The 55,531-nt window shown below is 72.7% G+C and carries 52 protein-coding genes and 7 tRNA genes (2 of these 59 running past the window's edge); 16 read left to right on the top strand and 43 right to left on the bottom strand.

Annotation, left to right across the window (positions count from 1 at the left end; genetic code table 11):
• The 12 genes from secD to pgsA form a co-directional block, all read right to left on the bottom strand.
• Window positions 1-891 carry the 5' end (the start) of a protein translocase subunit SecD gene (secD, locus tag GHR20_RS29315; RefSeq protein ID WP_194859153.1) on the bottom strand. Its footprint begins 900 nt before the window's first position, so 891 of the gene's 1,791 nt are visible here — the first part of the coding sequence; its start codon is at window positions 889-891; its stop codon lies off the left edge, out of view.
• 145 nt (window positions 892-1,036) lie between these two features.
• A complete protein-coding gene (gene yajC, locus GHR20_RS29310; RefSeq protein ID WP_153814860.1) occupies window positions 1,037-1,543 on the bottom strand; it encodes a preprotein translocase subunit YajC in 507 nt (168 codons plus the stop codon).
• Between the two features lie 192 nt (window positions 1,544-1,735).
• Complete coding sequence (gene ruvB / locus GHR20_RS29305) at window positions 1,736-2,815, bottom strand: Holliday junction branch migration DNA helicase RuvB (RefSeq protein WP_153814859.1); 1,080 nt, start codon at window positions 2,813-2,815, stop codon at window positions 1,736-1,738.
• 26 nt (window positions 2,816-2,841) lie between these two features.
• Window positions 2,842-3,450 carry a Holliday junction branch migration protein RuvA gene (ruvA, locus tag GHR20_RS29300; protein WP_153814858.1) on the bottom strand — a complete coding sequence of 203 codons (609 nt, stop codon included), beginning with the start codon at window positions 3,448-3,450 and terminating at the stop codon, window positions 2,842-2,844.
• Complete coding sequence (gene ruvC / locus GHR20_RS29295; RefSeq protein ID WP_111586971.1) at window positions 3,447-3,986, bottom strand: crossover junction endodeoxyribonuclease RuvC; 540 nt, start codon at window positions 3,984-3,986, stop codon at window positions 3,447-3,449. Before ruvC ends, ruvA begins: the two co-directional genes overlap by 4 nt.
• A gap of 173 nt (window positions 3,987-4,159) precedes the next feature.
• A complete protein-coding gene (locus GHR20_RS29290; protein WP_148027652.1) occupies window positions 4,160-4,912 on the bottom strand; it encodes a YebC/PmpR family DNA-binding transcriptional regulator in 753 nt (250 codons plus the stop codon).
• Between the two features lie 48 nt (window positions 4,913-4,960).
• Entirely contained in the window at window positions 4,961-5,566 is a 606-nt protein-coding gene (gene pdxT, locus GHR20_RS29285) for a pyridoxal 5'-phosphate synthase glutaminase subunit PdxT (RefSeq protein WP_111586969.1), read from the bottom strand.
• Between the two features lie 27 nt (window positions 5,567-5,593).
• Window positions 5,594-6,499 carry a pyridoxal 5'-phosphate synthase lyase subunit PdxS gene (pdxS, locus tag GHR20_RS29280; protein WP_111586968.1) on the bottom strand — a complete coding sequence of 302 codons (906 nt, stop codon included), beginning with the start codon at window positions 6,497-6,499 and terminating at the stop codon, window positions 5,594-5,596.
• A gap of 127 nt (window positions 6,500-6,626) precedes the next feature.
• Complete coding sequence (locus GHR20_RS29275; protein ID WP_111586967.1) at window positions 6,627-7,169, bottom strand: hypothetical protein; 543 nt, start codon at window positions 7,167-7,169, stop codon at window positions 6,627-6,629.
• A 95-nt stretch (window positions 7,170-7,264) separates the two neighbouring features.
• On the bottom strand, window positions 7,265-8,428 hold the full coding sequence (locus tag GHR20_RS29270) for a glycosyltransferase family 4 protein (protein ID WP_153814857.1): 1,164 nt from the start codon (window positions 8,426-8,428) through the stop codon (window positions 7,265-7,267).
• Window positions 8,425-9,333 (bottom strand): phosphatidylinositol mannoside acyltransferase, encoded by a 909-nt coding sequence (locus GHR20_RS29265; protein WP_148027650.1) that lies wholly within the window; start codon window positions 9,331-9,333, stop codon window positions 8,425-8,427. Before GHR20_RS29265 ends, GHR20_RS29270 begins: the two co-directional genes overlap by 4 nt.
• Window positions 9,330-10,049, bottom strand: a complete 720-nt coding sequence (gene pgsA / locus GHR20_RS29260; RefSeq protein ID WP_111586964.1) for a phosphatidylinositol phosphate synthase — start codon at window positions 10,047-10,049, stop codon at window positions 9,330-9,332. The genes GHR20_RS29265 and pgsA overlap by 4 nt, the downstream gene beginning before the upstream one ends.
• Window positions 10,050-10,355: 306 nt before the next feature.
• Between pgsA and GHR20_RS29255 the strand changes: the two genes are divergently transcribed.
• Together GHR20_RS29255 and GHR20_RS29250 are read left to right on the top strand one after the other, a co-directional pair.
• Complete coding sequence (locus GHR20_RS29255; protein WP_153814856.1) at window positions 10,356-12,554, top strand: elongation factor G-like protein EF-G2; 2,199 nt, start codon at window positions 10,356-10,358, stop codon at window positions 12,552-12,554.
• 212 nt (window positions 12,555-12,766) lie between these two features.
• Window positions 12,767-14,413, top strand: coding sequence for a hypothetical protein (locus GHR20_RS29250; protein WP_153814855.1), 1,647 nt, complete (start codon window positions 12,767-12,769; stop codon window positions 14,411-14,413).
• A gap of 114 nt (window positions 14,414-14,527) precedes the next feature.
• Here the strand turns inward: GHR20_RS29250 and GHR20_RS29245 are convergent, their stop codons facing one another.
• The 4 genes from GHR20_RS29245 to GHR20_RS29230 form a co-directional block, all read right to left on the bottom strand.
• A complete protein-coding gene (locus GHR20_RS29245; protein WP_111586961.1) occupies window positions 14,528-15,085 on the bottom strand; it encodes an HIT domain-containing protein in 558 nt (185 codons plus the stop codon).
• Between the two features lie 72 nt (window positions 15,086-15,157).
• On the bottom strand, window positions 15,158-17,134 hold the full coding sequence (gene thrS / locus GHR20_RS29240) for a threonine--tRNA ligase (protein ID WP_153814854.1): 1,977 nt from the start codon (window positions 17,132-17,134) through the stop codon (window positions 15,158-15,160).
• Between the two features lie 113 nt (window positions 17,135-17,247).
• Entirely contained in the window at window positions 17,248-18,462 is a 1,215-nt protein-coding gene (locus tag GHR20_RS29235) for a hypothetical protein (RefSeq protein WP_153814853.1), read from the bottom strand.
• Entirely contained in the window at window positions 18,459-19,025 is a 567-nt protein-coding gene (locus GHR20_RS29230; RefSeq protein ID WP_153814852.1) for a DUF4365 domain-containing protein, read from the bottom strand. The genes GHR20_RS29235 and GHR20_RS29230 overlap by 4 nt, the downstream gene beginning before the upstream one ends.
• 168 nt (window positions 19,026-19,193) lie before the next feature.
• Here GHR20_RS29230 and GHR20_RS29225 point away from each other — a divergent pair, with 168 nt between their 5' ends.
• Window positions 19,194-19,919: a 3'-5' exonuclease gene (locus GHR20_RS29225; protein WP_111586957.1), complete on the top strand. Its 726-nt coding sequence runs from the start codon at window positions 19,194-19,196 to the stop codon at window positions 19,917-19,919.
• A gap of 82 nt (window positions 19,920-20,001) precedes the next feature.
• Here GHR20_RS29225 and GHR20_RS29220 read toward each other — a convergent pair.
• The 4 genes from GHR20_RS29220 to GHR20_RS29205 form a co-directional block, all read right to left on the bottom strand.
• Window positions 20,002-20,073 (bottom strand) — tRNA-Val (locus GHR20_RS29220).
• Window positions 20,074-20,112: 39 nt separating this feature from the next.
• The gene (locus GHR20_RS29215; RefSeq protein WP_111586956.1) at window positions 20,113-20,559 is read right to left on the bottom strand and encodes an SRPBCC family protein; all 447 of its coding nucleotides are present in this window, start codon (window positions 20,557-20,559) and stop codon (window positions 20,113-20,115) included.
• 268 nt (window positions 20,560-20,827) lie between these two features.
• Window positions 20,828-20,899, bottom strand: a tRNA-Val gene (locus GHR20_RS29210).
• A gap of 84 nt (window positions 20,900-20,983) precedes the next feature.
• Window positions 20,984-21,379: a TIGR02611 family protein gene (locus GHR20_RS29205; RefSeq protein WP_153814851.1), complete on the bottom strand. Its 396-nt coding sequence runs from the start codon at window positions 21,377-21,379 to the stop codon at window positions 20,984-20,986.
• 190 nt (window positions 21,380-21,569) lie between these two features.
• On the opposite strand from GHR20_RS29205, the gene GHR20_RS29200 reads away from it, so the two are divergent.
• Together GHR20_RS29200 and GHR20_RS29195 are read left to right on the top strand one after the other, a co-directional pair.
• On the top strand, window positions 21,570-21,983 hold the full coding sequence (locus GHR20_RS29200) for an SsgA family sporulation/cell division regulator (protein ID WP_004002642.1): 414 nt from the start codon (window positions 21,570-21,572) through the stop codon (window positions 21,981-21,983).
• Between the two features lie 311 nt (window positions 21,984-22,294).
• Window positions 22,295-22,855, top strand: coding sequence for a CGNR zinc finger domain-containing protein (locus GHR20_RS29195; RefSeq protein WP_153814850.1), 561 nt, complete (start codon window positions 22,295-22,297; stop codon window positions 22,853-22,855).
• A gap of 139 nt (window positions 22,856-22,994) precedes the next feature.
• Here the strand turns inward: GHR20_RS29195 and GHR20_RS36940 are convergent, their stop codons facing one another.
• Both GHR20_RS36940 and GHR20_RS29190 read right to left on the bottom strand, forming a co-directional pair.
• Window positions 22,995-23,147 (bottom strand): hypothetical protein, encoded by a 153-nt coding sequence (locus GHR20_RS36940; RefSeq protein ID WP_164932512.1) that lies wholly within the window; start codon window positions 23,145-23,147, stop codon window positions 22,995-22,997.
• 164 nt (window positions 23,148-23,311) lie between these two features.
• Window positions 23,312-23,779, bottom strand: a complete 468-nt coding sequence (locus GHR20_RS29190; protein WP_153814849.1) for a hypothetical protein — start codon at window positions 23,777-23,779, stop codon at window positions 23,312-23,314.
• A 288-nt stretch (window positions 23,780-24,067) separates the two neighbouring features.
• On the opposite strand from GHR20_RS29190, the gene GHR20_RS29185 reads away from it, so the two are divergent.
• Window positions 24,068-24,592 carry a DsbA family protein gene (locus GHR20_RS29185; RefSeq protein WP_194859020.1) on the top strand — a complete coding sequence of 175 codons (525 nt, stop codon included), beginning with the start codon at window positions 24,068-24,070 and terminating at the stop codon, window positions 24,590-24,592.
• A 52-nt stretch (window positions 24,593-24,644) separates the two neighbouring features.
• Here the strand turns inward: GHR20_RS29185 and GHR20_RS29180 are convergent, their stop codons facing one another.
• The 3 genes from GHR20_RS29180 to GHR20_RS29170 all read right to left on the bottom strand — a co-directional run bounded on the left by GHR20_RS29180 (window position 24,645) and on the right by GHR20_RS29170 (window position 28,796).
• Window positions 24,645-25,472 (bottom strand): GNAT family N-acetyltransferase, encoded by an 828-nt coding sequence (locus GHR20_RS29180; protein ID WP_153814847.1) that lies wholly within the window; start codon window positions 25,470-25,472, stop codon window positions 24,645-24,647.
• Between the two features lie 1,447 nt (window positions 25,473-26,919).
• The gene (locus GHR20_RS29175; protein ID WP_153816173.1) at window positions 26,920-27,744 is read right to left on the bottom strand and encodes an aminodeoxychorismate lyase; all 825 of its coding nucleotides are present in this window, start codon (window positions 27,742-27,744) and stop codon (window positions 26,920-26,922) included.
• Window positions 27,741-28,796 carry a chorismate-binding protein gene (locus GHR20_RS29170; RefSeq protein ID WP_148027642.1) on the bottom strand — a complete coding sequence of 352 codons (1,056 nt, stop codon included), beginning with the start codon at window positions 28,794-28,796 and terminating at the stop codon, window positions 27,741-27,743. The genes GHR20_RS29175 and GHR20_RS29170 overlap by 4 nt, the downstream gene beginning before the upstream one ends.
• Before the next feature lie 178 nt (window positions 28,797-28,974).
• Here GHR20_RS29170 and GHR20_RS29165 point away from each other — a divergent pair.
• From GHR20_RS29165 to GHR20_RS29145, 5 genes are all read left to right on the top strand, one after another.
• Window positions 28,975-29,047, top strand: a tRNA-Gly gene (locus GHR20_RS29165).
• Window positions 29,048-29,085: 38 nt separating this feature from the next.
• Window positions 29,086-29,159: transfer RNA gene (locus GHR20_RS29160), tRNA-Cys, on the top strand.
• Between the two features lies 1 nt (window position 29,160).
• Window positions 29,161-29,232 (top strand) — tRNA-Val (locus GHR20_RS29155).
• Window positions 29,233-29,283: 51 nt separating this feature from the next.
• A tRNA-Val gene (locus GHR20_RS29150) sits at window positions 29,284-29,355 on the top strand.
• Between the two features lie 29 nt (window positions 29,356-29,384).
• Window positions 29,385-29,456: transfer RNA gene (locus GHR20_RS29145), tRNA-Val, on the top strand.
• Between the two features lie 52 nt (window positions 29,457-29,508).
• On the opposite strand, the gene GHR20_RS29140 is transcribed toward GHR20_RS29145, so the two are convergent.
• From GHR20_RS29140 to GHR20_RS36935, 3 genes are all read right to left on the bottom strand, one after another.
• Window positions 29,509-29,829, bottom strand: coding sequence for a zf-TFIIB domain-containing protein (locus GHR20_RS29140; RefSeq protein ID WP_111585291.1), 321 nt, complete (start codon window positions 29,827-29,829; stop codon window positions 29,509-29,511).
• Between the two features lie 101 nt (window positions 29,830-29,930).
• The gene (locus GHR20_RS29135) at window positions 29,931-30,818 is read right to left on the bottom strand and encodes an aminoglycoside phosphotransferase family protein (protein WP_243878152.1); all 888 of its coding nucleotides are present in this window, start codon (window positions 30,816-30,818) and stop codon (window positions 29,931-29,933) included.
• Window positions 30,819-31,016: 198 nt separating this feature from the next.
• Window positions 31,017-31,193, bottom strand: coding sequence for a hypothetical protein (locus tag GHR20_RS36935; protein WP_181516505.1), 177 nt, complete (start codon window positions 31,191-31,193; stop codon window positions 31,017-31,019).
• A 687-nt stretch (window positions 31,194-31,880) separates the two neighbouring features.
• Here GHR20_RS36935 and GHR20_RS29130 point away from each other — a divergent pair.
• Window positions 31,881-33,326: a serine/threonine-protein kinase gene (locus tag GHR20_RS29130; protein ID WP_194859019.1), complete on the top strand. Its 1,446-nt coding sequence runs from the start codon at window positions 31,881-31,883 to the stop codon at window positions 33,324-33,326.
• Between the two features lie 6 nt (window positions 33,327-33,332).
• Here GHR20_RS29130 and GHR20_RS29125 read toward each other — a convergent pair whose 3' ends face one another.
• The 9 genes from GHR20_RS29125 to GHR20_RS29085 form a co-directional block, all read right to left on the bottom strand.
• Window positions 33,333-34,151, bottom strand: coding sequence for an RNA methyltransferase (locus GHR20_RS29125; RefSeq protein WP_153814844.1), 819 nt, complete (start codon window positions 34,149-34,151; stop codon window positions 33,333-33,335).
• 88 nt (window positions 34,152-34,239) lie between these two features.
• Window positions 34,240-35,472, bottom strand: coding sequence for a uroporphyrinogen-III C-methyltransferase (cobA, locus tag GHR20_RS29120; protein WP_153814843.1), 1,233 nt, complete (start codon window positions 35,470-35,472; stop codon window positions 34,240-34,242).
• Window positions 35,473-35,689: 217 nt separating this feature from the next.
• On the bottom strand, window positions 35,690-39,838 hold the full coding sequence (cobT, locus tag GHR20_RS29115; protein ID WP_153814842.1) for a nicotinate-nucleotide--dimethylbenzimidazole phosphoribosyltransferase: 4,149 nt from the start codon (window positions 39,836-39,838) through the stop codon (window positions 35,690-35,692).
• 335 nt (window positions 39,839-40,173) lie between these two features.
• Window positions 40,174-41,397, bottom strand: a complete 1,224-nt coding sequence (gene cbiE, locus GHR20_RS29110; protein WP_153814841.1) for a precorrin-6y C5,15-methyltransferase (decarboxylating) subunit CbiE — start codon at window positions 41,395-41,397, stop codon at window positions 40,174-40,176.
• A 94-nt stretch (window positions 41,398-41,491) separates the two neighbouring features.
• The gene (locus GHR20_RS29105) at window positions 41,492-42,130 is read right to left on the bottom strand and encodes a GNAT family N-acetyltransferase (protein ID WP_153814840.1); all 639 of its coding nucleotides are present in this window, start codon (window positions 42,128-42,130) and stop codon (window positions 41,492-41,494) included.
• A 140-nt stretch (window positions 42,131-42,270) separates the two neighbouring features.
• On the bottom strand, window positions 42,271-43,101 hold the full coding sequence (locus GHR20_RS29100; protein ID WP_153814839.1) for a MetQ/NlpA family ABC transporter substrate-binding protein: 831 nt from the start codon (window positions 43,099-43,101) through the stop codon (window positions 42,271-42,273).
• 157 nt (window positions 43,102-43,258) lie between these two features.
• Complete coding sequence (locus GHR20_RS29095; RefSeq protein ID WP_111585283.1) at window positions 43,259-44,011, bottom strand: methionine ABC transporter permease; 753 nt, start codon at window positions 44,009-44,011, stop codon at window positions 43,259-43,261.
• Window positions 44,008-45,042 carry an ATP-binding cassette domain-containing protein gene (locus GHR20_RS29090; RefSeq protein WP_153814838.1) on the bottom strand — a complete coding sequence of 345 codons (1,035 nt, stop codon included), beginning with the start codon at window positions 45,040-45,042 and terminating at the stop codon, window positions 44,008-44,010. The genes GHR20_RS29095 and GHR20_RS29090 overlap by 4 nt, the downstream gene beginning before the upstream one ends.
• Before the next feature lie 395 nt (window positions 45,043-45,437).
• Window positions 45,438-46,082 carry an HAD-IA family hydrolase gene (locus GHR20_RS29085; protein WP_153814837.1) on the bottom strand — a complete coding sequence of 215 codons (645 nt, stop codon included), beginning with the start codon at window positions 46,080-46,082 and terminating at the stop codon, window positions 45,438-45,440.
• A gap of 70 nt (window positions 46,083-46,152) precedes the next feature.
• On the opposite strand from GHR20_RS29085, the gene GHR20_RS29080 reads away from it, so the two are divergent.
• Entirely contained in the window at window positions 46,153-46,512 is a 360-nt protein-coding gene (locus GHR20_RS29080) for a hypothetical protein (RefSeq protein WP_111585280.1), read from the top strand.
• A 2-nt stretch (window positions 46,513-46,514) separates the two neighbouring features.
• The gene (locus GHR20_RS29075; RefSeq protein WP_111585279.1) at window positions 46,515-46,934 is read left to right on the top strand and encodes a hypothetical protein; all 420 of its coding nucleotides are present in this window, start codon (window positions 46,515-46,517) and stop codon (window positions 46,932-46,934) included.
• 18 nt (window positions 46,935-46,952) lie between these two features.
• Here the strand turns inward: GHR20_RS29075 and GHR20_RS29070 are convergent, their stop codons facing one another.
• Both GHR20_RS29070 and GHR20_RS29065 read right to left on the bottom strand, forming a co-directional pair.
• Window positions 46,953-47,450 carry a GNAT family N-acetyltransferase gene (locus GHR20_RS29070; protein ID WP_153816172.1) on the bottom strand — a complete coding sequence of 166 codons (498 nt, stop codon included), beginning with the start codon at window positions 47,448-47,450 and terminating at the stop codon, window positions 46,953-46,955.
• Window positions 47,451-47,631: 181 nt separating this feature from the next.
• Window positions 47,632-48,813 carry a glycerophosphodiester phosphodiesterase gene (locus GHR20_RS29065; RefSeq protein ID WP_111585277.1) on the bottom strand — a complete coding sequence of 394 codons (1,182 nt, stop codon included), beginning with the start codon at window positions 48,811-48,813 and terminating at the stop codon, window positions 47,632-47,634.
• A gap of 291 nt (window positions 48,814-49,104) precedes the next feature.
• Here GHR20_RS29065 and GHR20_RS29060 point away from each other — a divergent pair, with 291 nt between their 5' ends.
• Window positions 49,105-49,869 (top strand): lysophospholipid acyltransferase family protein, encoded by a 765-nt coding sequence (locus tag GHR20_RS29060; protein WP_111585276.1) that lies wholly within the window; start codon window positions 49,105-49,107, stop codon window positions 49,867-49,869.
• Window positions 49,870-50,016: 147 nt separating this feature from the next.
• Entirely contained in the window at window positions 50,017-51,681 is a 1,665-nt protein-coding gene (locus GHR20_RS29055; protein WP_111585275.1) for a multicopper oxidase family protein, read from the top strand.
• Between the two features lie 33 nt (window positions 51,682-51,714).
• Here GHR20_RS29055 and GHR20_RS29050 read toward each other — a convergent pair whose 3' ends face one another.
• From GHR20_RS29050 to argH, 4 genes are all read right to left on the bottom strand, one after another.
• Window positions 51,715-53,265 carry an MFS transporter gene (locus GHR20_RS29050; RefSeq protein ID WP_153814836.1) on the bottom strand — a complete coding sequence of 517 codons (1,551 nt, stop codon included), beginning with the start codon at window positions 53,263-53,265 and terminating at the stop codon, window positions 51,715-51,717.
• Window positions 53,262-53,813: a TetR/AcrR family transcriptional regulator gene (locus tag GHR20_RS29045; RefSeq protein ID WP_111585273.1), complete on the bottom strand. Its 552-nt coding sequence runs from the start codon at window positions 53,811-53,813 to the stop codon at window positions 53,262-53,264. Before GHR20_RS29045 ends, GHR20_RS29050 begins: the two co-directional genes overlap by 4 nt.
• Before the next feature lie 139 nt (window positions 53,814-53,952).
• Window positions 53,953-54,924, bottom strand: a complete 972-nt coding sequence (locus GHR20_RS29040; RefSeq protein ID WP_153814835.1) for an aldo/keto reductase — start codon at window positions 54,922-54,924, stop codon at window positions 53,953-53,955.
• A gap of 102 nt (window positions 54,925-55,026) precedes the next feature.
• Window positions 55,027-55,531: the final stretch of an argininosuccinate lyase gene (argH, locus tag GHR20_RS29035; protein WP_153814834.1), read on the bottom strand. 923 nt of this gene lie beyond the right edge of the window; the window shows 505 of its 1,428 coding nt (coding positions 924-1,428); its start codon lies beyond the right edge, outside the window; its stop codon occupies window positions 55,027-55,029.

Below are 55,531 nucleotides of genomic sequence, written 5' to 3'. Positions count from 1 at the left end.
CCAGCCGGAGGCGCCCTGGGTGTCGAAGACGGCCTGGGCCTTCTTCACCTCGGTGCCGTCCACGCCGGCCGGGCCGAGCAGGTACTTGTAGTAGCCCTTGCCGACCTTGCCGCAGGCGATGGTCGGCTCACCCGGCTTGGCCTTGTTGCCGGCCTCGGCGCGATCGGCCGTCTTGGAGCAGTCCAGGGCGGTGTACGCGGCCTGGAGCTTGGAGGTGTCCGTACCGCCGGAGGCCGAGGGGGTTGGCTTGGGCGAGGAACCGCCGGTGGGCGTCGCGCTCGGCGAGGGGCTGGAGCCGGCCTTGAGGGCGTCGGTGACCGCACGGCCCTGCGTGGTCGCGGTGGCGGTCGGGGACGTGCTCGACGACGGCGAGGACGACGAGGAGGACGCCTTCTCCGAGGAGGAGGCGCTCGGGGAGGAGCTGGAGCCCGGCTTGGGCGAGGAGCCGCCGGTCGGGGAGGAGCTCGGCGAGGGGCTGGCCGCGGCGCCGCTGGGCTCGCTCGCCAGAACCGGCCGGAAGTAGAGCTTGGCGGTGGTGCCGACCTGCTGCTGGGCCTCCTTGGAGTTGGTGCCCCGCGGGATGTTGACGATGATGTTGTCGGTTCCCTGGGTCTGCACCTCCGCCTCGGAGACGCCGAGGCCGTTGACACGGCGGTTCATGATCTCGACCGCGGTGTCCATGTTGGCCTTGTTGACCGCGGAACCCTGGTCGGCCTTCGCCTTGAGCGTGATGCTCGTGCCACCGGCGAGATCGATGCCGAGACGCGGAGTGGTGTGCCCTGAGGCGAACATCCCTCCGGTGAGCGCCACGATGGCGATCAGGATCAGGGCCAGCGAGCGCCCTGGTTTGCTCTGGGCACTCGCGCTCCGGCCCTTCTTAGGTGCTGCCACCTTCTCGTACTCCCTCTCGGGCCGCTCCGGCGCCCGGTCGGCGCTCGGCGGCCATGACATGGTGTCGGGCTCCCGTGCGGGAAGCAGACGCGCCCGGTGGTGCGCGGGGCGTGATTATGCCGTCTCGCGCACCACCGGGGTGTGACTACTTCGCGTCGGAGTCGCCGTCGGCCTTCTTCGGCTGGTCCTCCGTCTTGGCCTCGGCGGCCTCGGACCCGCCGGCGACGTCCTTGTCGGCGTCCTTCTTACCGAGGTCGATCTTGTCGTCGGAGGCGGCGGCAGCGGCGGCAGATCCGTCGGTCTCGTCGGTCTCGGTGAGAGAGGAGGCGTCGTCCGGGACGATGCCGGCGTCGGACTTCAGGTCGTGCTCGATGCCGTGCACGATGCGGTTGTACTCGTCGTCGGTGAGGACGGCGCCGATCGCGTTCTTCGCGAAGAGGAGGTCCACGCCGGGAGCGGCGTCGAGGAGGACGGTGTCCTCATTGACTTCCTTGACCGTCGCGTACATTCCCCCGATCGTGCGGACACCGGAGCCGGGCTGCATCTCATTGCGCATCTGCGCGGCCTGAGTCTGCTTCTTCTTGGCAGAGCGCGTCATCAGGAACATGGCCGCGATGAGCACGATGAACGGGAGAAGGGTATACGGATTCACGGGGCGGGATTTCCTTCGCGCGACCGCGACGGAGAGCGGCCTTTTCGGGGATGGGGGTGTGTCGGCGCCACCCGCAAGGGCGGCATCGGCGGAGTCTAAGCGAGTCCGCACACATGGAACAACGCCCAGCATGGCACCTGGGTTCCGCCCCGGGCCACTGCCGAAGCGGAGGGCCGCCCGGGGCCGGTGGTGTCACGCCCCGAACAGGTCCGGTTGTCCGTTTCCCGGGGTGGCGGAGCCGGGCGGGGTGAGACCGAGGTGCGTCCAGGCGGCGGGCGTGGCGACGCGGCCGCGCGGGGTGCGGGCCAGCAGTCCCTCGCGCACCAGGAAGGGTTCGGCGACCTCCTCGACGGTCTCCCGCTCCTCCCCCACCGCGACGGCCAGCGTGGACAGGCCGACGGGGCCGCCGCCGAAGAGCTTCAGCAACGCCTGCAGGACCGCGCGGTCCAGCCGGTCGAGGCCCCGCGCGTCGACCTCGTAGACGGCGAGGGCGGCCGCGGCGATGTCCCGGGTGATCAGGCCGTCCGCCTTGACCTGCGCGTAGTCGCGGACGCGGCGCAGCAGGCGGTTGGCGATACGGGGGGTGCCGCGGGAGCGGCCCGCGATCTCGGCGGCGCCGTCCGTCTCGATGCCGACGTCCAGGAGCTGCGCGGAGCGGTGCACGACGCGCTCCAGTTCGCGGGGCTCGTAGAACTCCATGTGCGCGGTGAAGCCGAAGCGGTCGCGCAGCGGGGGCGGCAGCAGACCGGCCCGGGTGGTGGCGCCGACCAGGGTGAACGGGGGCAGTTCGAGGGGGATGGCGGTGGCGCCGGGGCCCTTGCCGACGATGACGTCGACGCGGAAGTCCTCCATCGCCATGTACAGCATCTCCTCGGCGGGCCGGGACATGCGGTGGATCTCGTCCAGGAAGAGCACCTCGCCCTCCTGGAGGGAGGAGAGGATCGCGGCGAGGTCGCCGGCGTGCTGGATGGCGGGGCCCGAGGTGATGCGGATGGGGGCGCCCATCTCGGCCGCGATGATCATCGACAGGGTGGTCTTGCCGAGGCCGGGGGCGCCGGAGAGCAGGACGTGGTCGGCGGTGGCGCCGCGCGCGCGGGCCGCCCGCAGCACCAGGTCGAGCTGTTCGCGGACCTTCTCCTGGCCGATGAACTCGCCGAGATCCTTGGGGCGCAGGGCGGCCTCGACGGCCTGGTCCTCGCCGTCGGCGGCGGAGCCCACCAGCCGCTCGGCGGCGGGCGTACCGGCGGTGTCGGCCATGTCGTCCCAGTTCATGTGGTGTGCCTCAATAGGGGTGGGGGTCAGCGTGCGCGGTTCAGGGTCTGCAGGGCGGCCTTCAGGAGCGGGCCGACCTGCGGGATGCCGCCAGCGGCCTCGGCCTGCGGGGCCACGGCGGTGACGGCTTCCTCGGCCTCGCGGGTGGCGTAGCCGAGGCCGATGAGGGCCGCGTGCAGCTGGTCGCGCCAGCCCTGGGTGACCGGGGCGCCGACGGCGGGGGCGGTGCCGGCGGGCGCGCCGAGGCGGTCCTTCAGTTCCAGGAGCAGTTTCTGGGCGCCCTTCTTGCCGATGCCGGGGACGGCGGTGAGGGCCTTCTCGTCACCGGTGGCGACGGCCCGGCGCAGCGCGTCGGGGCTGTGCACGGCGAGCATGGCCTGGGCGAGGCGGGGGCCGACGCCGCTGGCGGTCTGGAGCAGGACGAAGACCTGGCGGGCGTCGTCGTCCGCGAAGCCGTACAGGGTCAGCGAGTCCTCGCGGACGACCAGGGAGGTGTGGAGTTTGGCGGGCTGTCCGACGCGGAGCGTGGAGAGCGTGTCCGGGGTGCACTGGACGGACATGCCGACACCGCCGACCTCCACCACCGCGGCGTCGGGGGCGAGCGCGGCGACCGTGCCGCTGACGAACGCGATCATGCCGTACGGCCTTTCGTTGCGTGGGCGGTGTGCAGGGCGACGGCCTGCTGGAGGCGGTTCTGGGCGGGGGCGCGCCAGATGTGGCAGATGGCGAGGGCGAGGGCGTCGGCCGCGTCGGCGGGCTTGGGGGGCGCGGCGAGCCGGAGCAGCCGGGTGACCATGGCGCCGACCTGGGCCTTGTCGGCGCGGCCCGAGCCGGTGACGGCGGCCTTGACCTCGCTGGGGGTGTGCAGTGCGACGGGGATGCCGCGGCGGGCGGCGCACAGCATGGCGACGGCGCTGGCCTGGGCGGTGCCCATCACGGTGCGTACGTTGTGCTGGCTGAAGACGCGCTCCACGGCGACGCACTCGGGCCGGTGTTCGTCCAGCCACGCCTCGATGCCCTGCTCGACGGCGAGCAGCCGCCGGCTGAGCTCGGCGTCCGCGGGGGTGCGCACGACACCGACGCCGATCATGGTCAGCGGGCGCCCCGCGACCCCCTCGACCACGCCGACCCCGCACCGGGTCAGCCCCGGGTCCACCCCCAGTACCCGCACGGGGCCCCTCCCTTTGACCGCTCGATCACCTGTTTGTGCAGGCTATCGGGTGCCAGTGACAACGCCGCGCACCAACGCCCCCGTCGGCGTCCGCACGGGCACCGGTACGGCACCCGGGAACGCGACGGGCCGACGGGGTGTGTCCCGTCGGCCCGGTCGGTCAGCCGTACGCGTTACGCGTCGACCTTCTCCATGACCTCGTCGCTCACGTCGAAGTTGGCGAAGACGTTCTGCACGTCGTCGCTGTCCTCCAGGGCGTCGATCAGCTTGAAGATCTTCCTGGCGCCCTCCTCGTCCAGCTCGACCTGCATGGTCGGGACGAAGTTGGCCTCGGCGGAGTCGTAGTCGATCCCGGCCTCCTGGAGGGCGGTGCGGACCGCGACCAGGTCGGTGGCCTCGCTGAGCACCTCGAAGGACTCGCCGAGGTCGTTGACCTCCTCGGCACCGGCGTCCAGGACGGCACCGAGCACGTCGTCCTCGGTCAGCTCGCCCTTGGGGACGATGATGACGCCCTTGCGGTGGAAGAGGTACGACACCGAGCCCGGGTCGGCCATGTTGCCGCCGTTGCGGGTCATGGCCACGCGCACGTCGGAGGCGGCGCGGTTGCGGTTGTCGGTGAGGCACTCGATGAGCACCGCGACACCGTTCGGGCCGTAACCCTCGTACATGATCGTCTCGTAGTCGGCACCGCCGGCCTCGAGACCGCCACCGCGCTTGATCGCCGAGTCGATGTTCTTGTTCGGGACCGACTGCTTCTTGGCCTTCTGGACGGCGTCATAGAGCGTCGGGTTGCCCTCGAGGTCGACACCGCCCATGCGCGCCGCGACCTCGATGTTCTTGATCAGCTTCGCGAAGAGCTTGCCGCGCTTGGCGTCGATCACGGCCTTCTTGTGCTTCGTCGTAGCCCATTTAGAGTGGCCGGACATCTGCCTGTCTCCTTCGCGTTACCCATCCATGAACGAACGCCTGAGATCCTACAAGGACTCCGCGGTGGCGTTGGCGCGCACCATGTCGACGAACAGGGCGTGCACCCGGTGGTCGCCGGTCAGCTCCGGATGGAACGACGTGGCGAGCGCGTTGCCCTGGCGGACGGCGACGATGTGGCCGCCGTGCTCGGCGAGCACCTCCGCGTCCGCGCCCACGGACTCCACCCAGGGAGCGCGGATGAAGACGCCCTCCACAGGATCGCCCGCGACACCGCGCACGTCGACCGCGGCCTCGAAGGACTCGTTCTGGCGTCCGAAGGCGTTACGGCGCACGATCATGTCGATGCCGCCGATGGTCTCCTGGCCCGAGCGCGGGTCGAGGATCTTGTCGGCCAGCATGATCATGCCCGCGCAGGTGCCGTAGACGGGCAGGCCGGCCCGCACCCGGGCGCGCAGCGGCTCCATCACGCCGAAGAGCACGGCCAGCTTGGAGATGGTGGTGGACTCGCCGCCGGGCAGGACGAGGCCGTCGACCTCGGCGAGTTCCTCGGGGCGCCGCACCGGCCTGGCCACGGCGTCCGCCGCGGCCAGGGCGATGAGGTGCTCCCGTACGTCGCCCTGGAGCGCCAGGACACCGATGACAGGAGTGTTCATGGGGTTCGTATACCTGTGGGCCCGTGGTTACCAGCCGCGGTTCGCGTAGCGCTCGGTCTCGGGGAGGGTGTCGCAGTTGATGCCGACCATGGCCTCGCCGAGGTTGCGCGACGCCTCCGCGATGATCTTCGGGTCGTCGTAGAAGGTGGTGGCCTTCACGATGGCGGCGGCGCGCTTGGCCGGGTCGCCGGACTTGAAGATGCCGGAGCCGACGAACACGCCCTCGGCGCCGAGCTGACGCATCAGGGCCGCGTCGGCCGGGGTGGCCACGCCGCCGGCGGAGAACAGCACCACGGGGAGCTTGCCCAGCTCGGCGACCTCCTTGACCAGCTCGTAGGGGGCGCGCAGCTCCTTGGCGGCGGCGAACAGCTCGTTGTTGTCGCAGCCGCGCAGCTTGGCGATCTCGCCCTTGATCTGGCGCAGGTGGCGCACGGCCTCCACGACGTTGCCGGTGCCGGCCTCGCCCTTGGAGCGGATCATCGCGGCGCCCTCGGCGATACGGCGCAGGGCCTCGCCCAGGTTGGTGGCACCGCACACGAACGGGGTGGTGAACGCCCACTTGTCCGAGTGGTTGACCTCGTCGGCCGGGGTGAGGACCTCGGACTCGTCGATGTAGTCCACACCGAGGGACTGCAGGACCTGGGCCTCGACGAAGTGGCCGATGCGGGACTTGGCCATGACCGGGATCGAGACGGCGTCGATGATGCCCTCGATCATGTCCGGGTCGGACATCCGGGCCACGCCGCCGTCCTTGCGGATGTCGGCCGGGACCCGCTCCAGGGCCATGACGGCGACGGCGCCCGCGTCCTCGGCGATCTTCGCCTGCTCCGGGGTGACGACGTCCATGATGACGCCGCCCTTGAGCTGCTCGGCCATGCCGCGCTTCACGCGGGCGGTGCCGGTCTCGGGAGCCTGGTTCTCGGTGGTGGACACGGGCGACCTCACTGAAGGGAAAGAGGGTTCTCTGCTGCACCGAGGAAACGCGAGTGGACCAGGCCACAGCAAGGGCCAATGGAAAGCCCGTGGCTCGTTTTCGCTGGGAATGCCAGGTGAGGGGCGGTCAGGCGACGCGTTCCACCAGGGCGGCGGGGGGTTCGTCGTCCATCTCGAAGGCCAGCGGGAAGGGAGCGTGGCCGGCCAGCCGGAACCAGCGGACCTTGCGGTGCCCGCGCAGCCGGCGGGCGGCGCCCACGGCGTCGTTGTGGAAACGGCGGGCCATCGGCACCCGGCGCACGGCCTCGGCCAGCTCATGGGCCGCGTCCTCGCCGCCGGGCGCCTCGCGCAGGGCCTCCACCTGGGCCGGTTCCGCGAACACCGCGCGCAGGGCCTGGCTCAGCTCGCTCTCGGCGACCTCCCGCTGCTCCTCCTCGGCCTGCCGGGCGGCGTGCGCGGCCTCGTACAGCACGATCGAGGCGGCCGGGTCGAGCACGCCGGAGGTGGCGAGCTCCTGGGCCACGGAGGCGCGGCGCAGCAGCTGGGCGTCGAGCGCGGCGCGGGCGGCGTCCATCCGTACGTGCAGCCGGTCCAGGCGTCCTGCGGTCCAGCTCAGGTAGACGCCGATCGCGAGGAGGGCGACGAGGATCCAGATGAGGGTTGCGGTCACGCGGGAAGGCTATCGGCAGCCCCGCGGCCCGCCGGACGCGCGCCCGGAAGGCACCTGCTTCACTCCCGCGGCAGGTTTTGGTCCCGGCCGGGGCCTCAGTCCCGCGCCAGCCCGAACCGTGCCCGCAGTCCCGTCGACCGCTCGTCCGCCGCGACCGCCGTCGTGCCGTCCGTGACCGTCTCGTAGACGGAGAGGATGTCCGCGCCGACCGTGGACCAGTCGAAGCGCCGCACATGGGCGCTGCCGTGCGCGCGCAGCGCGGCCCGGCGCTCCGGGTCGGCCAGCAGCCGTACGGCGGCATCCGCGAGCGCGTCCGCGTCCTCATTGGCGAAGATCTCGCCCGCCCGCCCCTGGTCGAGGACCTGGACGAAGGCGTCGAGGTCGGAGGCGAGCACGGGGGCGCCCGCCGACATGGCCTCGACCAGGATGATGCCGAAGCTCTCGCCGCCGGTGTTGGGCGCCACGTACACGTCCACGCTGCGCAGCAGACGGGCCTTGTCCTCGTCGCTGACCATGCCGAGGAACTCCACCCGGGAGCGCAGCTCCGCGGGCAGGTTCTCGACGGCCGCCTCCTCGTCGCCGCGGCCCGCGACCAGCAGCCGTGCGCCGGGACGGGCGGCCATGATCCTCGGCAGGGCCTTCATCAGCACGGGCAGTCCCTTGCGGGGCTCGTCGATCCGGCCGATGAAGCCGATCGTCTCCCCCTGCCACTCGGGTTTCGGCGCGGCCTTCGCGAAGAAGTCGACGTCGACGCCGTTCGGGATGACCACCGCGTCCCCGCCCAGGTGCTCGACCAGCGTGCGCCGGGCGTACTCGCTGACCGCGATCCGGGCGCTGATCTTCTCCAGGGCGGCCTGGAGGATCGAGTACGCGGCGATCATCGCCCGCGAGCGCGGGTTGGAGGTGTGGAAGGTGGCCACGATGGGGCCCTGCGCCGCCCAGCAGGTGAGCAGGCCCAGCGAGGGCGAGGTCGGCTCGTGGATGTGCACCACGTCGAACGCGCCGTCGTGCAGCCAGCGCCGTACCCGCGCCGCCGACAGGAAGCCGAAGTTCAGCCGGGCCACCGAGCCGTTGTACGGCACCGGGACCGCGCGGCCCGCGGAGACGACGTAGGGCGGCAGCGGGGTGTCGTCGTCGGCCGGGGCCAGCACCGAGACCTCGTGGCCGAGGCGGATGAAGTACTCGGCGAGGTCGCGGATGTGGAACTGGACGCCTCCGGGCACGTCCCAGGAGTACGGGCAGACGATCCCGATTCTCACGAGGGTCCCTTCGCGGGGTCGAGGTCGGCGAGCCACAGCCGCTGGAGCATGTGCCAGTCCTCCGGGTGCTCGGCGATCCCGGTGGCGAAGGCGTCGGCCAGGGCCTGGGTCATGACGGACGCCTTCTCGGCGCGGGTACCCGTCTCCGGCACCTCGATCGGGGGGTGTACCTGGCCCCGCATGACCGGCGAGTCGTCGTACCAGAGGGTGACCGGCAGCAGCAGGGCGCCGGTGTGCTGGGCGAGCAGGGCGGGGCCCGCGGGCATCCGGGCCTTCTCGCCGAAGAAGTCGACCTCGACGCCGGAGGCGGACAGATCGCGGTCGGCGACCAGGCAGACCAGACCGCCGTCACGCAGCCTGCGGGCCAGGGTGCCGAAGGCGGAGCCGCCGCTGTGCGGCAGCACCTCCATGCCGAGGCCCTCGCGGTAGGCGACGAAGCGGTCGTAGAGCGTCTCGGGCTTGAGGCGCTCGGCGACCGTGGTGAACGGGGTGCGCAGCTCGGTGGTGACCCAGGCACCGGCCAGGTCCCAGTTGGCCAGGTGCGGCAGGGCGAGGATCACGCCCTTGCCGGCGGCCAGGCCCTCGGTCAGGTGGTGTATGTCCTTGGGGACGAAGCCGCCCTTGATCCGCTCGGGGCTCCAGGCGGGCAGCCGGAAGGACTCCATCCAGTAGCGCAGATAGGAGCGCATGCCCTCGCGGGAGAGCTCCGCGAGGCGCTCGGGGCTCGCGCCGGGCACCACGCGCGCATAGTTCGCCTCCAGGCGCAGCACGCCCTTGCCGCGCTTCTTCCAGACGAGGTCCGCGACGGTCCGCCCCAGGCGGGCGGCGACGGGCTCCGGGAGCTTCTTGACGGTGCTCCAGCCCGCGCCGTACAGCGCGTCGCTCAGCCGGTCCGCGACGCTCACCGCGCCGCCCCGCTCGCGTCCCGCGCGGCCGCCGCCTCGGCCTCCGCCGACTCGCGGCGCACGGTGACGACCCGCTGGATCAGCGTGACCAGGCTGCCCGCGGCCACGATCCACAGGGCGATCGGCAGCAGCCACTGGATGCCCGGCACACCGAATGTGTGCAGCCCCGCGAAACCGGCGGCGACCAGCGAGATCACCAGCCTCTCGGCACGCTCGACCAGTCCGTTGACGGCGACCGGGAGGCCGATCGACTCGCCGCGCGCCTTGGTGTACGACACCACCTGGCCGCTGGCCAGGCAGAAGATCGAGACCGCGCACATCATGTTGTCGTCGCCCTGCCCGGCGTACCAGAGCGCGAAGCCGCCGAAGATCGCGCTGTCGGCGACCCGGTCCAGGGTGGAGTCCAGGAAGGCGCCCCAGCGGCTGGAGCGGCCCAGCTGGCGGGCCATGTTGCCGTCGACCAGGTCGGAGAAGACGAACAGGGTGATCACGACCGTGCCCCAGAAGAACTCGCCCCGGGGGTAGAACACCAGCGCGCCCGCCACCACGCCCGCCGTGCCGAGCAGCGTGACCGTGTCGGGGCTCACCCCCCGCCGGATGAGAAACGCGGCGAACGGTGTGAGGACACGCGTGAAGAATGCACGCGCGTACTTGTTCAGCATGGCCTTCCCGACGGTCGGTGTCGCCGCGGCCCTGATGGCCGCCGGCTGGCCCATCGTAGCCACGCGCGCGTACGCGTGGCGGGCGGGCACCCGCGGCCCGTGCGCCGAGGTCGTGCGCCGGGCTCGCGCGAAGCCGCCCGGGAGCGGTGCGCACGACCCCGCGAGGGGCGCCGGTACGGGAACCGTACGGCCCCGCGCCGGGCACCGGCGGCGGGATCGGGTCCGTCGCGGGTCCGTCGTATGGACGCGGCGTGACGGGAGTGGAAAGCTCGAAGAACCGCGGGCGTCGCCGAAGCCGCCGCAGCACGCGGTTCGCGTGTCCGCGCCCCGATGACCTCACCGTGCACGGGAGGCAGGATCATGGGCGACAAGACCCAGACACACCCCGGGGCCGCCGGCAGGGCTCTGACGGCCGACCAGCCCGCGTCCATACGGAATGTGGTGCTGGTCGGCCACTCCGGATCGGGCAAGACGACCCTGGTGGAGGCGCTCGCGCTGACCGCCGGGGCGGTGAACCGGGCGGGCCGCGTGGAGGACGGCGGCTCCGTCTCCGACTACGACGAGATCGAGCACCGCCAGCAGCGCTCCGTCCAGCTGTCCCTGGTACCGGTCTCCTGGGACGGCATCAAGATAAACATCCTGGACACCCCCGGATACGCCGACTTCGTCGGGGAACTGCGGGCCGGTCTGCGCGCCGCGGACGCGGCCCTCTTCGTCGTCTCCGCCTCGGACGGCGTGGACGGCTCCACCCGCATGGTCTGGGAGGAGTGCGCCGCCGTCGGGATGCCCCGCGCGATCGTGATCACCCACCTGGAGGCGGCCCGCGCCGACTTCGAGGAGACCACCCGGATCTGCGCGGAGGCGTTCGGCGACGACGACCCGGACGCGGTCCTGCCCCTCTACCTGCCGCTGCGCGCAGCCGAGGGCCCCGACGGACACGCGCCCGTGACCGGCCTGGTGGGGCTGCTCACCCGCAAGCTGTTCGACTACTCGAGCGGCGAGCGCAAGGAGTCCGAACCCGGCGAGGACCAGCTCCCCGACCTGGACGAGGCCCGCAACCGGCTCATCGAGGGGATCATCGCCGAGAGCGAGGACGAGACCCTCATGGACCGCTACCTCGGCGGCGAGCAGGTCGAGATCGAGACCCTGGTCCAGGACCTCGAACGGGCCGTGGCCCGCGGCCGCTTCTTCCCGGTCCTGGCGGCCGCCCCCGCCGCCGACGGCGCCCGCCAGGGCCTCGGCACCGTGGAACTGCTCGACCTGATCACGGGCGGCTTCCCGACCCCCTTCGAACACCCGGTGCCCGGCGTGACCACCCCCGACGGCGAGGCCCGCGAGCTCACGCCGTGCGACACCGACGGACCGCTGGCCGCCGAGGTCGTCAAGACCGCGTCCGACCCCTACGTCGGCCGGATCTCCCTGGTCCGCGTCTTCTCCGGCACGCTGCGCCCCGACCGGACGGTGCACGTCTCCGGGCACGGTCTGACCGACCGGGGCCACGAGGACCACGACGTCGACGAGAAGATCGGCGCCCTGTCCATGCCCTTCGGCAAACAGCAGCGGCCCCTCACCCAGGCCGTCGCGGGCGACCTGGTCTGCGTGGCCAAGCTCGGCCACGCCGAGACCGGGGACACGATCTCCGCCAAGGACGACCCGCTGCTGATGGAGCCCTGGCAGATGCCGGACCCGCTGCTCCCCGTCGCCATCCAGGCGCACAGCAAGGCCGACGAGGACAAACTCTCCCAGGGGCTGTCCCGGCTGGTCGCCGAGGACCCGACGATGCGCCTGGAGCAGAACCAGGACACCCACCAGGTGGTGCTGTGGTGCCTGGGCGAGGCGCACGCGGACGTCGCGCTGGAACGGCTGCGCAGCCGCTACGGCGTCCAGGTCGACGTCGTACCGCACAAGGTCTCCCTGCGGGAGACGTTCGCGAACCGGGCCGCCGGACGCGGGCGGCACGTCAAGCAGTCCGGCGGGCACGGCCAGTACGCCATCTGCGAGATCGAGGTCGAACCGCTGCCGGGCGGCTCGGGCATCGAGTTCGTGGACAAGGTGGTCGGCGGCGCGGTGCCGCGCCAGTTCATCCCCTCCGTGGAGAAGGGCATCCGCGCCCAGGCCGCCAAGGGCGTCGCCGCCGGGCATCCGCTCGTGGACGTACGGGTCACCCTGCTCGACGGCAAGGCGCACTCGGTGGACTCCTCCGACGCCGCCTTCCAGACCGCGGGCGCGCTCGCCCTGCGCGAGGCCGCCGCCGACGCGCGGATCCACCTGCTGGAGCCGGTCGCCGAGGTGGGCGTCCTGGTCCCCGACGACTACGTGGGCGCCGTGATGAGCGACCTGTCGGGCCGCCGGGGCCGGCTGCTCGGCACCGAACAGGTGGGCACCGGACGCACCCTGATCCGGGCCGAGGTCCCCGAGTTCGAGATCGGCCGCTACGCCGTCGACCTGCGCTCGCTCTCCCACGGCACGGCCCGCTTCGACCGGGCGTACGCACGGCACGAGCCGATGCCCGCGCAGATCGCCGAACGCATCCGCGAACAGGGCGGGGAGGACGGGTAGTTCCCGGCCCCCGGGGCGGCCGGCCCCGGCTCCGGAGGGCGGACGGCTTCGGCCGTCCGCCCTCCGCTCGCCGGTGCCGGCCGATACGCTGATCACCTGGGCACGTCCCGCGCCGGCCGTCCGGTTTCGGTACGACGACGGGCCCAACAGGTGTGCGGGGCAGGGAAGTCGGGAAGGCCGCAGGAGCGACGCCGGCGGCGATGGGGGCGGGAATGTCGTTTGGAACCGAGTGGGACGGGCCCCAGGTGCCCGTCTCCGGCGACGGCCAGCAGGCGGCGACGGCCGCCCTGGCCTCCGCGGCCTACCGGGACGGCCCGGTCGACAAGATCAAGGACGCGGACAACGAGTGGCACCAGTCCAGCGTCAGGGGCGGCAGGATCGCGCTGTTCCGGCCCAACCTCGGCGAGGCGTTCTCGCGCGCCGTCGTGGACCGCATGCTCGGCGCCGGCCGCAAGCCGCTCATCCAGTCCTTCGGCTCCGAACCCCAGTTCGTGGTCGAGCACTGCCTGGCGGCCAACAACATCCGCCGGGAGCGCGACAACCGGCTGACGCTCGTGACGGTCCTGTGCGGCGTGCTCTTCCTGCCGGGCCTGATCGGCTGGCTGCTCGTCTTCCAGCTGCGCGCCTTCGTCGCCCGGCGGGACGACAAACGGGCCGGCACCCTGGGCACCACCCTGCTCCTCGGCGTGGGCCTGCTCGCCGCGCTGTTCCTGTGGAAGATGCCGTTCGGCGGCTTCTGGGGCTGGTACGCGCGAGCGGCCGTCGTGCTGCCCGTCGTCGGCTGGTACCTGGCCAAGCGGATCTGCGAACGCACCGCCCAGGACCTGCGCGCCCGCTGGGACGGCCTGCTCTCGGGCAGCAGCGTCGGCATCAAGGTGCCCGAGGCGGTGCCGCGCGGCCCGAACCAGACCGCGGCCGACGCGCTGCGCGAGTCCCTGGCCCGGCTCACCGCCGAACAGCAGTCCAACTCGGTCTTCTACGCCGGCCCCAAGGGCATACTCGGCATGGGCACCCGCTGGGGCTCCTGGCAGCTCGCCGAGGAACTGATCTCCGACGACCCCGGCCGCGAGATCCACCCCTTCCGCAGCTGGGACGTCATCCGCGCGATCCACGACAAGCTGTCCCTGCTGGAGCGCGGCCCGCTGAACACCGGGGGCTTCCCCAAGCCGTCGGTCAAGCACTGGATCGTCACCCCGATCCCCGAGGGCGCGGGCGCGGTGTCCCGGCCCGAGGGCGCCGACGTGGAAGCCTTCCAGGTCAAGCCGCACGCCATACAGGACATCTGCAACAAGCAGCAGTTCGGCAAGGGTGACCGGCACTACCTGGGCGTGCAGTGGACGCTGTGGGACGGCCAGCTGGTGATCACCATGATGATCACCGTCACCGTGCTGCACGAGACGCTGCGCATCGAGGTCACCGGCCACGCGCTCGGCCCGGTGAACGGCCTGTTCTGGAGCAAGCCGGAGGGACGGACCAAGGAGGTCACCAAGACCTTCAAGTTCTGGGAGACCCGCAAGATCAACCTGCCGCTGATGACCACGGACGAGGTCGTACGGCTCGGCGTGCGCGCCCCGCTGGCCTGGTACCCGCCACTGCTCAACTGGCTCGGCGGCTCGCTGGGCCTGCCCGAGCCGTTCGGCCTGCGGCACGCCTGGGCCGACCAGCCGTGGAAGCACCGCTTCATGGCCGACGACGCGCTGCGCGCGGCCACCCCGGTGCTGCGGGTCGTGCACTCGGCCGCGATCAAGGTGCTCAAGGACCACGGCGTCGACACGGAGAAGTTCGGCAACCGCTCCTCGGTGCTCAGCGGCATGGTCCAGGACCCGTCGCCGCGGAAGGCGGACCTGTACGACGCGTAGCGCGCCCGGAACCCGGAGAGGGCGCCTCCCCGCGTGGGGGGCGCCCTCTTTCCGCAGCCGTACCGGTCTACGCGGGCCAGGCGTCCGCCAGCATCGCGCGGGTGTCGTACCGGTCTACGCGGGCCAGGCGTCCGCCAGCATCGCGCGGGTGTCGGCGAGGAGCTGCGGGAGGACCTTGGTGTGGCCCACGACGGGCATGAAATTGGTGTCGCCGCCCCAGCGGGGCACCACGTGCTGGTGCAGATGAGCGGCGATGCCGGCGCCCGCCACCGCGCCCTGGTTCATGCCGATGTTGAAGCCGTGCGCCCCGGACGCGGTGCGCAGCGCGGTCATCGCCTGCTTGGTCAGCTCCGCCAGCTCGGCGGTCTCCTGGGCGGAGAGCTCCGTGTAGTCGGCCACGTGCCGGTAGGGCACGGTCATCAGATGGCCGCCGTTGTACGGATACAGGTTGAGGACGGCGTAGACATGCTCGCCGCGGCGGATGATCAGCCCGTCCTCGTCGGATTTGGCCGGGATCGAGCAGAAGGGACAGCCGTCTCCGGCCTCCGGGCCGCTCGGCTTGTTCTCGCCCTGGATGTAGGCCATCCGATGAGGCGTCCACAGGCGCTGGAACGCGTCCTGCGTCCCCACGCCGATCTGCTGCTCCGGCTCACTCGTCATGCTGTGCAGCATATGGCGTAAGGCCCCCGTACAGGCCAGGGCCCCCGGGGACGGACGTCCGCCGGGGGCCCTTCTCGGCCAGGGTCAGACCTGGGCCCGCTCCGCCACGATCGTGGCGATCTTGGCGATGGCCTCGTCGACCGGGATGCCGTTCTCCTGGGAGCCGTCGCGGTAGCGGAAGGACACCGAGCCGTTCGACATGTCCTCGTCGCCCGCGATGACCATGAAGGGCACCTTCTGCTTCTGCGCGTTGCGGATCTTCTTCTGCATGCGGTCCGAGGAGGAGTCCACCTCGACGCGCAGGCCCTGCTTGCGGGCCGCCGCGGCGAACTTCTCCAGGTACTCGACGTGCGCGTCGCCGATCGGGATGCCGACCGCCTGCACCGGAGCCAGCCACGCCGGGAACGCGCCCGCGTAGTGCTCCAGGAGCACCGCGAAGAACCGCTCGATGGAGCCGAACAGCGCGCGGTGGATCATGACCGGACGCTGCTTGGCGCCGTCGGAGCCGGTGAACTCCAGGTCGAACCGCTCGGGCAGGTTGAAGTCGAGCTGGATGGTCGACATCTGCCAGGTGCGGCCGATGGCGTCCTTGGTCTGGACCGAGATCTTGGGGCCGTAGAACGCGGCGCCGCCCGGGTCCGGGACCAGGGGCAGGCCCTGCTTCTCGGCGACCTGGCGCAGGGTCTCGGTCGCCTCCTCCCAGACCTCGTCGGAGCCGACGAACTTCTCCGGGTCCTTGGTGGACAGCTCCAGGTAGAAGTCGGTCAGACCGTAGTCCCGCAGCAGGCCGAGGACGAAGGTGAGCGTCTTGTCCAGCTCCTCGGACATCTGCTCACGGGTGCAGTAGATGTGCGCGTCGTCCTGCGTGAAGCCGCGGGCACGGGTGAGGCCGTGCACGACGCCCGACTTCTCGTACCGGTACACGGTCCCGAACTCGAAGAGGCGCAGCGGCAGTTCGCGGTAGGAGCGGCCGCGCGCGTCGAAGATCAGGTTGTGCATCGGGCAGTTCATGGGCTTGAGGTAGTAGTCCACGCCCTCGTCGAGCTGCATGGGCGGGTACATGCCGTCGGCGTACCAGTCCAGGTGGCCCGAGGTCTCGAAGAGCTTCCCCTTCGTCGCGTGCGGGGTGTAGACGAACTCGTAGCCCTCCTCCTCGTGGCGGCGCCGCGAGTAGTCCTCCATGGTGCGGCGGATGATGCCGCCCTTGGGGTGGAAGACGGCGAGGCCGGAGCCGATCTGCTCGGGGATGGAGAAGAGGTCCAGCTCGGCGCCGAGCTTGCGGTGGTCGCGCTTCTCGGCCTCGGCGAGGAACTCCAGGTACGCCTTCAGCTCGTCCTTGGACGGCCAGGCGGTGCCGTAGATGCGCTGGAGCATCGGGTTCTTCTCGCTGCCGCGCCAGTAGGCGGCCGCGTTGCGCATCAGCTTGAACGCCGGGATGAGGCGGGTGGAGGGCAGGTGCGGACCCCGGCAGAGGTCCTTCCAGCACAGCTCGCCGGTCTTGGCGTCCAGGTTGTCGTACATCGTCAGCTCGCCGGCGCCGACCTCGACGTCCGCGCCGTCGTCGTGCGACGCGGCGCCCTTGAGGCCGATCAGCTCCAGCTTGTACGGCTCGTCGGCCAGCTCCTCGCGGGCGGCCTCGTCGGTGACGACGCGGCGGGCGAACTTCTGCCCGCGCTTCTGGATCTCCTGCATCTTCTTCTCGATGGCCTTGAGATCCTCGGGCGTGAACGGCTTCTCGACGTCGAAGTCGTAGTAGAAACCGTCCTTGACCGGGGGGCCGATGCCCAGCTTGGCCTCGGGGAACAGCTCCTGCACGGCCTGCGCCATGACGTGCGCGGTGGAGTGGCGCAGGATGTTCAGGCCGTCCTCGGAGGCGAGCTCGACGGCCTCGACCTCGTCGCCGTCGGACAGTTCGTACGCGAGGTCCTTCAGCTCGCCGGCCACGCGCGCGGCGATGATCGAGCGCTCGCCCGCGAAGAGGTCGGCGGCCGTAGTGCCCGTCGTCACCACGCGTTCTTCCCGCTCGGAATCGCGTTGGATGATCACACGGACGTCTGACACCGGTCTCTCCTGACTGAAGGTGGGTGCGGCGCCATACCAGGAGCGCGCGCACAGGCGATCGTACCGACCCGAGGGCACCGACCGCGAAACGGTTACGGTCGGTCCCCGGCCCCTCACGCCTCCCCGCACGCCTCCTCGAAGAAGTCCAGGTTCTCCTGGAGGGATTTCATCAGCCGGTCCCGCTCGGCGTCGTCCACCTGCACGGGTACGACCCCGGAGGCGCCGGTCAGCCTGCGGAAGCCGCCGCGCCGCTCCAGCCGGCCGTGCACCCGCACCGGGAGGCCGACGAGATGGGCGTGGCCCGCGATGCGGTAGTCCTCCTCGTCCAGGGTGACGCGGACGTGCGGCACCTCGGCGCCCGCGAGGACGCGCAGCCGTACGGTGCCCTCGCCGCGCGGGCCCGAGCGGCGCAGGCGCACCACGGCGCCGGTGATCCGCACCGGCACGGAGGGTTCCTCGTGCAGATAGCGGGCGGCGGCCTCGCGCAGCACGGGCAGGTCGCCGGGGGAGAACTCGACGGGTTCGGCGCCCGGGGCGCAGCCCTCGGGGACGCCGGCGGCGGGTGCCCAGGCGACGGCGACCCCGGCGCCCTCGGTGCCGCGCACCAGCGCGCCGATGGCCTCGGTCAGCTCGCGGCTGACGCCCGCTTCGACGGCGCCGTCGAAGGCGTCCATGCCGCCGGTGGCGCGCCGGTAGTCGATGGCCTCGCGGGCGGCGTACAGGGCCTGGTGGAGGCGGACGGCGACGGGGCGGGCGACGGCCACCGGGGCGAAGGCGGTCAGCCGGCCGTCCTCGGCGGCGGGGCCGACGAGGACGTCGTCGAGGAGTGCGGTGGCGGCGCGGCGGTGGCGGGCGCCGTGGTAGCCGGTCCGGGCGCGGGTGGCGAGCGCGGCGGCGAGCAGCAACTGGCGCCCGGCCTCGCGCAGTTGCTCCTCGTGGCCCCAGGAAGCGGCGCCGGCCGGGCCGCTCGGGGTGTCGCGCCACCAGCGGATCTCGTCGCTGGGTACGGCGAGGCCGATCAGCACCTCGCGGGCGGCGGAGGTGCCGGCGCGGGCGAGGGCGTCCAGGGCCTCGGCGAGGAGGTCGTCGCTGTCGGGGAAGGCCCGGTTCTCGGGGACCAGCAGGCTGGTGCCGGCGCCGCCCGGTCCCGGCGGGGTCCAGCGTCCGTAGCGTCCGGCGGCCCCGCCGCGGCGCTGCCAGCCGTGCCGGCGCAGCAGGGCGGCGAGGACGGCGGGGTCGACGTCGGCGGGGTCCGGCGGGCGGTGCCACGGGAGGGCTTCGGGGTGCGGCCGGGGCGGCACCGGCTGCTCGGGGGGACGGTTCCTCATGGTCTGCCTCCCGTCCCGACACGGGTCATGATCTCGCACAGCGCCCGGTCGTCGAAGATGCGTGTGGTCGGTATCCGCACGGTGGTCCGGGTCCGGCCGGTGAGCGGGTGGCCGGCCAGGTTGACCCAGTAGCAGCAGTGCCTGAGGTCGAGCCGGTCGTGGCCGGCGCGCAGCCAGTCGTCCTGGGCGCGCGGGACCAGCATCACGACGAGGATCTTGTGCACCGAGACGGGTGTGCGGGCGAGCTTGCGCAGATGGTCGTTGTCGAGGGTGAAGGAGAAGGTGCGGCCCGGGGGATGCGGCGGTATCTGGTACGTGGCCTTCAGCTGGACCTTGACGGTGACCTCGTCGTCGACGGTGTGGCCGGGCGCGCTGTGGCTGACGTGCCAGTCGATGCCGTTGTCCGGGAAGGGCTGGGACAGCGAGCAGCCGGCCGCGGCGGCGACCGCGTGGAGGTAGCCGACCTGGAGTGTCTCCATGCAGGCGGTGATGGCGAGCGAGCCGCGGACGGTGCCCGTGCGCTCGGGCAGCAGCCCACCGCGCTCGGGCTGCAGAGTGGCCATGACCAACAGCCTTCCGAGCCAAGAGTTTCCCCGCTGCGGGCTGCTGAACTGCAAAGACCCGTACTCCTGTTGTCTCCGTCCGGCGTACGGCGCAAACGGCCCGGGTATCACCAAACGGGCAGAAGACGGGACGTCATCTGCCGAGGGTGAACGAGGAGTTGGGTTGGGATGACGTACTGGTACGAGGGGCCGCTGGCCGCCTTCGACACGGAGACCACGGGTGTGGACGTCGAGACCGACCGGATCGTGTCGGCCGCCGTCGTCGTCCAGGACGCCCCGGAGACCCTGCCCCGCGTCTCGCGCTGGCTGGTGAACCCGGGTGTCCCGGTGCCGGCGGGGGCGACGGCGGTGCACGGTCTGACGGAGGAGCACCTTCAGCGCAACGGGCGCTGGCCGGCGCCGGTGATGTTCGAGATAGCCGAGCAGCTGGCGGAGCACGCGGCGCGGGGGCGTCCGCTGGTGGTGATGAACGCGCCGTTCGATCTGACGCTGCTGGACCGGGAGTTGCGCCGGCACCGGGCGTCGTCGCTGGAGCGGTGGTTCCCGTCGGTGCCGCTGCGGGTGCTGGATCCGCGGGTGCTGGACAAGCATCTGGACCGCTATCGCAAGGGGCGCCGCACGCTGACGGATCTGTGCGCGCATTACGACGTGGAGCTGGAGGGGGCGCACGACGCGGCGGCGGACGCGCTGGCCGCGCTGGAGGTGGTCCGCGCGCTGGGCCGCCGCTTCGCCACCCGCCTCGAACGCCTCTCCCCCGCCGAGCTGCACACCCTCCAGGCCAACTGGCATGCCGCCCAGGCCCGCGGCCTCCAGTCCTGGTTCGCGCGCAACGGCTCGGAGGAGACGGTCCACACGGAGTGGCCGCTGCGGCCGGAGATGCCGGCGGCGGCGTAGGGCCTCTCGTTCGGATCATGCCGGGCTCGCGGCCCTGGGCAGCAGAAGAGCCGGTCCGCTGTGCGGACCGGCTCTTTCCCGGTGGGCGATACTGGGTTCGAACCAGTGACCTCTTCGGTGTGAACGAAGCGCTCTCCCACTGAGCTAATCGCCCGGGAACGCACTGAACAATACAGGTCCCGACGCCGATCCTTCAAACCGCTTCCAGCCGGCGCAGCAGTCCGCGCCGTCCGGCGCGCATCATCAGGCGGTGGTTGGCGCGGAAGACCGCGCGGCCGGGCACGGCCAGCCGCCGGAGCAGGGGCTTGCGGACGTCGACCTCCTGCTCGTAGACGGCGAGCGTGCCGGGGTCCGCGGCGGTGACCGTCCAGCGGGCCCAGCCCTCGATGTCGCCGCTCATGGCGATCTCCAGGATTCCCGCGGCCGGATCGCGGCGCCGCTCGTGCGCGGTGAAGGTCATGGCGTACGGCAGGGCGGAGCGGATGGTGAGGACGCCGGTGGTGTCGTCGAGCCGGGTCACCGAGCGCACCTGGGGCCACCAGTGGGGGTAGTCCTCGGGGCGTTCCAGTACGGCGAAGACGGCGGCCGGGGGCACGGGCAGGCGCCATGGGCTGCGGAAGCGGTAGTGGTTCCAGTCCATGTGCCGAGTCTGCCCGCCCCCGGGCGGCCACCCCCCGCCGCGCGCTGATCGGACCTCAGATCGCTTACTTTTTGCGGGCGTTGATGTCACCCGGAATTCCCGGCTCCCGGCGCGGCGCGCGGGAAAGCCGGCGGTTTTCCGGAAAACCCCGACGGGTTTGGCCAGTTGTGCGTGGCCGGAACTTCTCCCACCGGGTGACGGCTCGTCATGACCGGTGAATACGACGACGGCCCCTCCGCTCTTTCGCGGAGGGGCCGTCGGTCCGGGGTGGGCGATACTGGGTTCGAACCAGTGACCTCTTCGGTGTGAACGAAGCGCTCTCCCACTGAGCTAATCGCCCGGGCACAGGAAGAACATTACCCCATGTCAGGCGGTGCCTTCGACCAGCGGCCCGGCGGTGCGCGCGGGGAGCCGCGCGAGCGGCTCACCGGCCCTTGATCCTCCAGGGCGGCACGAACCCGAACCGCCACAGGTAGATCGTGCACAGCACAGCGATGATCACCGCTCCGGCCACCGTCAGCACGATGTTGCGGCGGCGCACCTCGGGGTCCAGGGCACGCTGTGCCGCCTCGGTGACCTTGCGTTTGGTCCAGCGGAGCACCACCTGGGCCCAGACGAACTCGGTCGCCCAGATCGCCATGCCCGCGAAGATCACCACCCAGCCGGGTCCGGGCAGCGCGAGCATGGCGACGCCGGCGATCACGACCGCGAGGCCGATCATGAAGACGCCGGCCTGCCAGCCGCGGTGCAGCAGCCGACGCGCCTTGATGAATTCGGGCGCGCGCGACCCGAGCCCCTGTTCGTCACTCCCCGTATTCATACCGACAACGCTACCCGAGTGATTCACGTCACCGGAATGGTCGTAGATCCGGTACGAGTTCTCGGCCGGAAGAGTGTCGTAAACGCACGCAAAACCCTCAGAGGGGTTTACAACGGCACCGTAGGTGGCATGTCGATTTCGCCGACGTGCGAATCCCCGAGCGCACACTGAGCGAAAGGCCCTGGCGCTTATGAACACCACGGTCAGCTGCGAGCTGCACCTGCGCCTCGTTGTGTCGAGCGAGTCCTCCCTGCCTGTCCCCGCAGGCTTGCGGTACGACACGGCCGACCCCTACGCCGTGCACGCCACCTTCCACACCGGAGCCGAGGAGACCGTCGAGTGGGTGTTCGCCCGCGACCTCCTCGCCGAGGGGCTGCACCGGCCCACCGGAACCGGAGACGTCCGCGTCTGGCCGTCCCGCAGCCACGGTCAGGGCGTTGTCTGCATCGCCCTCAGCTCCCCTGAGGGGGAGGCCCTGCTCGAGGCGCCCGCACGGGCCCTCGAGTCCTTCCTGAAGCGAACCGACGCCGCCGTGCCGCCCGGCACGGAGCACCGGCACTTCGATCTGGACCAGGAGCTCTCCCACATCCTGGCGGAAAGCTAGCCCGCCCTTCCGAGCAGCCCGGCGCCGTCCACTCGGGGAGACGGCTCGGGCCAGGACAACCGCATACGGCACGGGCCGGCGGCGTCACCGTGAGCGCTCACGGAAGCGGCGTCGGTCCGTCGTGCGCGCGCCCGCGGGCCGCCGAGACGGCCCGGGGACGGGCGTACGGCGGCTTCCGGACACTCCTGGGCCCCCGGCGGCGTTCCACCGGCGGCCGGGGCCGGACAGGGCCCGGTGCGGGGGACGCGTTGTCGCTACGATCGGCCAGCATCGGCGGGCGCCTGCCCGACCCCCAGGCCAGGGAGCGAAACGTGCTGATCACCCATGACACCCGGTGCGCCCTCGACACCGTGGTGGACCTGGTCAACACCGCGCCGGAGGACGAGTCGGCGCCGGAGGGGCTGCCCGATGTCCCGGCCCTCGCGGAATTCGTACGCAGTCACGGGATCAGCGATGTCGGTGTGGTCTCCTCGGCCGACCTCTCGGCGGTCCGGGCGGTGCGGGCGCGGTTCGCGGCGATCTTCGCGGCCCCGGATGCCAGGAGCGCCGCCGGGCTGATCAACGAGCTGGTCGCGGCGGCGAGCACCACCCCGCGGCTGACGAATCACGACGGCTACGACTGGCATGTCCACTACTACGCCCCGGGTTCCTCCGTGGCCGACCATCTCGCCGCCGACTGCGGCATGGCCCTGGCCTTCTTCGTCGTGGCCGGCGAGGAGGAGCGCCTGCGCCGCTGCGAGGCCCCGGACTGCCGCCGCGCCTTCGTGGACCTGTCCCGCAACCGCTCCCGCCGCTACTGCGACAGCCGCACCTGCGGCAACCGGCTGCATGTGGCCGCCTACCGGGCGCGGCGCAAGGAAGCGACCGGCTGACCGTTCTGATCCGACCGGGCCGATCTGGCCCGATCTGGTGCGAGCGGATGAATGCGACCGGGGACGGCGCCCTGTCGACGGCGGCGGTCCTCGGGCGACGTCGGTCCCGGCGGGTGGCGCCGGGACGGACGTGTACGGCTCACAGCAACAGCAGATCGTGCAGCGCAGCCATGAGGATCAGACACCCGATCACCGCAAGGAAGATCATCAGCGGTGGCTGGGAAAGGGCGAAGAGGCACCCGCGCGGCTCGTCCTTCGGCGGCGCGGCCTCGCTCTGTGTCGTATCCAGCATCTCGCGGCCGATGATGGCGCACCCGCCGCCCCGTCAGCGATCACGGCCCACGATCTTGCGGGAGTTCGCCGAATCCCATGATCTTGCTTCCGGCTCGCTTCGGCTGGTGAACGAATCCGGACGACCGCGGACGCACTGTGACGATCCGGCGAGTCATGTGACTGTCATATGCCGTGCTTCTTGAGGATCGCCTCGATGTCGCTGAAGTCGTCGCCGGACGCCGGGCTCTTGCCCTGGCTCTGGCCCTGCGCCTGCCCTTGCGCCGTTCCCCTGCCCCGGCCCTGGCGCAGGGCCGGGGTGGAGGAGGCGGGTGCCGTGGCCCCCGGGCGTATCGACCCGGTGTCGGCCGGCGTGCCGTGCTCCGCGCCCGCGCCGCCCCTGCGGCGCTCCACCGCGCGGGTGGCGGCGAACAGCAGCCAGGCCGCGGCCAGCACGCCGAAGCCGGCCCAAGCGGTGGGGCTGAGGGCGGTGTCCGAGAGCCAGCCCACGACGCCGGTCAGCACCAGGCCGACCGGCACCAGCGCGTAGGCCGCGATGCGGGCCGCCGCCAGGAAACGTCTGCGGTAGGCCGTGACCACCGCGATACCCAGGCCCGCCGCGGACACGGCGGAGCAGACTGTCTCGGCGATCATCCGGTCCTCCAGGCGGGCTCGGTCGGGTGGCGGAAGCGACGGCGGAGCGGCACCACGGCGTCGCCGACGTGCGCTTCGTCCCTTCCATCCTGCACCGCCGGGCCCGTGCGGGGCCACGGTCCCGGCCACAGATCAGGGTGATCTCCGGGTCCCCTCCTCCTCGGGTGCCGGTGGGCAGGGCCGCGAGGGGCAGGGACGCGGGGGCGGTGCCGGACCCCCGGGGGCGCCGCGGTCCCGTGCCCAGGTCCGGATTGGGGCGGTCGTGGCCGGCCTGGAAGACTGGGGGGTATGAGCGACTCCTCCCCCGTGCGCACCGACGCCGTCGTCCTCGACGTCTGGTGCGAACTCCAGTGCCCCGACTGCCGTACCGCCCTCGACGACGTGCGCGCCCTGCGTGCCCGGTACGGCGACCGGCTGGACGTGCGGCTGCGGCACTTCCCGCTGGAGCGGCACAAGCACGCCTTCGCCGCCGCGCAGGCCGCCGAGGAGGCGCTGGCGCAGGGCGACGGCTGGCCGTACGTGGAGGCAGTCCTGGCGCGGGTCGACGAGCTGGGCGGTACGGGGGAACCCCTGCTGGTCGAGGTGGCCCGTGAACTCGGCCTGGACGCCGAGGAGTTCGACACCGCGCTGATCGACGGCCGGCACATCCTGATCGTCGACGCCGACCAGGCCGAGGGCAAGGCGATCGGCGTGACCGGCACCCCGACGTACGTCATCGGCGGCGAGCGGCTGGACGGCGGCAAGAGCCAGGAGGGGCTGCGCGCCCGGATCGAGGAGATCGCGGACCGGCTGCTGGGCGAGCAGCAGAGCTGAGGACTCCCCCGGGCCCGGGAAGGCCGGGCGGCACCACGCGGCGCCGCCTCGCCTACAGCAGCGGCTTCGACAGGGAGTACGTCACCGTCTCGTAGCCGAGCGACTCGTACAACCGCTCCGCCGGGGCGTTGCCCGCGAACACGTTGAGGCCGAGGAGCGGGCGGCCGGACGCCAGCGCCTGGCGTTCCGCGAGGAGCATCAGGGCACGGCCGTACCCCCGGCCGCGCTCGGCCGCGGCGGTCTCGACGTCGTACACGTACGCCCGGTCCTCCCGCAGGGCCAGCCACAGGGTGCCGACCCGGGTGCCCGCGCGTTCCAGGACGCTGAGCAGCATGCCGTGGGTCGCGAGTCCGCGCGGCAGCAGCCGGGCCTGGTCGTCGAGGGCCTTGGCGCGGGCGACGGCCTCGGGGACGCCCCGCTCGGCCCAGTTGCGGGCGTAGCGCTCGTGCTCGCGGGCCTGCCACTCCTCGAACTCCCCCTCGGTCATAAGCCGTTCGCGGAGGTCGGGCGGCGGCGCGGGCGGTTCGGCGCCGAGGCGTTTCACCATGCCCCGGTTGCGCAGGGTGTAGCCGAGGGCGTCGAACAGCCGCAGCGCGCCGTCCGCCGAGGCCGCGGGCACGACGGTCTCGATCTGCCGGCAGCCCCAGCCGCGCGCCACCTCCTCCGCGGCGAGCGCGGCGATCGTCCCCCGGCCGCGCCGCCGGTCCCCCTCGGCGATCCGCAGCTCGTCGACGCGGGCCACCGTCTCCCCGAGGGTCGGCGAGGTGCCGAGGCGGATCTCGCCGACGGGACGACTGTTCACGCACACCTGGTAGCGGCGCGAGCGCGTGCCGTCGGAATGCTGCTGAAGCGGCTCGGCCGGCCGCAGGGTCGTGGTCATCACACCTGTTCTACCCACGACGGGGGCCGCGTCAGCCGGATCGGGCGGCCCACAGGGAGTTGGGGCCGGAGCCGGGCGGCGAGGCAGAGGCCGGGCGGCAAGGCCGGGACTCGGGACCAGGGGCTTCCGACCCGAGCCGGGTCGGAAGCCAGAGCCGAGGCTGGAGTCGGGGCCGGGGGTCGGGCGGCGAGGTGAGGAGTCGGGCCCGGGAGTCGGGCGGCGAGGCCAGGGACCAGGGCTGGAGCCGGGAACCGGGGCCGGAACTGGGAGGCGGGACCGGGAGCCAGAGCCAGGGCTGGAGCCGGGAGTCGGGCGGCGGGGCCGAGTCAGGGCCAGGGCCCGAAGCCGAGACCGAGAGCCGGAGTCCGGGACCGGGCAGCGAGGCCGGGAGCCAGGGCTGGGGCCGGGAGTCGAGGCCGAGAGCCCGGGCCGTGCGGCGAGGCAGAGGCTGAAGCCGGAAGCCGAGGCCGGGACCGGGAGTCGGGGCCCGGTCCGGGAGTCGGGGCTGGGGCCGGGAGCCGAGCCCGGGGACCCGAGCCGGAGCCGGGTGGCGAGACCGAGAACCGAGGCCAGGGCCAGGGCCGGGACCCGGAGCTGAGGCAAGGGCCGGGACCCGGAGCCGTGCAGCGAGGCCAGGAACCGGGGTAGGGCCGGAAGCCGAGGCCGGGACCGGGCGGCGGGGCCCGGTCCGGGAGTCGGGGCTGGAACCGGGAACCGAGACCAGGGACCCGAGCCGGAGCCGAGCGGCGAGACCGAGACCAGGGCCGGGACCCGGAGCCGGGCGGCAAGGCCAGGAACCGGAGCCGGGCGGCGAGGCCAGGAACCGGGGTAGGGCCGGAAGCCGAGGCCGGGACCGGGCGACGGGGTCCGGCCCGGGAGTCGGGGCTGGAACCGGGAACCGAGACCAGGACCGGGACCCGGAGCCGGGCGGCGAGGCCAGGAACCGGGGTAGGGCCGGAAGCCGAGGCCGGGACCGGGCGACGGGGCCCGGTCCGGGAGTCGGGGCTGAAGCCGGGAGCCGAGCCCGGGAACCGGAGCCGGAGCCGGGCCGCGAGACCGAGAACCGAGACCAGGGCCGGGACCCGGAGCCGTGCAGCGAGGCCAGGAACCGGGGTAGGGCGGGATGCCGAAGGCCGGGACCGGGCGACGGGGCCCGGTCCGGGAGTCGGGGCTGGAACCGGGAACCGAGACCAGGGACCCGAGCCGGAGCCGAGCGGCGAGACCGAGACCAGGGCCGGGACCCGGAGCCGTGCAGCGAGGCCAGGAACCGGGGTAGGGCCGGAAGCCGAGGCCGGGACCTGACGGCGAGGCCCGGTCCGGGAGTCGGGGCTGGAGCCGGAAGCCGAGCCCGGGAACCGGAGCCGGGCGGCGAGGCCGGGAGTCGGGCGGTGGAAGTCGGGCCGGGACGGCGGGATCTCGTCGCGTGTCCCGGGGGCCGGTCGGCGTGTCAGCGTGGGTCGAGGTTCTCCGCCGCGCGTTCCTCGAAGATCTGCATCGACTTCGCGGTCACCGGGCCCGGGGCGCCGGGGAGTTCGCGGTCGTTCACCCGGTGCACCGCCTGGATGTCGCGCAGGGTGGAGGTCAGGAAGATCTCGTCGGCGCGGTCCAGCACGTCGAGCGGGAGGTCGGTCTCCTTGGCGCCGGTCCATTCGACGGCGAGGGCGCGGGTGATGCCGGGGAGGCAGCCGGAGGAGACCGGCGGGGTGTGGATCTCGCCGTTCAGGACGACGAAGACGTTCGAGCCGGTGCCCTCGCACAGCTGGTCGACGGTGTTGGCGAACAGGGCCTCGGAGGCGCCCTGTTCGTGGGCGCGGGCGAGGGCGACCACGTTCTCGGCGTACGAGGTGGTCTTCAGGCCGGTCAGCGCGCCGCGCTCGTTGCGGGTCCAGGGGACGGTGATCACGGCCGTGCTGTCGGGGCGACGGGAGGTCTCGCCGAGGGCGACCACCAGGGTCGGGCCGTGCTCGCCGCGGTCGGAACCGAGCGGGCCGTGGCCGCCGGTGTAGGTGATCCGCAGCCGGCCGAGCGGCATCGGGTTGGCCGCGAGCACGGCGGCGCACGCCTCGCGGATCTCGTCGTGGTCGGGGTCGGGCAGCCCGAGGCCACGGGCCGAGCGGGTCAGCCGGTCGAGGTGCCGGGTGAGCGCGAAGGTGCGCCCCTCGGCCGCCTTCACCGTCTCGAAGATGCCGTCACCGACGGTCAGCCCGTGGTCGAACACGGAGACCCGGGCGGAATCCGCGTCCCGCAGCCCGCCGTCCAGCCAGATCCTCATGCGCATGCCTCTCCACTCGCCTCGTACGACCCCGACGCTACCGCGAGCAGCCGGGACGCCTTCAGTTCGGTCTCCCGCCACTCCCCCTCCGGGTCCGACCCCCAGGTGATCCCTGCGCCGGAGCCAAAACGCAGGACTCCGTCGGCGCGGTCGATCCAGAAGGTGCGGATGCCCACGGCCAGCTCGGCGGTGCCCTGGTCGGCGTCCACCCAGCCGATGCCGCCGCAGTAGGGGCCGCGCGGCACCGGTTCCAGGTCCTCGATGATCCGCAGGGCGCTGGACTTGGGCGCGCCGGTGACGGAGCCGGGCGGGAAGGCGGCGCCGAGCAGCTCGGGCCAGCCCGCGCCGGCGCGCAGCTCGCCGCGGACGGTGGAGACGAGGTGGACCAGCCCGGGGTGCTTCTCCACGACGCACAGGTCGGGGACGGTGACGCTGCCGGTGGCGCAGACGCGTCCGATGTCGTTGCGGACCAGGTCCACGATCATCACGTTCTCGGCGTAGTCCTTCTCCAGGAGGTCCGCCTCGGTGCGGCCGGTGCCCTTGATGGGGCCCGACTCCACGGTGCGGCCGCGGCGGCGCAGGAACAGTTCCGGGGAGGCGGTGGCGAGCTCCACGCCGTGCGCGGGCAGCCGGATCGTGCCCGCGTACGGCGCCGGGTTGCCGCGGGCCAGCAGGGCGGTCAGGGCGTCCACGTCGGCGTCGGGGGCGATCGGCGCGCTGAGCACCCGGCAGAGGTTGGCCTGGTAGACCTCGCCGGCCGCTATGTGGGCGCGGATGCGGCGGACGGCCGCGGTGTAGGCGGCGCGGTCCAGGGAGGTGGCCCAGTCCCCCACCGCGGGGCCGTGCCAGGCGCCGGGCGCCGGGGCGGGCACCGGGGCGTGTCGTACGTCCGCGAAGCGTGCGCAGGTCAGACGGCCCTCGAAGTCCGCGCACACGGCCCAGAAACCGGTGGACTCCAGGGCGGCGGGATCGCTGGTGACGTCGAGGAGGCCGGTGGCGAGACGGTCGCCGAAGCGGGCGAGCGGGGGAAGGCCGGGAGCATGGTGGAGCACGTGCCCGAGTCTAGGTGGGGTGTCCCGGAGGTGACCCGGGGATGTCCCGGAGGGGGCCCTGACCACCGGGTCCGCCGGGTGCACCGCAGCACGCTGCGCAAACGCGTTTTTGTACTGGCCCGGGAATCCGCTAGAGTTCAACACGTCGCCGGGACGCGGAAGCGGACCGAAACGACAAGCGGACGTAGCTCAGTTGGTAGAGCGCAACCTTGCCAAGGTTGAGGTCGCGAGTTCGAGCCTCGTCGTCCGCTCGAAGGAAGAAGGGGTCATCCCGATCCCCTACACTCCTGGTGGAGTGGCCGAGAGGCGAGGCAACGGCCTGCAAAGCCGTCTACACGGGTTCAAATCCCGTCTCCACCTCCAAGGACGATTAGCTCAGCGGGAGAGCGCTTCCCTGACACGGAAGAGGTCACTGGTTCAATCCCAGTATCGTCCACTGGATCCCCGGTCCGTCCGGAGATCCCGGGTCTCTCGAAGATCCAAGCCCGCGCGATTAGCTCAGCGGGAGAGCGCTTCCCTGACACGGAAGAGGTCACTGGTTCAATCCCAGTATCGCGCACTGACCGTGATCCCCGGATCACTGTCCGCGGACGATTAGCTCAGCGGGAGAGCGCTTCCCTGACACGGAAGAGGTCACTGGTTCAATCCCAGTATCGTCCACACACCGAGAAGCCCCCGGCCGTTTCCACGGCCGGGGGCTTTCTCGTGCGTCTCAGCTGGAGAACAGCATGTGCGTGAAGCTGCGGTGGTGACGGTCGTGGTGGCCGTGATGACCGTGGTGCCCGTGCTCGTAGTGACCGCCGCCGTGGCCGCCGTACGGCGCGCCCCAGGCGGGCGCGGACGGGGCCGGGTACCCCTGCGGGGCGGCGGGCGGGGCCGGCGGGACGGGCTTGGACCACTGGGACTCGACCTGGGTCAGCGCCTCCAGCTCGCCGTAGTCGAGGAAGATGCCGCGGCACCCGCCGCACTGCTCGATCTGGACGCCGCTGCGGTTGTACGTCTGCATGGGTGCGTGGCACTTCGGACACTGCATCGTCGGCTCAACTCCTCGCCGGTCGGTACTGCTTGGTGTTTCCCCTGCACAGACTCCGTTTCGCCGCGCGTGGTTGCAACGATTTCGCGGAAGTCCCCGGGTCACCGCGCGGGCATACGGGCGCAGGCGTCGACGACGGCCTGCTCGATCCCGTCCAGCGGGCGGCCCGCGGCGAGCGCCTTGGTGATCGCCAGGGCGGCCGTCTGGACGGTGAGGGCGCGGGCCGGGACGTCCAGGGCGGCCCAGGGGTCGCCGGTGGCGGGGACGGCGGGGCCGTTCGCCTGCCGGTAGGCGCTCAGGAAGCGGGTCCAGTCGTCGGGCGGCAGCAGTCCGCAGGCGTACCAGGCGGCGGGCCGGGCGAGGTCCCAGGCGGGGACGCCGAGTCCCAGGTCGTCCACGTCGATGAGCCGCCAGGGTCCGTCGGGGGCGGGGTACCGGACGAGTTGGCCGAGGTGGAGGTCGCCGTGGCAGAGGACGGCGGGACCGGGCATCGGGGCCTCGGCGCGGGCCCAGGCGGGGAGGGCGGCCCAGGCGTCGAGGACAGGGCGGCCGGCGGGGTGGGGGTCCGCGCCGAGGGCGGCCCGGAGCCGGGTGACGGCGCGGGCGGCCTTGGCGGGGCCGCGCATCGGGGGTGACGCCGGGTGGGGCGTGCTGGTGTGCAGCCCGGCGAGGAGGCCGGCCACGGCTTCCCAGGGGGCGGCGGCGGGGGCGTCGGGGTCCACGGGGGTGCCGTACGGCCAGGAGGTGACCAGGCGGTCGTGCAGTTCTTCCGTGGTGGACGTGAGCGGGGGCAGGAGGATGCCGGGGAGCGCGGCGGCCGTTTCGAGGCGGCGGGCCAGGCGGGCGGGGTCGGTGCCGGGGGCGTGCGCCTTGACGACGGTGTCCCCGAGGCGGAGGACGGTGGCGTCGGGGCGGTCGGCGAGGGTGGTGGGCGCGGCCGGGGTGCCGGCGGCGCGGACGTGTGCCGTGAGCGCGGGGAGGAAGGTCACGGGTCCTCGGTCGGTCAGGGACGGGGTGAGGGGTACGACGGCGGAGTGGGGGGTGCTGGTTCCGGCGCGGAAACGGCGATGCCGGCGCAGCTCCCCAGCTGCGCCGGCATATGTGCCGTCCGCCGCACCCCCGTCCCCACGGGGTTTCATGGATGGATGTCCCCGCCCGAACCGCTCTTTCGGGCCTGGGGTCGCCGCTCAGCGCCCCAGCATCGCACCCACGGACGACGCCTGTGTGGCCACCGTCTCCCAGCCGTCGAAGACGAGCAGGAGCAGGGCCGCCAGGGGAAGGGCCATGAGCGTCGCCACCAAGGGGTGGCGGCGACCCGTGCGGCGGGGTGCGAACGCGGGGCGTCGCGGTGCCGGATGGGTCATGGTCCCTCTCCTGACCGTCTCGTGTTGTCCATGCAGTTGTTCTGCTTGTTCTCGCAGTTCGTTCCGCTTGTTCTCGCAGTTCGTTCCGCTTGTTCCGCTGGTTCGTCCTGCTTCTTCACAGCGGCGGGTGTCCGACCTCGGGGGACGAGCGCTGCACCCGCCGCTTGAGCTCAAATCTAGGCGCGGGCCCCGAACCGGGCGTCATGCCCTCGTACCGATTGGCGGGCCTCCCGGAGGATGAGCCCCCGGCCGCCGACTACTCCCCTGGGTGGAGAGCCGGACCTAGGTCTCGGGGTCTTCCCCGAGGGGTCGCCCGCCGTGTCGGGCATGTCGGATGCGGGCGGCGCCCCGGAACGCGTGACTTCGATCACTCGGAACGGTCATGCGGCGGGTGCCGGGCACGGCTCGGGCGGCGGCCCGCGGCGGGTGCGGCGGGGCGTCCGCGGTGGGCCGCGGGAAGGGCGGACCGAGCGGTGGCCCCTGGTCGCGGCGGGGTCAACGACCCTGCGGGCAAGCCCGGTTGGCGGTGACGGTCGGTCAAGAGTGCGGTGTGCACTGGCGTCCTGACCGCGCCTCACCTCTCCGGCGCGGCGCGCACAATCCGTCGGGCCGAGAGGGCGCGGCCTCTGCGCGCGGGCGGCCCGGTAAACGTAAGCTGTGCCACGTCAGAGGGACCGGGCAGCGGGGATGAACATGGCGATGATGCGCCTGAGGCGCGAGGACCCGCGCGTCGTCGGCTCGTTCAGGCTTCACCGACGGCTCGGCGCGGGCGGGATGGGCGTGGTCTACCTCGGCTCCGACAAGAAGGGCCAGCGGGTCGCGCTGAAGGTGATCCGGCCCGATCTCGCCGAGGACCAGGAGTTCCGTTCGCGGTTCGCGCGCGAGGTCTCCGCGGCCCGTCGTATCCGGGGCGGCTGCACGGCCCGGCTGGTGGCCGCCGACCTGGAGGCCGAGCGCCCCTGGTTCGCCACCCAGTACGTCCCCGGGCCCTCGCTGCACGACCGGGTCGCCGACGAGGGCGCGCTGCTCGCGGCCGACGCGGCGGCGATCGGCGCGGCGCTGTCCGAGGGCCTGGTCGCGGTGCACGAGGCGGGGGTGGTCCACCGGGACCTGAAGCCCTCCAACATCCTGCTGTCCCCCAAGGGGCCGCGGATCATCGACTTCGGCATCGCCTGGTCCACCGGCGCCTCCACCCTCACCCATGTGGGCACTGCCGTGGGCTCCCCCGGCTTCCTCGCCCCCGAGCAGGTGCGCGGCGCGGCCGTCACCCCGGCCACCGACGTCTTCTCGCTGGGCGCGACCCTCGCCTACGCCTCGACCGGCGACTCCCCCTTCGGACACGGCAGTTCGGAGGTGATGCTGTACCGGGTGGTGCACGAGGAGCCGCATCTGCACGGCGTGCCCGACGCGCTCGCCCCGCTGATCCGGGCCTGTCTCGCCAAGGACCCCGAGGACCGGCCCAGCACGCTCCAACTGTCGCTGCGGCTCAAGGAGATCGCGGCCCGCGAGGCCCAGGGCCTGACCGAGGTACGGCCGCCCTCCCCGCGCGCGGCGGAGGCGGACCGGCCCACCGGGCGGCTCGTCGACACCTACCCCGAGCCGCAGCGCGCCGCGCGCCGCCAGGCCCCCGGCACGCCGCCGCCGCGCGGTACCGCCCCCCGGGGCGGGGTGCCCTCACGGGGTGGCGCACGCGCCGGCGGCACTCCCCCGCGTCCGGGCCGGCCCGCTCCCGAGCAGCGGGGCGGTGGCCCCCGTTCCGCCAGTGGCGGCCCTCGTTCCGCCAGTGGCGGCCGTCCCGGCACCCGCGGCGGCGCCCGGCGCCCGGCGGCGCGCACCACGAAGACCGGGCTGCGCCCCGCCAACCCCCGTCTGCTGCGTCAGCGGCTCACCGTGTTCTTCGTGGTGACCCTGCTCGTGGCCCTCGGCATCGCCCTGGCCCAGGGCTGCCAGGGCCCGACCCGGGGGCTGGGTGGCGGGCTCGGGAGCACGTTCGGGGGCACGTCCGGCGGGAGCGCGGGGACGGTCGTACGCCCGTCGCAGCAGCAGTCGGCCGACGGCTCGCGGGCGGCCGGGGGCACGCGGTCGTACGGCGACGTCCCGTACGGGTCCACGCGTTCCGGCACCGGGGCGTAGCAGAGGTCAGGACCTCGGTCGTCCCGTCGCCACCGCGTAGAAGGCGACCGCGGCCGCCGCGCCCACGTTGAGCGAGTCGACGCCGTGGGACATCGGGATGCGGACCCATTCGTCGGCGGCGACCAGGGCCTGCCTGGACAGGCCGCCGCCCTCGGCGCCCAGCATCAGCGCGACCCTGTCCATCGTGTGCGGGGCGGCCTCGTCCAGGCTGCGGGCCTTCTCGTCCGGGGTGAGGGCGAGCAGGGTGAAGCCGGACTCGCGGACCTGGTCCAGGCCCTTCGGCCAGTTCTCCAGGCGGGCGTACGGCACCGAGAACACGGCGCCCATCGACACCTTGACGCTGCGCCGGTACAGCGGGTCGGCGCAGTCCGGCGAGAGCAGGACCGCGTCCATGCCGAGGGCGGCCGCGGAGCGGAAGATGGCGCCGATGTTGGTGTGGTCGTTGACCGACTCCATGACCACCACGCGGCGGGCGGAGCCGAGCAGTTCGGCGGCGGTCGGCAGCGGCTTGCGCTGCATGGAGGCGAGGGCGCCGCGGTGCACGTGGTAGCCGGTGACGCGCTCGGCGAGTTCGGGGCTCACGGCGTAGACGGGGGCGGGGAGCTCGTCGATGACGTCGCGCATGACGTCGATCCACTTGGCCGAGAGCAGCATGGAGCGCATCGCGTAGCCGGCTTCCTTGGCCCGGCGGATGACCTTCTCGCCCTCGGCGATGAACAGACCCTCGGCGGGCTCGCGCTTGCGGCGCAGCTCGACGTCGGTCAGGTCCGTGTAGTCCACGAGGCGCGGGTCGTCGGGGTCCTCGACGGTGATGAGATCGGCCACAGGGTGATACTGCCTTGTCCTGGGTGTGGTGCCAACGGCTGGGTAGGATGCGTTACCCGAGGTTACGCGTGATCAAGAGGGTATTCGGTCAGTCGGCCCGGGCGGGGCCCTCGGTCACGACCTCGCCGATCACGATGACCGCCGGGGGCCTCACGTCCTCGGCGCGGACGGTCTCGGCGACCGTGGCGAGGGTGGCGTCGACCCGGCGCTGCGCGGCCGTCGTACCTTCCTGGACCAGCGCGACCGGGGTCGTCGGGGACTTGCCGTGCGCCATGAGCGTCTCGGCGATCTTCCCGATCTTGTCGACGCCCATCAGGATCACCAGCGTGCCGGTGAGCCTGGCCAGCGCCGGCCAGTCGACCAGCGAACGCGCGTCGTCGGGGGCGACATGGCCGCTGACGACCGTGAACTCATGGGCGACGCCCCGGTGGGTGACCGGGATGCCGGCCGCGCCGGGCACCGAGATGGAGCTGGAGATGCCCGGCACGACGGTGCAGGGGATGCCGGCCTCGGCGAGCGCCTGGATCTCCTCCATGCCCCGGCCGAAGACGAAGGGGTCGCCGCCCTTGAGCCGTACGACCGACTTGCCCTGTCCGGCGTGCTCGATCAGGGCGTTGTTGATGGCCTCCTGGGCCATGTAGCGGCCGTACGGGATCTTCGCCGCGTCGATCACCTCGACATGCGGCGGGAGTTCGGCGAGCAGGTCGCGGGGGCCGAGCCGGTCGGCGATGACGACGTCCGCCTCGGCGAGCAGCCGGCGGCCGCGGACCGTGATCAGGTCGGGGTCGCCGGGGCCGCCGCCGACCAGGGCGACGCCGGGGGTGCGGGTGCGGTGGTGGGGGGCGACGAGGGTGCCGTCGCGCAGGCCCTCGACGACCGCGTCCCGGATGGCGGCGGTGTGCCGGGGGTCGCGGCCGCGGGCTTGCGTGGTGAGGACGGCGACCGTGACGCCCTCGCTGGTGCCGGTGGCGGGGGTCCAGGCGGTGGCCCGGTCGGCGTCGTCGGAGCGGACGCACCAGACGCGGTGCCGCTCGGCCTCGGCGGAGGCGGCGGCGTTGGCGTCGGGGTCGCTGGTGGCGATGAGGGCGTACCAGGCGTCGGCGAGGTCGCCGTCCTGGTAGCGCCGCCGGTGCCAGGTGAGCTCGCCGGCGTCCGCCATCGCCTCGACCGAGGGGGTCGCCTCAGGGGAGACGAGGACGAGGTCCGCGCCGGCCGCGATCAGGGCGGGCAGACGGCGCTGGGCGACCTGTCCGGCGCCGAGGACGACCACGCGGCGGCCGGAGAGGCGCAGACCTACGGGGTAGGCGGGGTGTTCGGCCATGGCTCCTCCGGGGGCGTTGTGATGGCCCTGACGTGCGGATTTTACGTGGGCGTCGGTGAGTATGGAGCAGGTGTTCGGGGGCTGGGACGGATGGTCGGCGCAGACCGGCCGGGCACAGACCGGTGGGTGGTCGCGCCCACCCGTTCCGCCGCAGCGGAACGAATGCTCACGACCACCCAGGTGTCGCTACGGCGCCGATGTCCCGGACGCCGGACGGCTACTTCTCCGTGACGCCCGCCGAGTCGAACGTCGCCACCTCGTGCATCGCTCTCGCCGCGCTCTGCACCAGCGGCAGGGCGAGCAGGGCACCGGTGCCCTCGCCGAGACGCAGGTCGAGGTCGATCAGGGGGCGCAGGCCGAGCTTGTTGAGGGCCGCGACATGGCCCGGCTCGGCGCTGCGGTGGCCGGCGATGCAGGCCGCGAGGACCTCGGGGGCGATGGCCCGGGCCACCAGGGCCGCGGCCCCGGCGCTCACGCCGTCCAGGATGACCGGGGTGCGCAGGGACGCGCCGCCGAGCAGCAGGCCGACCATCGCCGCGTGCTCGAAGCCGCCGAGGGCCGCGAGGACGCCGATGGGGTCGGCCGGGTCCGGCTGGTGGAGTTCCAGGGCGCGCCGGACCACCTCGGTCTTGCGGGCCAGCGTCTCGTCGTTGATGCCGGTGCCGCGGCCGGTGACCTCGGCCGGGTCGGTGGCGGTGAAGACGGAGATCAGCGCGGCGGACGCGGTGGTGTTGGCGATGCCCATCTCACCGGTGAGCAGCGCCTTGTTGCCGGCCGCGACCAGGTCGCGGGCGGTCTCGATGCCGACCTCGATGGCGGCCTTGGCCTCCTCGCGGCTCATCGCGGGCCCGGCGGTCATGTCGGAGGTGCCGCCGCGGATCTTGCGGGGCAGCAGGCCGGGGGTGGCGGGCAGGTCGGCGGCGACGCCGACGTCCACGACGCACACCTCGGCGCCGACCTGGGCGGCGAAGGCGTTGCAGACCGCGCCCCCGCCCAGGAAGTTGGCCACCATCTGGCCGGTGACCTCCTGGGGCCAGGGGGTGACGCCCTGGGCGTGCACCCCGTGGTCACCCGCGAAGATGGCGACGGCCGCGGGCTCCGGGATCGGCGGCGGGCACTGCCGGGACAGGCCCGACAGCTGTGCGGAGATGATCTCCAGCATGCCGAGCGCGCCGGCCGGCTTGGTCATGCGCTTCTGTCGCTCCCATGCCTCGCCGAGGGCCTTGGCGTCGAGCGGGCGGATCTGGGCGACGGTCTCGGCAAGCAGGTCGTGGGGTTCCTCTCCGGGCAGGGCGCGGCGGCCGTACGTCTCTTCGTGCACCACCCAGGACAGGGGGCGTCGCTTGGACCAGCCGGCCTGCATCAGCTCGGGCTCGTCCGGGAATTCGTCGACGTACCCGACGCACAGGTAGGCGATGACCTCCAGGTGCTCGGGCAGGCCGAGGGCCCGCACCATCTCGCGCTCGTCGAAGAAGCTGACCCAGCCTACGCCCAGGCCCTCGGCGCGGGCGGCGAGCCAGAGGTTCTCCACGGCGAGCGCGGCGGAGTACGGCGCCATCTGGGGCTGGGTGTACCGGCCCAGGGTGTGCCGGCCGCCACGGGTCGGGGCGGCGGTGACCACGATGTTCACCGGGGTGTCGAGGATCGCCTCGATCTTCAGTTCCTTGAACTGCTTCGCCCGGCCCTTGGGCAGCGACTTCGCGTACGCCTCGCGCTGGCGCACGGCCAGTTCGTGCATGGTCTCGCGGGTCTCGGCGGACCGGATGACGACGAAGTCCCAGGGCTGCGAGTGGCCGACGGAGGGCGCGGTGTGCGCGGCCTCCAGGACGCGCAGCAGCACCTCGTGCGGGATGGGGTCGCTCCGGAAGCCGTTGCGGATGTCGCGGCGCTCGCGCATCACCTTGAGCACGGCCTCGCGCTCGGCGTCGTCGTAGCCGGGGGCGGCGGGGCCGGTGGACTGCGGCGCGGGGGCCGGTGCCTCGTCGGCCGGGATCTCTCCCCGCGCGGCAGCGGGCTCCGGGGCCTCGGCGTGCGGTACGGCCTCGGCCTCCCGGGGCGCGGGCACGCTGGCCTGCGGCGCGGGGCCCTGGGCGGGCAGCACGAGGGGGTGCGGCGGGGTCGGCGCGAGCTGCGGCGCGCTCGGCACCTGGCCCTCGACCGGCACGAACTCCCCGAGCGGCGGCTCGGAAGCCTGCTCCGGGAGCACCCCGGGCAGCTGCTCGGCGGGGACGGGCTCCACGGGGGCGTCCGTCGGCACGGGGCCCTGCTGGACGGGGACTTCGGCGGGCAGCGCGGCGCTCGCGGGCAGCGCGGCGTCCACGAGTGTCACGGCCTCGGCGGGTGTCACGGTCTCGGCAGGTGCCACGGCCTCGGCGGGCGCCGGGGCTTCGGCGGGCGCCGGGGCTTCGGCGGGCAGCGGTGCGTCGTCGGCGGGGGCCGCGGCTTCGGCGGGCACCTGAGCTTCGGCTTCGGCGGGCGCCGGGACGGCCTGCGGCTGCTCGGGAGCGGCGGGGGCCACGGGAGCGGCAGGGGCGACGGGTGCGGCGGTGGCCGGGTGGGCGACGGCCTGCGGCTGCGCGGCCTCGGCTTCCACGGCCGCGACGGCGCCCTGCGGCTCCGCGGCCACGGCGGCGACCGGTGCCGGGGTGGCGTCGGCGGGCTGCTGGGGAGCGGGTACGGCGGGGTCGGCCGCGACCGGCGCGGGGTCGGCGACGGGAGCCGCCTGGACCGCCGGGTCCTGAGCGGCCGGCTGCGCCTGCGCTTCGGCCGGTGCCTCCGGCTGTACGGGCTGCTGCGGGACGCCGGGCGCGGCCGGGGCGGCCTGGACGACGGGCTCCACGGTCTGCGGGCCCTGGGCCTGGTGGGCGTCCGGGGCGGGGACGGCGGGAACCTCGACCGCCTCGACCGCCTCGGCCTGCTCGACTGCCTGGACCTGCTCGACCGGGGCGGCCACGGGCTCGGCGGGCTGAACGGGCTGGGGGGCGTCGGCGGCCACGGGCTCGGCCGGCTGGATCACCTGGACGGCGTCGACGGCGACGGGCTCGACCGGTTCGGCGGCCGGCACGGCCTCGACGGCTTCGACGACCTCGGCGGCCTCGGCCGCGACCGGCTCGACCGGCTGGGACGCCTGGACGCCCTCGACCGGCTGGGACGCCTGGACGGCCTCGACCGGCTCGGTCACCTGCACGGGCTCGGCAGCGGCCGGCTCGACCGGCTGGGCGGCCTCGGCGACCGGCACGGCGGCACCCGCGACCTGAGCCTCGGGCCGCGCGGGCGCCCCCGCCTCGACGGGCCGCGCCTCCTGGACCGGCTGGACCTGCGGCGCGGGAGCGGCCTCGGCCACCTGGGCGTCCGGCACCTGAGCGGGCTCCGCGACGGCCGGCGCGCTCTCCTCGGCCTGCGGCGCCACCGCTTCCTCGGCCACCGCCTGCGGCACCACCTCGGGTCCCCGCGGAACCTGCGGTGCCAGGACAGCGTCCTGACTGTCGAGGGGCTGCGGACCGTCCTGGCCCGGTACCACCTGCGCGGCGTCCGCACCGGCGGCTTCGGGCGTCCCGGCGAACGCCGGGTCAACCGTTTCCGCACCCGGCACCTGCTCGGCGACCCGCGCCACGGGCACCTCCGCGGCGACCGGCCCGGCAGCCGCCGCAGCCTCCGCGGCCGGTGCCTCGGGCACGACGACCGCGTCCGGAGCCGCACCCGGCGCCCCGGCGTCGGCGGCCGCCTCGGCGGTCGCGTCGGCGGTCGCGTCGGCGTCCGGCACCGGCACCTCGATGGCGACCGGCACGGCCTCGGCGGCGGCCACCGGCACACCGATCACCTGGACGGCGACCTGTCCGGTCTCCACCACGCCCGGTGCCTGGGCCGCTGCCGGGGCGGTGTCCACCGCGCCCGGTGCCTGGCCGACGACCGGCGCCGCCACGGCCGTACCCCCCGGAGCCGCGCCCCAGGGGGCCGCGCTCTGCGGGCCCATCTCCCGCAGGGGCTGGGCGTCGAGATACTCGGGGCCCCGGTCGGCGAGGGTCCGGACCCGTCCCGCGGAGGTGTCGGGGATGGGCGGGCCGAGGTGCAGCGGGCGGCGCGGCGCCGACGTCTCCTGCGCGGACGGAAGGCGGACACCGGTGAGGTCCACGGACCCCGTGTCGCGCCCCGATGCCTCGTGGAGGGTCTCGACCACCGGCTCCGGGGCGGGCGGCGGCACCTCGTTGCCCCATGCGCCCTGGGCGCCCGGCAGCAGCAGGTCTTCGTCCTCGGCGGGAGCCTCGGAGAGGTAGGTGTACGCGCCGTGCGCGGTGACGCCCGGCTGCTCCACCATGCCTGCGCCCTCCGGCTGCCCCTCGCCCGGGACCTGGCCGGTGTCGGTCATGCGTACCCCTCGCCCAATCGGTTAGTGCTCCTACGACCAGCTCACCCGGAACGGCACACCGACCGCCCCATGGTGAAGAACGAGCGTGCGTGCCCAGCGGCACGAACGACCCGCCGGAAAAGGCGACAAAGCCATTCAGTGGCATTGTCCCGGTCGTTGCGCCGTCGCGACAGCATGATCCGCGACAGGCCGCTGTGGACTACGCCACGTTGCGCGTCCACGGGTTCGCCGTACCACCCCGGTCCGGAACGGGCGTGCGTTCCGGACATTGGCGAACGAAGTTCCGGGCCACCGGTGCGGTACAACGATCGGCCAGCCTACCGCGCGCGGTACGACTAACGGATCACGGGGCGATCGGACAGTACCCCGCTGAGCAGGAACGCGACGTTCCGCTCGGTCTCCCGCCAGGCACGGGTGTCGAGTTCGACGGACTGGAGCAGGGCGCACTCGACGCGGTATCCGTGCTCGGTCAGGTCGCGGCCGACGAGTTCGGCCGCGTCGCGGGTCGCGGCATGGGCGACGATGCGCTGCGGGCGCCGGTCCGCGACCGCCGACACCACGGCCGCTCCCCCGCCGCCGACCCGGACCACATCGGGTTCGGGCAGGTCCTCCAGGATGTGCGGGGCGCTGCCGTGCACCACTTCGAGCTGGACGCCGTAGCGGCGGGCGGCGCCGTCGGCGCGGGCGCAGGCGGCCGGGTCGCGGTCGACGGCGATGACGGCGGCGCCGGCGCGCGCCGCTTCGACGGCGAACGCGCCGGAACCGCAGCCGATGTCCCACACGAGGTCGCCGACCCGGGGCCCGAGGCGGGCGAGTTGGGCGGCGCGCAGCAGCTCGGTCTCGCCCTCGCCGAGCGGGGTGCCCTCGCCGTACACCTCGTCGGGCTGGACCCAGCCGCGCGGGCCGGAGCCCGGGTCGCGGCCGGCGATCCAGCCGCCGTCCTCGGCCGCGCTCACCGGGCCGCCGATGACGATGACGACGTTGGGGTCGCGCCAGGTGTGGTCGGGGGCCTTGTCGGAGGTGACGACGGAGACCTGTTCGCGTTCGGTGCCCAGTTCCTCGCAGATGACGAAGGTGCGGTGGACGCCCGCGAGGAGCAGGCCGAGTTCGGCGGGGCCCGCGCCCGGTGAGGTGAGGACGGCCACCTTGGCGTGGGCGCGGCAGACGTTCACGGCCCGGCGCAGGGTGCGCGGATGGGCCACGACGACCTGGGCGTCGTCCCAGGGCATCCCGGCGCGGGCGAAGGCGGCGGCGACGGAGGAGACACCGGGGACGACCTCCACCTCCAGGCCGAACTCCGGTGCGCGCAGGGTGCGTACGACGCCGAAGAAGCCGGGGTCGCCGTCCGCGAGCACGACCGCCGTGCCGCGGTGGCCGGCGATGCGGCGGGCGGCGAGCGCGACGCTGCCGAGCCGGACGCGTTCGGCAATGGGCGGGATCTCGGGCAGTGCCAGGTGGTGGGCCGCGCCTGCCACGAGGGTGGCGGCGCCGAGAGCGGAGCGTGCCGCGTCGGTCAGCGGCGAGCCGTCCCAGCCGATCACCGTGACCCGGTCGGCCATCGTCGTCCATCTCCAGGTTTTCGCAGGTCGTCAGGGGTACAGGGCCCATGAGCGGGCTCCGTGAGGGTACCCGGCCGGGCGGCCGTGGCGGGGATCAGTTCCAGTCGGCGTACGACGTGAAGCCGCTGGTGTCGGCGAGCTGCTCGTCGGCGCCCTCCAGGTCCTCCGGCAGCAGGCTCCACACGATGAAGTCGGTGCGCAGATCGGCCCAGCCCCCGTCCTCGGTGCGCACATGGACTATGCACGCGTTGCGCAGCACGCCCTCGCTGATGCAGCCGATCTTCTGGGCGACCTGCTGGGAGGCGGTGTTGTCGGCGGCGGTGCGCAGTTCGATGCGCTCGAAGCGCTGGTCGCCGAAGAGCCAGCGGGCGGTGGCGAGCGCGGCCTCCGAGGCGTAGCCCTCGCCGCGGGCCCAGGGGGCGACGATGTACGACAGCTCGGTGGCGCGGATGTGCCAGTTGGTCCTGGTCAGCTGGACGACGCCGACCAGGCGCTGGGTGAGGAACTCGGTGACGGCGAGGTCGAGTCCGCGGCCCGCGGCGCGTTCGGCGGGCGCGCGCTCGCCGATCCAGCGCCAGGCACCGGCCTCGGTGAACGGCTGGGGCACGTCGGTCCAGGCGGCGACCTGCTCGTCGTTCATCATCTCGGCCAGGGCGGGTACGTCGTCCTCGTCGAGGGGGCGCAGCACCAACCGCTCCGTGCTGATGGAGATGTTGGGGAAGGTGCTTGTCATGCGCCGCTCCGTAACCTTCGGAAGTACCTGCTGAACTGCCCAGCATGCAGCATGAAACCACCGAACCGCACGACGGGGTCAACTCCCGGTGAGGGAGCGGACCCCGTGCGTCGCGATGCCGTGCGCTGCCGGTGGCCGGATCAGAAGGACGGGATGACCGAGCCCTGGTACTTGTCCTCGATGAACTTCTTGACCTCGGGCGAGGTGAGGAGCTTGGCGAGCTTCTTGACCCGGGGGTCGTTCTCGTTGCCCTTCTTCACCGCGAGGAAGTTGCCGTACGGGTTGTTCTTCGCGGACTCCAGGACGAGGGCGTCCTTGGCGGGCTTGAGGCCCGCGGAGATGGCGTAGTTGCCGTTGACGACCGCCGCGTCCACGTCGTCCAGGGAGCGCGGGGTCTGGGCCGCCTCGACCTCCTTGAACTGGAGGTGCTTGGGGTTCTTGGCGATGTCCTCGGGGGTGGCCTCGTTGCCGGCGCCGGACTTGAGGGTGATGAGCCCGTTGTCGGCGAGCAGCTTCAGGGCGCGGCCCTCGTTGACGGCGTCGTTGGGGACGGCGACGGTCGCACCGCTCCTCAGGTCGCCCGCCTTCTTGACCTTGTGGGAGTACAGGCCGAGGGGCTCCAGGTGCACCGTGACGACGGGCACGATGTGGGTGCCGCGCTTCTTGTTGAAGTCGTCCAGGTACGGCTGGTTCTGGAAGTAGTTGGCGCCCACCGAGCCGTCCTCGGTCGCCGTGTTCGGCGTGATGTAGTCGGTGAACTCCTTGACCTGGAGGTCGAGCCCGGCCTTCTTCGCGAGGTTCTTCTCGACGAAGTTCAGGATCTCGGCGTGCGGGACCGGGCTGGCGGCGACGACCAGCGGTCCGCTGTAGTCGTGGGAGGCGGAGGAGTTTCCGGAGCCGCAGGCGGTCAGCCCGAAGGTGAGGGCTCCGGCGGCGAGGACGGCGGTGGTGAACTTGGCGGTGTTACGCACGAAAAGTGCCTTTCCTTAAGGGTGGTGCGACCCCGGATGAGGGGGGTGGGCGCGGAGCGCCTCGTCGAGGGGTGGTGGTCGGGTGACGGGTGGGCGACGGGGAGTTCTGGGGGCGGCCGCTCAGCAGAAACGTTTCGACGTGCGGGCCGGCCGATGCCTACGCGGCCTTGGCGACCTCGGCCGTGTCCGTGTCCGGCTCCTTGTCGCCCTTGGCCTTCAGCAGCCGCAGCCTGGGCCCGGGGCCCGAGCGGCCGCCGCGGCGGTGCAGGGCGCGGGCCGCGAAGTCACCGGCGAACTGGATGAGGGAGATGACGACGGCGAGGATGCCGACGGTGATCCACATCAGCTCGGTCTCGAAGCGCTGGTAGCCGTAGCGGACGGCGAGGTCGCCGAGGCCGCCGCCGCCGACCGTGCCGGCCATGGCGGAGTAGCCGATGAGGGCGATGACCGTGGTGGTGGTGCTGGCGATCAGCGCGGGCAGGGACTCGGGGACGAGCACCTTGCGGACGATGGTCCAGGTGTTGCCGCCCATGGACTGCACGGCCTCCACGAGGCCGCCGTCCACCTCGCGCACGGCCGTCTCGACCAGGCGGGCGAAGAACGGGATGCCGCCGATGGCGAGCGGCACGACCGCGGCGGCGGTGCCGATCGTCGTCCCGGTGACCCAGCGGGTGAAGCTCATCAGGGCGACCATCAGGATGATGAACGGCAGCGAGCGGCCGACGTTCACGATCTGGCCGATCACCTTGTTGGCGACGACGTTCTGGAGCAGGCCCCCGCGGTCCGTGAGGACGAGGAGGAGGCCGAGCGGGAGGCCCACGACGACGGCGATCAGGGTGGACCAGAGCACCATGTCGAAGGTCTGGGAACACGCGTCGGACAGCAGCGGCTGCATCTCGGACCAGGTCACTTGGCACCTTCCTTCACCAGTGCGGCCTCCTGGCCCACGACGTCGATCTGGAGCCCCTGCTCGCGCAGGAAGCCGATGGGCACCACGTTGTCCTCGTAGCGGCCGGGCAGTTCGATGCGCATCCGGCCGATCTGGAGGCCGCCGACGGTGTCGATGGCGGCGCCGAGGATCGAGATGTCGATGTTGTAGGTGCGCGACAGCTGGGAGATGACCGGCTGGGTCGCGGCCTCGCCGTGGAAGGTGACGTCGACGACGGTGCGCTCCGTGCCGGTGCGCTCGCCGCTCACCGGGAACAGCGCGGCGGCCAGCTGGGAGCCGGGGGTCGCCAGCAGCTCGCTGACCGTGCCGGACTCCACGATCCGGCCCCGCTCCATCAGGGCGGCGGAGTCGCAGATCGACTTGACCACGTCCATCTCATGGGTGATGAGCAGGACGGTGAGGCCGAGCTGCCGGTTCAGGTCGCGCAGCAGCTGGAGGATGGAGCGGGTGGTCTCCGGGTCGAGGGCGCTGGTGGCCTCGTCGGAGAGCAGCACCTTGGGGTCGCCGGCCAGGGCGCGGGCGATGCCGACGCGCTGCTTCTGGCCGCCGGAGAGCTGGGCGGGGTAGCTCCTGGCCTTGTCGGCGAGGCCGACCAGGTCGAGCAGTTCCAGCGCCTTGCGGGAGCGTTCCTTCCCGGAGGTGCCGAGGATCTCCAGCGGCAGCTCGATGTTGTCCTGCACGGTCCGCGAGGACAGCAGGTTGAAGTGCTGGAAGACCATGCCGACCCGGCTGCGCGCCTGGCGCAGTTCCCGGCCCGCGCGCGGGCCGCGGCCGGCCAGGGCGGTGAGGTCCTGCCCGGCGACGGTCACCGTGCCGGAGGTGGGGCGCTCCAGCAGGTTGACGCAGCGGATGAGCGAGGACTTGCCGGCGCCGGACTGGCCGATGACGCCGTAGACCTCGCCCTCGCGGACGTGGAGATCGACGCCGTCGAGGGCGGTGACATCGCGGCCGCGGGAGCGGTAGACCTTGGTCAGGCCCGATGTGGTGATCACAGGATTTCCGTCACTGTCGAGTGCGCGGGCGCGGGTGTGCCCGGGCACGGGTGCGTTGCGTGCGTTCGTGGGGTACGCGGCACGGTTCTCGGGTGGCGGTGAGGCGGGAGAACGTCGTGTGCGCGGTACGGCCCTCGGGTCCCACTCGCCCGGGTAGGGGCGTGGGACGGGCCGCGGCTCTCGCTTCGGGGCGCGAGGCTCAGGTGGTGCGGGGGCCCTCTAGAAGGCGCACATTCGACACGGACACAGACAAACAGCACCGGGCGTCATGGTCGCCTCGGTCGCAGGGATGCGGCTGTTCGTCGTGGTCATGCGGCCCAGTAAAGCAGAAGCCCGCCGAAGAGCGGTGGCCGCCGTCCGCATAGTGGACAGCGGCGGACACCCCGGGGGCGGGCTCAGTCGCGGACGGAGACCGCCACTTCCCCGTCGGTGACCAGTGCGCGCAAGGCCGCGAGGTCGTCCACGACGAGGTCGGCGTCGAGCTCCTCGGCCCGGTGGGTTGTGGCCAACGCCACGGTGCGCATGCCAGCCGCGCGGGCCGCGCGCAGTCCGGCGGGGGCGTCCTCGAAGACCACGCAGTCGGCCGGGTCCGCGCCGAGCTGCCGGGCGGCCAGCAGATAGGGCTCGGGGTCGGGCTTGCCCCGGGTGACGTCGTCGGCGCTGACCAGGCACTTCGGGGTGACACCCACGGCCGCCAGGCGGGCCTCGGCGAGCCGGCGGGTGGCGGAGGTGACCACGGCCCAGCGGTCGGCGGGCAGGGAGTCCAGGAACTCCCGGGTGCCGGGCAGCAGCCGTACGCCGGAGACGTCCGCCACCTCCAGCTGCTCGACCCGGGCGACGGCCCGGGGCACCAGGTCCGCGGGCAGCAGGTCGGCGACGATCTCGGCCGCGGTACGGCCGTGCAGCTCCACCTGCCCGAACTGTTCGGCCGTGACCCCGTACTCCTTGGCCCAGACCGTCCAGCAGCGCACGACGGAGTCGTAGGAGGAGACCAGGGTGCCGTCGTTGTCGAACAGGAGTGCGTGGGCGTGGATCGTCATGGCCTCGACCCTACGGCGTACGGCGGGGTCGGCGGCGTTGGCCCGTTTCCGCCGTAATAAGGTCGACCGCATGCTCACTGTCCTGACGCTGGTGACCGGGGTCGCCGCGCTGCTGCTCGCCGCGTGGTGCGGCTGGGCCGCCTATCGTGACCAGCCGACGAAGGACTGGCACTTCATCGGCATGGCCGTGGTGTCGCTGCTGGCGGTGGTCCAGCTGGTGATCGGGATCGTGCAGCTGGCCCGGGGCGAGAAGCCGGCGCAGGGGACCGCGATCTTCGTGGCGTATCTGCTGGGCGCGTTCGCGTGCGTGCCGGCCGCGGGCTTCATGTCGCTGGCCGAGCGGACCCGGTGGGGTTCGGTGACGGCCGCGGCGGGCGGCGTGGTGCTGGCCGTCCTTCAGGTCCGGCTCTTTGACATCTGGGGAGGCTGAGGATGACGACGGTCGAGGAGAAGCCGGCCCGGTTGATCAGCGGGCCGGGAATGCTGCTCGTGTGGTTCTACGGCGTGATGGTCGTCGGCGCGCTGTCGCGTTCCGTCTACCAGATCGCGACGGACTTCGGGCGGGCGCCGCTGGCGTACGCGCTGTCCGCGGTCGCCGGGCTGATCTACGCGTTCATCACGTACACCCTGGTGCGGGGCGGGGACGTGGCCCGGCGGGCGGCGCTGCTGTGCTGCGGGGTCGAGCTGGCCGGTGTGCTGCTCGTGGGCACGTGGACGGTGGTCGACCCCTCGGCGTTCCCCGACTCCACGGTGTGGTCCGACTACGGGATGGGGTACGTGTTCATCCCCGTGCTGCTGCCCGTCTCCGCGATGTACTGGCTGCGGAAGGCGCGGTCGCGGGCGGCTGGTTGAGGTGCGCGGGCGCGCCGCTCACGCCGTCGCCGCGTACGTGGCCGCCGGCTTCTCCAGCACGATCAGGTCGACGCCGTCCGTTCCCTTCGACCTGCCCACGGGCTCGTAGCCGACGCGGCGGTAGAGGCGCAGGTTGCCCTCGCTGCGGTGGCCCGTCCGGAGGCGGAAGAGGGTGGCGCCGCGCTCCCCGGCCAGGTCGGCCTCGGCGGCGCGCAGCAGGCGGGCGCCGATGCCGTGGCCCTGGAGCCGGGGGTGGACGCAGAGGCGGGCGATGGCGGCGGAGCCGTCCTCGGTGATCCTGCCGCGTACGGCGCCGATCACCTCGTCGCCGAGCCGGGCGACGAAGACGCAGTCGACGCCGATCTCCCCGCGGACGGCGTCGAGGGTCTCGACGAGCGGGTCGATGCGGTAGTTGCCGTACAGCCGCGCCTCGCTCTGGAAGCACAGGTACTGGAGGCGGAAGATGTCCTCCGCGTCCTCTTCGGTCGCCACCGAGATGGTCACGCTCATGCCCATGTGCGCATGCCTCCCGCTCACCTGATCACCTGTCGTCCCCCACACTCCTATCCCGCGCGCGGCGGGAGGCAACCGTCGTCGCCCGGGGACGCCCTGTGACATAGCCAACTCCCCCCGGCCTCCCGGCGAGGCGGGGCCTTCCGGGAGATCGCGGGGGGCAGCGCGGCGGGCGGTGTGCGGGTCAGCCCAGGAAGTCGGCGCGGGCCAGGACGCCGGTGTCGGCGTTGTCCGTGAAGACGCCGTCGATGCCGGTCGCGAAGTACGCCTTGAAGGCGCCGAAGGGGTCGCCGTAGCCGTCGGCCGCGCCGCCCTTGCGGAACTCGGCGGGCAGGAAGGGGTTCTCGTTGCGCATCGTGTAGGGGTGCAGGATCAGGCCGACCCGGTGCGCGTCGGAGACCAGGGTGGAGGGCTCGCCGAGGGAGCCGTCCGCCTTCTTGGGGATGACGAGGTCCAGGGTGGGGCCGATGCCCTGGGCGTAACCGGCGATCTCCCGCAGGCCCTTGGGGGTGATCAGGTCGGCGACCGTGCGCGGGTCGCCCGCCTCCACGAAGTCGAAGGGGCGGCTGTCGGCCGTGGACAGCAGCACCACGAGCGGGTTGTCGACCAGCCGGTTCAGCCTCTGGATGCTGGTGGGCTCGAACGACTGGAGGATCACCGGGGAGTTGCGGGTGTCCTTGCCGTGCCTGCGCAGCAGCTTGGCCACCCGCTCCTCCAGGGCGAGGCCCAGCTTGCGGAAGTAGGTGGGGTGCTTGGTCTCCGGGTAGATCCAGACCTGCTTGCCGCGCTTGCGGGTCTGCTCGTCCTGCCACTTCAGGACTTCCTCGAAGGTGGGGATCTCCCAGCGGCCGTTGTAGAGGGTGTTGTGCGGCCGGTTGGCCGGGATGCGCTCGATCGCGCGCAGCGTCTTCAGCTCGGCGAGGGTGAAGTCCTCGGTGAACCAGCCGGTGGTGGGGACGCCGTCGAGCACCTTGGTGGTCTTGCGGGCGGCGAACTCGGGGTGGTCCGCGACATCGGTGGTGCCGCCGATCTCCGGTTCGTGCCGGCACACCAGATGGCCGTCCTTGGTGGGGCACAGGTCGCCGGCCTCCACGATGTCGGCGCCGAGGTCGAGGGCCAGCTCGTAGGAGCCGAAGGTGTGTTCGGGCCGGTAGCCGCTGGCGCCGCGGTGGCCGACGATGGCCGGCACCGGCAGGCCCTTGAGCCCGCGCGCGGTACGCCTCGCCGCCGGGGCCTCGGCGGCCCGGGCGGTGCCGGACAGTCCGAGGACCGCGCCGCCCGCGCCCAGCATCGCGGCGCCGAGGAGCGCCCGCCGTCCCGTGGCCTGCGTCTGTGGCTGCGTCTCGGTCGTACGCTCGGTTCCCATGGCGGCCTCCTGCCGTCTTCTGTCTTCGCTCATCAGTCCGATGCTCATCAGTCCGGGAGATCGTAGGGGCGCGCATATGACAGGAGGGCGGCTTCGCGTCGAACTCGCGGGTGCGGGCGTATGGCCCGTGTGTGCGGGCAGGTGACGGAGTGTCGCGTACGGGGACGGGACGAGCGATGTCCGTCACATCGGCACAAGGGCGTCACACGCCGTCCGCCACGCGTCACCGCAGGTGAACCAGGTAAACCGATGTCAACACTTCGTAAGACGTCGGTGAACCGCCCGTCCCCGATGTGCGTCGGCGGCGGAGCCGCGAGTAATGTCCTCACCTGCACAGACCCATATCGCACAGATTCATATCGCCCCCTGACATCGGAGGACCCGTTGTCCCGCTTCCGCCTCATCAAGGCAGTGCTCGGCCCGATCATGCGCCTGATGTTCCGCCCACAGGTGGAGGGCGCGGAGAACATCCCGGGGGACGGCCCGGTGATTCTGGCCGGAAACCACCTCACCTTCATCGACTCGATCGTGCTCCCGGTCGTCACGAAGCGTCAGGTGCTCTTCATCGGCAAGGACGAGTACGTCACCGGCAAGGGCTTCAAGGGCCGGCTGATGGCGTGGTTCTTCACCGGCGTCGGCATGATCCCGGTGGACCGGGACGGCGCCAACGGCGGTGTGGCGGCGCTGATGACGGGCCGCCGGGTCCTGGAGGAGGGCAAGGTCTTCGGGATCTACCCGGAGGGCACCCGCTCCCCCGACGGCCGTCTGTACCGGGGGCGTACGGGCATCGCCCGGCTGACCCTGATGACCGGCGCGCCGGTGGTGCCGTTCGCGATGATCGGCACCGACAAGCTCCAGCCCGGCGGCAACGGCATGCCGCGGCCCGGCAAGGTCACCGTGCGGTTCGGCCCGGCGATGGAGTTCTCCCGCTACGACGGCATGGACCGCGACCGCTATGTGCTGCGCGCCGTCACCGACTCCGTGATGACCGAGGTCATGCGGCTGTCCGGGCAGGAGTACGTCGACATGTACGCCACCAAGGCGAAGGCCGCCTGAGTCCGGCGCAGCAGATGGCCGCGGGCCGTTCCGGTACGACCGGGGCGGCCCGCGTTCGTCCGTCTGCCGGTGTGAATCTGCCCTGGGGCAGGGTCATTCGGCCTACGCCCCCGAGCGCGTGATCCACAGAACATGTCTGATGCAGACATGGATACACCTTCGCGGCGAACCCTCCTCCGTGTCCCGATCGCAGCCGTCGGCGCGGGATTCCTGGCGGCCTGCGGCTCCGGTTCGGAGCCGGAGACCCGCTCCGGTCCGCACCACCCGGACACCGGTCCCCTCGGGGCGGGCATCGAGGGGAACTTCGTACCGGCGGGGCCCAAGGGGTACGTCAACCCGTCGGACCCGGAGGTGCTCGCCACCGAGCGGAAGCGCGGGGCGGGGCGGGTCCGCACCTACCGGTTCACCGCCGCGGAGACCAAGCTCGACCTGGGCGGGCGCTCGGTGCGCACCTGGGCGTACAACGACACGGTGCCGGGGCCGCTGGTCCGGGTGACCGCGGGCGACGTCCTCGATCTGACGCTCGCCAACCGGCTGCCGACCACCACCACCCTGCACTCCCACGGGGTGCGGCTGCGCTGCGACATGGACGGCGTCCCGGATCTGACGCAGCGGCCGATCCCGGCCGGCCTGGACTACCGCTACCGGTTCACCGTGAAGCACCCCGGCACGTATCTCCTGCACTCCCATGTCGGGATGCAGCCCGACCGCGCGCTGTACGCGCCGCTGGTCGTGGACGATCCCAAGGAGACGCTCGCCTACGACAAGGAGTGGGTCGTCGTCCTGGACGACTGGCTGGACGGCGTGGACGGCTCCACCCCCGACAGCGTGCTCGAACAGCTCAAGCCGGGCGGCTCCATGGCCGGCATGGGCATGGGCCCGGAGCACCCGCACGCGAGCGGGAGCCCCTCGCCGCGCGCGAGCGGGTCGGCCAAGGCGAAGCCGGCGCCGTCCAGGAAGGCCGGGGGCGGTCCGGACCGGGTGCTGCACGACTCCCACAGCCGCATGCTCGACGGCGACGGCGGCAGCGTCGACTATCCGTACTACCTCGCCAACGGGCGGCTGCCGCACCACCCCCAGGAGTTCCGCTGCCGGCCCGGCGACCGCATCCGGGTGCGCTTCGTCAACGCGGGTTCGGAGACCGCCTTCCGGGTCTCGCTCGGCGGCCACGCCATGACGGTCACGCACACCGACGGCTACCCCGTGCGGCACAAGGAGACCGACGCCCTGCTCATCGGGATGTCCGAGCGGTACGACGTGCTGGTGACCGCCAAGGACGGCTGCTTCCCGCTGGTCGCGCTGGCCGAGGGCAAGAAGGGCGGCGCGCTCGCCGTCCTGCGCACCGACAAGGGGAAGAACCTTCCCGCGCCGGATGTCCGCCCCGACGAACTGGACGGCGAGTGCGTGCCCGCGCGGCGGCTGGTGCCGGCCGACTCGGTGGCCCTGCCCGAGCGGCACCCGGACCGCCAGCTGCGCATCAAGATCACCGGCAGCATGGCGAAGTTCGACTGGGGCTTCGACCACAAGCCGTACGACGTCCGCCAGCGGCACGAGATCCATGCCGGGGAGCGGGTGCGGCTGACCCTCATCAACGCGACGGACATGTGGCACCCGATGCATCTGCACGGGCACACCTTCGCGATGACCGGGCTGGACGCGGTCGGCGCGCGCAAGGACACGGCGCTGGTGCTGCCGCATCGCAAGCTGGTGGTGGAGTTCGACGCGGACAACCCCGGGCTGTGGATGGTGCACTGCCACAACCAGTACCACTCGGAGAGCGGGATGATGACGGTGCTCGGCTACAAGCGCTGAGGGGGCGCCGAGCGGGCCGCGCTCACTCGGCGCTCACTCGGCGTTCTCCGGGTTTTCTGGGTTTTCTGGGTTTTCTAGGTTCTGCCCCTTCAGCAGGAACCACGCCGCGGCCGCCGTGCCCAGCAGGACCGCCGCGCCCGCGCCCGCGGCCAGGTGGAGGCCGTGCACGAAGGCGTCACGGGCCGCGTCCAGGAGGGGCTCGGCCGTGCTCGGCGGCAGCTGGGCCGACGCCTCCACGGCCGCGCCCAGCGATTCATGGGCGCCCGGCGGGGTGCCGGCCGGGCCCCTAAAGCCGCTGTAGACGGCGGTCACGATGGAGCCGAGCAGGGCGATGCCGAGGGCGGCGCCCAGTTCGTAGGCCGTCTCGGAGACCGCGGAGGCGGCGCCCGCCTGCTCCTTGGGGACGCTGGAGAGGATGACGTCGGCGGTGACCGTGAACGACAGGCCCGCGCCGGCGCCCACCACCAGCAGGGCGGCGCCGAGCACCGGGTAGCCCGTGGACTGGCCGAGGCAGGTCAGCACGGCCAGGGACAGGCCGACCGCGGCGAGGCCGGCCGAGACCACCGAGCGGACCGAGAAACGCCGGGCGGCGCGGCCCGCGAGCAGTCCGGCCACCACCGCGCCCACGGCGGCGGGCAGTTCGGCGAGGCCCGCCTCGAACGGGCGCCGGTCCTGCACGAGTTGGAGGTACTGGGAGAGGAAGAAGACCAGGCCGGACATGCCGAGCACGGTCAGCAGGTCGGCGAGCACCGCACCGCTGAAGCCGCGGTGCCGGAACAGCCGCATGTCCAGCAGCGGGGCCGGCATGGTCAGCTGGCGGCGCACGAAGCCGTACAGCGCGCCCGCGCCCAGCAGACCCGCGGCGAGCGTCGGCCAGGAGAAGCCGTGGGTGGCCGCCTCCTTGACGGCGTAGACCACGCCGATCATGCCGACGAGGGAGAGCAGCACGCTGGCCAGGTCCCAGGGGCCCGGGTTCGGGTTGCGGGACTCGGGCAGGGTGCGGATGCCGACCAGGACGAGGACCGCCATCACGGGCAGGTTGATCAGGAAGACCGAGCCCCACCAGAAGTGCTCCAGCAGGAAGCCGCCGACGATGGGGCCGACCGCCGTACCGGCCGAGGCCGTCGCGCCCCAGATGCCGACGGCGAGGCTGCGCTCGCGCGGGTCGTGGAAGAGGTTGCGGATCAGGGCGAGGGTGGCCGGCATCAGGGTCGCGCCCGCGACACCGAGCAGCGCCCGGGCGAGGATCATCAACTCCGGTGTCGTGGCATAGGCGTTGAGCACGGATACCGCGCCGAACGCGGTGGCGCCGCAGAGCAGGATGCGCTTGCGCCCGATGCGGTCGCCGAGGCTGCCCATGGAGACCAGCAGACCGGCGATGACGAAGGAGTAGACGTCACCGATCCACAGCAGCTGGGTGCCGGAGGGGTGCAGGTCCTCGCTGATGTAGGGGGTCGCCAGGCCGAGCACGGTGGCGTCGACGGCCACCAGCAGCACGGCCAGGACCAGGACGCAGAGCGCGAGCCAGCGGCCCGGGCGCGGCGTGGGCCGCGCCGTCTTGGCCGGCTGCACTGTGCTGGTCATGATTCCTCTCTCCGTAGAGCGCCGCCGAGCAGCAGCTCGGCGACCATGGTCGAAAAGTCGCGGGCGGCCACGCGGCCGTCCAGGGTGGCCCAGGCGCAGGAGGCGGTCAGGCCGTACAGCGCCTCGGTGAGCCAGACCGGGGTCAGGTCGATGCGGAACTCGCCGGCCCGCTGTCCGCGCTGGAACAGGGCGCCGATCCGGCTGTCGAGCCGCTGCCAGCCGTTGTTCTGCCGGTCGCCCTCCCACAGCTGGCTCTCGCCGTACAGGAAGGCGAGCAGTCCCGCGGCCGACTGGATCTCGCCGACCAGCCGGCGTACGGCCTCGGTCGCGGACCCCTCCTCAGGGCGGGCCCGCTCCAGCGCCGCCTCGCACTCGGCGATGCCGAGCGCCTCCAGCGCGCGTACGAGCGCGTCGCGGCCGGCGAAGTGCCGGTGCAGGGTCGCCCGGCTGATCCCGGCGGCCTTGGCGACCTCGTCCATGGTCGCGGTGGACTTGCGGGTCAGCAGGGCGGCGGCGCTGCGCAGTACATGGTCTCGATCCAGGGCCATGAGACAAGAGTAACCCATGTGAGACATGATTGTCTCATCATGGGCATGCGTGACTCATCACCGCTGGTCAGCGCGGGTCAGCGGAGGCCGGCGGGGCCGGTGGGGCCGACGGGGCTTTTCGACCGGGGAGGGTTTCCGGTCAGTGCCAGGGCAGCTGGCCGCGCCGCTCCCAGTACGCGCGCGGCTCCTCGGTGAGCGTGGCGAGACGCGTCATCCGGTCCGCGTCCAGGTCGACGGCGGGGGCGTGCAGATTGGAGGCGAGCTGGGCGACGGTCGCGGCGCCGGAGAGGACGACGCCCACCCAGGGCCGGCTCAGGATCCAGGCGACGGCGACGGCGTCGCAGCCGAGCCCCTCCTCGGCCGCGATCGACCTCAGCGCCTCGGGGGCGTTCGGGCCGGCGAGGCGGCCGTTGGCCATGCCCTCCTTGACGATCACGGTCAGCCCGGCGTCATGGGCCTCGGCGAGGGCGGGGGCGGCCGAGTGCTCCAGGATGTTGTACGTCGACTGCACGGTACGGAAGAGGGGCTCGCCGTCGACCGTCACCGCGAGGGCGGCGCGGACGGTGTCCGCCTGCCGGGGGCCGCTGGTGGAGAACCCGATGGTCAGTCCCCCGGCGGCGGCCTGGGCGAGCCTCGCGTGGAGTTCCTTGTCGGTGAGGGCGGGGCTGTCCGGGGTGAGCGAGTGGATCTGGTAGAGGTCGAGCCGGTCGCCGAGCAGGGCGTCGGACTCGGCGCGCTGCCGCTCGTACGTCGCCAGGGTGTGGTCCTTGACCTCGTGCCGCTCGGCGTCGGTGGACCAGTCGGCGGTGTAGGTGTAGCCCCACTTGCTGCCGACGACGACGTCGTCGATGCCGGGGTTCTTCGTCAGCCACTCGGCGAGGAACTCCTCCGAACGGCCGTAGGAGCGGGCGACGTCGACATAGCGGACGCCCTGCGCGTAGGCCGCGTCGAGGAGTTCATGGGTACGGGTGCGCAGGGCGTCGACGCTGCGGTCCGCGCCGAGGTCGCCGTCCCGGCCGAGGTTGATGTAGCCGGGGCGGCCGACGGCGGCGAGACCGAGGCCGATGTGACAGGTCGGCGTGGTCGCGGTGGCGAGACGGGCGAAGGGCATCGCGGGCTCCGGTTCGGTCGGTTCCGGTTCGGTTCCCGACCAACGTAACCCGCGCGTGGCTCCGCCCCAGGGCTCGGCTCGTACGGTGATCGCGCGAGTGCCCTACTTTTTGGCCGCCGCCCATACGTGCTGCTGGGCCACGTCCGTCTTCACCTCGGCCAGTTGGACGGCGACCGCGCTCGGGGCCGTGCCACCGCGGCCGTTACGGGAGGCCAGGGCGCCGGGGACGTCGAGGACGGTGCGGACCTCGGGGGTGAGGTGGGCGGAGATCTTGGCGAACTGCTCGTCCGTCAGCTCGTCCAGTTCCTTGCCCTCGGCCTCGGCGGCCTTGACGCACTCCCCCGCGACCTCGTGGGCCACCCGGAAGGGGACGCCCTGGCGGACCAGCCACTCGGCGATGTCGGTGGCGAGGGAGAAGCCGGCCGGGGCCAGCTCCTCCATGCGCTCCCGGTGCACGGTGAGGGTGGCCATCATGCCGGTGAAGGCGGGCAGCAGGATCTCCAGCTGGTCGCAGGAGTCGAAGACCGGCTCCTTGTCCTCCTGGAGGTCGCGGTTGTAGGCGAGGGGCAGCGCCTTGAGCGTGGCCAGCAGGCCGGTCAGATTGCCG

The organism is Streptomyces sp. SUK 48 (assembly GCF_009650765.1).
In the GTDB taxonomy this organism is placed as follows: Bacteria; Actinomycetota; Actinomycetes; order Streptomycetales; family Streptomycetaceae; genus Streptomyces.
Note: the sequence above shows the minus strand (reverse complement) of the source record. Positions and strands in the feature narration are given on the sequence as shown.

Bases quoted from the DNA above. Each gene is read 5' to 3' on its own strand.
- ruvB (WP_153814859.1), bottom strand. From the start codon at position 2,815: ATGAACTGGGACGACATGGCCGACACCGCCGGTACGCCCGCCGCCGAG.
- ruvA (WP_153814858.1), bottom strand. From the start codon at position 3,450: ATGATCGCGTTCGTCAGCGGCACGGTCGCCGCGCTCGCCCCCGACGCC.
- GHR20_RS29290 (WP_148027652.1), bottom strand. From the start codon at position 4,912: ATGTCCGGCCACTCTAAATGGGCTACGACGAAGCACAAGAAGGCCGTG.
- pdxT (WP_111586969.1), bottom strand. From the start codon at position 5,566: ATGAACACTCCTGTCATCGGTGTCCTGGCGCTCCAGGGCGACGTACGG.
- pgsA (WP_111586964.1), bottom strand. From the start codon at position 10,049: ATGGGCCAGCCGGCGGCCATCAGGGCCGCGGCGACACCGACCGTCGGG.
- GHR20_RS29255 (WP_153814856.1), top strand. From the start codon at position 10,356: ATGGGCGACAAGACCCAGACACACCCCGGGGCCGCCGGCAGGGCTCTG.
- GHR20_RS29250 (WP_153814855.1), top strand. From the start codon at position 12,767: ATGTCGTTTGGAACCGAGTGGGACGGGCCCCAGGTGCCCGTCTCCGGC.
- GHR20_RS29245 (WP_111586961.1), bottom strand. From the start codon at position 15,085: ATGCTGCACAGCATGACGAGTGAGCCGGAGCAGCAGATCGGCGTGGGG.
- GHR20_RS29235 (WP_153814853.1), bottom strand. From the start codon at position 18,462: ATGAGGAACCGTCCCCCCGAGCAGCCGGTGCCGCCCCGGCCGCACCCC.
- GHR20_RS29230 (WP_153814852.1), bottom strand. From the start codon at position 19,025: ATGGCCACTCTGCAGCCCGAGCGCGGTGGGCTGCTGCCCGAGCGCACG.
- GHR20_RS29225 (WP_111586957.1), top strand. From the start codon at position 19,194: ATGACGTACTGGTACGAGGGGCCGCTGGCCGCCTTCGACACGGAGACC.
- GHR20_RS29215 (WP_111586956.1), bottom strand. From the start codon at position 20,559: ATGGACTGGAACCACTACCGCTTCCGCAGCCCATGGCGCCTGCCCGTG.
- GHR20_RS29205 (WP_153814851.1), bottom strand. From the start codon at position 21,379: ATGAATACGGGGAGTGACGAACAGGGGCTCGGGTCGCGCGCGCCCGAA.
- GHR20_RS29200 (WP_004002642.1), top strand. From the start codon at position 21,570: ATGAACACCACGGTCAGCTGCGAGCTGCACCTGCGCCTCGTTGTGTCG.
- GHR20_RS36940 (WP_164932512.1), bottom strand. From the start codon at position 23,147: ATGCTGGATACGACACAGAGCGAGGCCGCGCCGCCGAAGGACGAGCCG.
- GHR20_RS29190 (WP_153814849.1), bottom strand. From the start codon at position 23,779: ATGATCGCCGAGACAGTCTGCTCCGCCGTGTCCGCGGCGGGCCTGGGT.
- GHR20_RS29185 (WP_194859020.1), top strand. From the start codon at position 24,068: ATGAGCGACTCCTCCCCCGTGCGCACCGACGCCGTCGTCCTCGACGTC.
- GHR20_RS29180 (WP_153814847.1), bottom strand. From the start codon at position 25,472: ATGACCACGACCCTGCGGCCGGCCGAGCCGCTTCAGCAGCATTCCGAC.
- GHR20_RS29175 (WP_153816173.1), bottom strand. From the start codon at position 27,744: ATGAGGATCTGGCTGGACGGCGGGCTGCGGGACGCGGATTCCGCCCGG.
- GHR20_RS29140 (WP_111585291.1), bottom strand. From the start codon at position 29,829: ATGCAGTGTCCGAAGTGCCACGCACCCATGCAGACGTACAACCGCAGC.
- GHR20_RS36935 (WP_181516505.1), bottom strand. From the start codon at position 31,193: ATGACCCATCCGGCACCGCGACGCCCCGCGTTCGCACCCCGCCGCACG.
- GHR20_RS29130 (WP_194859019.1), top strand. From the start codon at position 31,881: ATGAACATGGCGATGATGCGCCTGAGGCGCGAGGACCCGCGCGTCGTC.
- cobA (WP_153814843.1), bottom strand. From the start codon at position 35,472: ATGGCCGAACACCCCGCCTACCCCGTAGGTCTGCGCCTCTCCGGCCGC.
- cobT (WP_153814842.1), bottom strand. From the start codon at position 39,838: ATGACCGACACCGGCCAGGTCCCGGGCGAGGGGCAGCCGGAGGGCGCA.
- cbiE (WP_153814841.1), bottom strand. From the start codon at position 41,397: ATGGCCGACCGGGTCACGGTGATCGGCTGGGACGGCTCGCCGCTGACC.
- GHR20_RS29105 (WP_153814840.1), bottom strand. From the start codon at position 42,130: ATGACAAGCACCTTCCCCAACATCTCCATCAGCACGGAGCGGTTGGTG.
- GHR20_RS29085 (WP_153814837.1), bottom strand. From the start codon at position 46,082: ATGACGATCCACGCCCACGCACTCCTGTTCGACAACGACGGCACCCTG.
- GHR20_RS29080 (WP_111585280.1), top strand. From the start codon at position 46,153: ATGCTCACTGTCCTGACGCTGGTGACCGGGGTCGCCGCGCTGCTGCTC.
- GHR20_RS29075 (WP_111585279.1), top strand. From the start codon at position 46,515: ATGACGACGGTCGAGGAGAAGCCGGCCCGGTTGATCAGCGGGCCGGGA.
- GHR20_RS29070 (WP_153816172.1), bottom strand. From the start codon at position 47,450: ATGGGCATGAGCGTGACCATCTCGGTGGCGACCGAAGAGGACGCGGAG.
- GHR20_RS29065 (WP_111585277.1), bottom strand. From the start codon at position 48,813: ATGGGAACCGAGCGTACGACCGAGACGCAGCCACAGACGCAGGCCACG.
- GHR20_RS29060 (WP_111585276.1), top strand. From the start codon at position 49,105: ATGTGCGTCGGCGGCGGAGCCGCGAGTAATGTCCTCACCTGCACAGAC.
- GHR20_RS29055 (WP_111585275.1), top strand. From the start codon at position 50,017: ATGGATACACCTTCGCGGCGAACCCTCCTCCGTGTCCCGATCGCAGCC.
- GHR20_RS29050 (WP_153814836.1), bottom strand. From the start codon at position 53,265: ATGACCAGCACAGTGCAGCCGGCCAAGACGGCGCGGCCCACGCCGCGC.
- GHR20_RS29045 (WP_111585273.1), bottom strand. From the start codon at position 53,813: ATGGCCCTGGATCGAGACCATGTACTGCGCAGCGCCGCCGCCCTGCTG.
- GHR20_RS29040 (WP_153814835.1), bottom strand. From the start codon at position 54,924: ATGCCCTTCGCCCGTCTCGCCACCGCGACCACGCCGACCTGTCACATC.